Below are 55,557 nucleotides of genomic sequence, written 5' to 3'. Positions count from 1 at the left end.
AAAAACGAGCTGATACTGGTCAGCTCCCAGAACAACCAGAGCTGCAAGACGTTATTAGACAGGACGATACCCATCATCGCTGTCATAAACAGCATCAGATAAGCATAAAACCGCGGCATCGAGTCTTGTTCAGATAAATAGTACCGGGCATATAAAATTATCAGCAGGCCAATACCAAGGATCAATAAACTGAATAGAAAAGCCAGCCCGTCCAGCCGGATACTAATATCCATCCCCAGTAACGGGATCCAGCCGAGGGTATAGCGTAAACTTTCACCAGCAAACACCGCACTGCCATGATAGAGCAATATCATCAATGCAAAAGCGGGAGGAATGGCTGTTACCATGGCACAGGCGCTACGCCGCCAGTGAGCTGTCAGTACCGGCACCAGAGTACCCAGCAGGGGAAGTAATAGTATCCATAACAAGGTCATAGCGTCGTTGCTTCCTTTATAAAAGGCCAAATATCTAAAAAAAATACACTTTACGGCCTGCAGCTAAAGCCTACTGTCTGACACCAATCAAAGATCGGATCCAACAGCATAGAAGGTGAAACAGTGTTACAGTCTAAGGCGAACCAAAACTTTATTGAATTTTTGACAATATTTATACCGGTAAGTAGCCGGAATGTCTATTAAAGTCGGTCAGGCAACCTTCGAAATCCCGGCAACAATTTTTTCAGAATTAGCCTTTTTTTAATTCAAAAAAGTGCTTGAATAGGTTATTACTAGTATCTGAACTTTTATTAGGATAATTCTATGTCACTTATGTCGGTACAACAGGTTGCTGAGTTTCTTGGGATCCCGGATATCCGGGTAGAACGGTTGGCCAGAGAGAATCTGCTGGTTGCCACAGATAAAGATGAAAGTGGCAAGCCATTATTCAATGAAGACGATGTTAAACGTTATAAAGTTCTGGCAGAGCGGCTAGGTGGTTTATAGGTCTAGTTGCTGGCTCAGTAGCTGTTGCCAGTAACGGCTTTGCTCGACACACAAGGCCTGATTATCCTGCAGGCTAAGGTACCACAACCAGCAAAATCCGCTAACGACGATTTTTGCCAGCGGTAGTTTCGCCATAAATTGTTCTGACGTTGCAGTGCCGGTAGCCCTTTGCTGCCGGTATGCTGCCAGCAACAGCTGCTCAGATGCGTCAGACAACTGAAAATTCAGTGACAGTCCGGCTAAATCAAGGCAGCTGTCAGCTACTTGCGCATATTCAAAATCCAGCAACCACAATCCATTATCTGCCCAGAGCATATTGCCAGCGTGCAAATCCAGATGACACAGTACCCAATCATTGGCTAATAACTGATATTTTTCTGCCGCAACTAACAATGTATTAAATAGCACTTCATCAGCAGCGATAAAAAAATCGCGGGCTGTTTCAGCTAACTGATAAAGATAATTTACCGGTTGTAACACAGCGGTTTGGGTGGGCAGCTGATGCAATTTTGCCAGCGTCAGCGCCAGCAACGGAATTTTTTGCTCTGTAAATACAAAAGATGAACCACCAGCAATGAATTCGCTTATCAACACCTGCTGATGATTATTTAAACAAAGAGGTGCCGGCGCAATACCGGCGACAGCAGCGGCATGCTGACACCGTAATTCCTGTTGCCGGCACACGCCGCTGCTAGTAGCCGGATAACGCCGCACAGCGTAGAGTCCACGGCGTGTTTCTACCCGGTAATTTAGATTTAGTTGACCATTAGAAAGCGGGCAAATGGCAAGTGGCTGATGCTCTGCAAAAAACTCCAGATGCCGGCACAATGCTGTTACCTGCCTGACACCACCAGTTGCGGTTGCTGCTGATAATTTGCCCGCCATATAAAATATCCCGCCAACGCAATAATGGTATACAGCATAAACAACAAGGTCAGAAAATACAGATGTTTCTGAGCATAGACATAAATCGATACTGCATCAATAACCACCCAATACAGCCAGTTGGACACCAGCTTACGCGCCACCAACCAGGTTGCCATCACACTAAAAGCAGTGGTCTGCGCATCCAGGTAGGCAAAATCAGCGTGGGTATAATTGGCCATCAGATAACCCAGCACTAAACCAATCAGCCCGGTAATGGCAATCAGTTGCAGGTGGCGCTGCCATGGCCATTCGGTCACCCTATTCAGCCCCTGATGTTGTTGTTTTAACTGTTGCCAGCGCCACCAGCCGTACATTGCCATAGCCGCATAATATACTTGTAACAAGGCGTCAGATAACAGCGCAGAGTTCCACATTATGTGGGTAAATAAAAGTGTGCTTAGCAATGCCGCTGGCCAGCACCAGAGGCTTTGGCGCAAGGCCAGCACGACATAAGCCAGCGCCAGCAAAGTTGCCAGTAACTCCAGGCTATGCATCAGCTGCCAGTCGTTTAGGGCATTGCTAAGCCACAGCATCATGGTTGTAAATCACCATGAATAAACTTACAGACAAATACCACCTTACCGTACTGGGCAAAAGAGGCTTTAATGCAGCTTTGCAGCGCCTGCATCACTGCATCGTAGTCACCAAACAGCTGGGTACTCATACTGTTGGTTATCACCCGGATGTCCGGGTATTGGTTCAATTGTTCAATAAAGCCTTTAATCGGACCGATATAATCTTCGGCCAGCGGGTATTTACTGATTTCTACTGATAACTTCATAACAACTCCTATAGCATAGTTGCGATGTTAAAATTGATAACTGGCACTAAGTCCTACCCGGCGCGGCTCGGCAAATTGCTCGTATAAATGCGGCTCATAGCCATCGCGAGGGTCGTTGCCAAAGTAGAAGCCTCTTACTCCCACATCCTGATCCAATGCATTGCGGCTCCACAGTGCCAGCTGCCATTGCTGCAGCTGGTAACTTAACCGCAGGTTTAGTAACTCATAGCGGCTGGACCGCTGATTGTGGCCATCGGAATAATAAAAGGCATCTTTACCCTGCAGGCCAACATTAAAGGTTAACGCATCACTCAGGTACCAGTCTGCGGCCAGGTTGTAACTGAAGCGCGGTGCCTGCGCCTGCTCGCGGCCGCTGAAATCGTCACCATCGAGCGTGACATAGTTACCCAGTTTAGTTTTCAGCCAGCTGGCGCTTAGCATTAACGTAAATTGTGGGTGCAGCTGCAGGCGGTTTTCAATTTCAATACCGTAATTGCGGCCACTCCCGGCGTTATCAATAAAGCCGGCAAATTGTGGGCCACTGTCCGGATTTAACCAGCCTTTCACCTGCATATCTTGGCGCCACATGTAAAACGCGGCAACCCGGGTCACCAGACTTTGATCCAGCGCCGTGCCTTTTACCCCAAACTCGGCGTTGTACAAGGTTTCCGGGGCAAAGCTGGCTTTAGTCAGTAGTTCGTTCAGGTTATCATCAGCAGCTTTGGCCAGCGCATCGCCATTTACCCCACCCGCTTTATAACCGCGTGATGCTAACAGGTAGATCAGGGCTTGCGGGCTTGGCTGATAATTCAGGCTCAGTTTGGCGCCCCACATGGTGTCACTGTTATTAATCTGGTTAGCACTGCTATCGGCATACTCGTCTTCGTAGCGTTCAAGCCGCAAACCGGATACCAAAGTTAGTTGCTCAAATAGCGGCGTGCTTAGCTCAGTGTATAACGCCAGGTTGCTGCGGCTAAGCGCACTGGCAAAGGTATCAGCCTGCCACAAATCCCAGTTCCAGAACTGGCGGGTTAAATCAAACTCTTTGCTGGCAGCATAAACACCCAGCACCCAGTCGCTAGCTCCAAGCCGACCGGCATCATTGGAGACAAGCCGGTAATCCAGGGTTAACTGCTCCCGGTCGCGTAAATAGCGGTCGGTAGTAGAGTATTCATCCGGGTGCAGGCCAACATGGCTCCAGTCTTCATCAAAGCCATAGTCCATATCGGCGTCTAGCCAGCTTAACTGGCCCTGCAACCTGGCAAAGGTTAAGCCCCTGTAATCAGCCTGCAACGCCAGCGCCTTGCTCCGCAGCTTATCCTGACCGGGTTGGTCAGACAGGGTGGTACGGTCACGATCCAATGAAAATGCATCGTAACCATTGTCCTGATCAACAACATGGCTTATCAGTTGCAATTTAAGATCATCACCCGGCTGAAAAGCCAATTTAAAACGACCGGTAAATTCGTCGATATTGTTGGTATCATCGCGGTTCAGGTGAGTGTTTTTAATAAAACCGTCTGAAACTTGCTGTTCCAGTGACAGGCTGTAGCCCCACTGTGAATTAATCGCGTTACTAAACTGGCCGGCCAGCTGATAGCTGTCGTAATTAGCTAACGTCAGGCTGGCTTTGCCTTCAGCACTGTCGGTTGGGCCATTAGTAATCAGATTCAGCATGCCGGCCAGCGCATTAGCGCCAAAACGGGTCGCCTCCGGGCCACGGAAAACCTCAAACTGCGCAATATCACTTATACCACTGATACCCAGGCCGGAATAATCAATACCATCAATCAGAATGCCAACTGACGGGTTAATGGTATCGACAAATTCACTGCGCTCGCCAATGCCGCGCACCTGAATAAACCGGCCGCGTGAGGCCCCTGCGCTGTAGTTAACATTAGCAAACTGGTTAAGCAGCTCATCAAGGTGTTGTACCGACTGGCGTGCCAGATCTTGCTCAGTAGCAACCGACAAACTGCCCGCCAGCTGAGCCGCATTTTGCTGGCGCAGATCACCCTGCACGGTAAAACGCTCAATAGCAGTAACGGCTGGCAGATTATCAGTTGAAGCAGAGGCAAAAGCACCGGGGCTGACAGCTAATGCTGCAACGATGGCGGTATTCAACAAAGAAGGGGAAAAACACATTATCGTATGACGCTCCATTTATTAATAAAACAGAGATCACACCAGCTTGAGGAGTTAGCACCATCCCTCCGCCGGCATAATCCGGATCAGGTTCTAAGGGTTTGCCCGAAAGCATCTCAGCACCCGCGTTTCTGCGCAGGTGCACCCCTTGGTTGCGGCGCAAGTGTATAGCTTTTCGGCTACCGGAGCAAGTTAGCTTTTACCAGCGTTTTGCCACGTCAATTAGCAATTACAGCTATACTACCAGCCAGCAATCGCGCTAACAGCATGGCTGATTAAGGAGCAAAGCAATGAGCAGAGATACCGAAATGGCACACCTGCATCCGGTTTTCCGGCATAAAGTTGAGTTGTTATTGCAAGACCTGGCGCGAGCCAGTTTACCTTTTAGAATATTTGAAGGTTTTCGTTCTCCCCAGCGCCAACGCGACCTTTACAGCCAGAGTAGAACCCGGCCGGGTCCCCGGGTAACCAATGCTGATGCCTGGAGTTCCCTGCATCAGTATGGTGTTGCCGCAGATTTTGTGCTTTTTATTGATGGCAAATGGAGCTGGGATGATAGCGCTGAGCGGAAAAAATGGTGGCAGCAGTTACACAAACTTGCAGCTAAACATGGCCTGCAGCCACTAAGCTGGGAGCTACCCCACTTGCAGATGCAAGACCTAAACCTGAGCGAACTGCAGGCTGGCAATTATCCGCAAGGCGGAGATAGCGATTGGGCCGAAAACCTGCAGCAGGCAATAGACAGCTGGCGGGGTTCCCCGGCGGCACCACCTTTACCGCCAGGCTTACCGGCACGCCCGCCATTACCCTCAGCAGCACCTGCTGCTGATAGCAACACTCCAGCGTTGGCCAACCAGTTAGGAATTAAAGCCAGAGTATCCGCCCGCGACGGCTTGCGGTTACGGGCCGGCCCTGGCACCGGCTTTGATATTAAAACCACCTTAGTCAGCGGCCAACTGGTTAATGTGCTGGGTAATAGCGGTGATTGGAGTCAGGTAGATTTGCAAGGCGACGGCCTGGCAGACGGTTACTGCCACACCGGCTTTCTGGAACAGCTGCATTGATAACGAGCCAGCGTGCTCATTATCTACATCCCCAGATACCAGGTAGCGATGGAGAAATACAACACTACCCCGGCGACGTCGGCGATGGAGGTAATGAGCGGGCCGCTGGCGGTGGCCGGGTCGAGCTTTAAGCGGCTGAGTAAAAAGGGTAAGGATAAGCCGACCAGGCTGCCAACCATCACTACCAGCATCATGGTGGCGGCAACCACTATGGCTATGTCATAACCACCACGCCACCAACCGAGCCAGACCACGGCAAAAGACATGGTTAAGCCCAGCAACCCCGCTACCAGGCACTCTTTGGCCAGCAACGAGCCCCAGTCACGCAGTTTAATATCACCAGTAGCCAATGCCCGCACCATCAGGGTGCCGGACTGGGCGCCGGCATTGCCGCTGCTGGCAATTAGTAATGGCAGAAAAAATAACAGCGCCAGATAGCTGGCAATGGTTTGTTCAAAATAAGCAATACCAGCGCCGGAGAAAATATTGCCAAATACCAGCACTACCAGCCAGAACACTCGCTTGCGATAAAGCAGGCCAATGCTGGCATCTTTAACATTGCCATCCAGCTTGCCGATGGTGGCAGTTTTGTGGAAATCCTCAGTGGCTTCTGCTGCTGCGACATCCATTGCATCATCGTAGGTAACAATGCCGACCATTTGTTGCTGCTGATTAATGATCGGTAGCGCCAGCAAATCGTATCTGGCTACCATAGCTGCTACCTGTTCTTGCTTCATTTCCACCGTTGCAAAAATAGGGTCATGGTTCATCAGCTCAGCAACCAGCATGGTAGCCGGTGCCAGAATAAGCTCCCGTAGTGACACTACACCGATCAACTTGCGATCTTCATTCACCACATAGGCTGAATATATTGTTTCTTTGTCAGGCGCTTCCCGGCGCAGTACATCCAGCGCATCCCGAACGTTAATATCAGGCGCCAGTATCGCGTAATCCGAGGTCATAATGGCACCGGCAGTACCCTCCTGATAGCTGGATAAACGCAGTAAATCTTCACGTTCGGCCTGAGCCAGGGCTGGCAGCAGGGTTTCTCGCTGCTCGGCATTTAAGCGGTTAAACAGGTCGGCCCGCTCATCAGATGACATCTGACGAATGATTGGTGCCAGTTTGCGCCGGCTAATCCGGATTGCCAGCGCAACCTGCACTTCTGCAGGCAAATAGCCAAACACTTCCGCCTGCTCTGCCCGGCGCAGGGCGGCCAGCAGGATCCATAAGTGCTCAAGTGAAAATTCAGTAATAGCGGCGGCGTAGTCAGCCGGATGTACATCTTCCAGCTGGTCTTGCAGCAACAGCACCGTATTGTTTTCAAGCGCTGAACGCAACCGGTTAATCAGTACAGGTAATTCCATAACAACCTCTTAAATCTGGCCTGACAAAACGCATTATGGAATTTCCCTGTTCATTACAGGCTTTGCTTATTAAGCGTAATTTCATAAAGCAGCCTGCATACTGGTTACAAGCTTATGCAGGCAACTGGAACCATAACAACCCGGGCTGACAAAGCTCACCATCGCTGGATTATCTAAAATAACATATTGCTTATTAAGCAAAATTTGACCATCATTTTAGAATCTGAGGCCACGGATAACAATCAGGGCACTGAAAAAAAATTAACGCTACAGTCACCGATGCTCTGCTACTATGCCAAGGCCTACGCCTATTTACAGGACAGGATATGCAACCACAACATAGCAATAGTCCAACAGCGCTGACTCCATGGTGGTTGCCAATTACCCTGGACAGCGGCCAGAGCTGGCAATATACGTTGGGCCCCCTGACGTTATATCTGCAGAGGTTGCGCACAGAATGGTTGTTGGGTTTTACCAGGCTTAGTGAACAGGAAGATCGTTATCAGTTGCTTAGCCGCAGTATTAAGCAGTTACCTGAGCTGGATAATATTCAGCGCTTTGTGTTCCGGGAGAGCCCATCCCAGTTTTGCCTGACGCCAAAACTACTCGACCGGTCGGTAGTTGTTAAAACCCGTACTCAGCTTAGTATTCCTCCGGCACAACAGGCGGTGTTTTATATCAGCTCTCCGCTAGTAATCGACGTAAGCCTACAGCAACCGGGCTGCAGCCTGGCTGAGATTGCCAGCCAGCGCCTGTCTGACACCTGGTTTGGGCCATCCACTTTACATGGTGAATTATGTTATGCCGATAAAACCCAGGCCCGGCATAACCGGGCCGATCTGCCTGCCAGACCGCATCGGGCAGTTACCGCTATTACCATAGAAAATAACGCCGGTAGCATGCTGGTTCTGGATAAGCTGAGTATTCCGGTGCCCTACCTGGCTATGTATGGCCTGAATGATGGAACGCTCTGGACCGACCCGATAACACTGCAGCACGAAGGTAACCATGCACTTACCCGCTTTAAAATCAGTAAACATCTCCCGGCAGGTGTCACTGCAGCAGCCCGGATCGCCGAACCCCGTCAGCATATTGAAAAGCAAGGGTTAATCCGGGCCTTTACCGGCATGTTTAATGACTAACAGGAGCTGGCACTAATGGAACAATTTACCGCTTACCTGCGGTCTGAACAGATGGTCAATATACTGCAGGCCGCTATTATGCTGGCGGTGGGGTTCCTGTTAGCCAGTCTGGCCAGCCGTGGCGTGCAAAAGCTGGTCATCCGAAACTTTTCACAGCACCACGCGGTTATGTTTAAACGATTAGTTTACTGGCTGGTACTGGCATTATTTTTTGCTTCTGCCTTGCGCCAACTGGGTTTTTCACTAGGGGTATTGCTTGGTGCAGCAGGGGTATTATCAGTTGCCATTGGCTTTGCCTCACAAACCTCGGCATCAAACTTAATCAGTGGCTTGTTCCTGATTGGAGAAAGGCCATTTCAGCTGGGGGACGTTATTCAAGTGGGCAACACCACAGGCGAAGTGCTGTCGATAGATTTACTGTCGGTAAAACTGCGTACTTTCGATAACCTGTATGTGCGCATCCCTAATGAAAGTCTGATCAAAACCGAAATGATCAATATGACCAGATTTCCTATTCGTCGTTTCGATTTGATGATAGGCGTGGCCTACAAAGAGAATATCAGCAAGGTGCGGCAGATACTGCAGCAAGTGGCAGACAATAACCCTCTTAGTCTGGATGAACCCGCTCCATTATTTATTTTTAATGGTTTTGCTGACTCATCACTTAGCATTCAATTCAGTGTCTGGACCAAACGGGAAAACTTTCGTGAGTTACGTAACAGTATTCAGGAGGAAGTTAAAATTGCCTTCGACCAGGCAGGTATTGAAATTCCGTTTCCGCAGCGCACCGTCGTGTTTGGCCAGGGTTCTGCCCCGGTTACCATCAATACTGCGGCTGATGTTAATGCTTCAGCTGAGCAGAAGGATTAACGGATATGGTGCTTCGCAGTGCGTTAGTGATTGCCGTTTTGCTGGCCGGCGCTTTGTTTAATCAGGCTCGTGCAGATACTAATGCCAGTTGCACCACCTTATTTGATGAAGCAGATTTACAAAAAACCGGCCTGACAATCAGTGCTATTCAGTTTGAGCAGCAAAATGTATTCGATCTGAGCGAGCCTGGAACCTTCTGGCTGCATCGTTTTGCAAATTACAGCCATATTATTTCCAAAGAAGAGACTATTGCCAATGATCTGCTGTTTACCCCGCAAAGCTCGCTAGATTTAGCCGAACTTGCAGAAACCGAACGCTTGCTGCGCGGTCGCAGTTATATCAGGGATGCTGATGTCAGTGTCAGCCGTTACTGCCCTGAAACCAATACCGTCGAAGTATTGGTAAAAACCTGGGATAACTGGTCGCTACTGCCAAAAATTGATTTTTCCAGCGAGGGTGGCTCTACTGAGTATTCTATTGGTATAGCCGAAGACAACCTGCTGGGCACCGGCAACCAGTTGCAACTGGACTACGCTAAAGATGCCGAGCGTACCGGTTATTTATTTAGTTTTGCCAGCCCAAACATTCTGGGTAGCCACTGGCAGGCGCTTAGCCGATACGCCAATAACTCAGATGGCGAAAGTTATCAGTTTAATATCCAGCGGCCGTTTTACCGCCTGAGCTCACCCTGGGCGATCAGTGTTGATATCAGCAAAGACAAACAACAAATTAATGATTACGTTTTAGGTGAGAAAGTAAATGAATATGACCGCACCCAGCATGGTTTCACCAGCTTTCTTGGCTGGCGTCTGGCTGGTGACAGTAAGCGTATCCACCGTTTAAATGGCGGCATCACCCTGGAAGATGTCAGCTTTGCTGCCAACATTGATACCCTGTTTGACATTCCCACCGAGCGCAATTTATCCCGGGTGTGGCTAGAGTATCAATTACTGGAAGACCAGTATCGCAAATTGTATAACATTAACCAGTTCAACCGGGTAGAAGATATCAACCTGGGTTGGCAGGCATATGTCAGGCTGGGCCATCTGCAAAAAGCACTGGGCGCCGATAACAGTGGTTGGCAGCTCGATGCATCGATAGAAAAAGCCTGGTCACTGCAAAGCGATTTATGGCTGCTGGCCAGCTTTCGTTACCACGGTCTGAGACAGGCAGAGCTGCGCCAGCAATTACTCAGTACCCACTGGCAACTGGTGTATCAGCTAAACCGCCAGAGTAGTGTGGTCGGTATTCTCGATTTACAGCGTGGCAAAGATTTGTTCGAAGATGAAGCCTTGTACCTTGGCGGCGATACTGGTTTACGCCCTTTTCCATTGTTTTACCAACGTGGCGACAGCCGGATGGTCGCTACTGCCGAGTACCGGTATTACACTGACTGGAATATTTTGCATATTTTCGATGTCGGCTTTGCCGGCTTTGCCGATGCAGGGCGCAGCTGGGGCGCCGAGCAGCGTGGCGAGAATGAAATTGACGACAGTATTTTATATGGTGTCGGGGTTGGGGTGCGCTTACTGTCTACCCATTCCAGCCGTGGCACTATGGTACATATCGACTTAACACGGCCCGTCAGCAACAACCCGGAACTGGGTAACTGGCAGTGGCGGGTTACTGCCAAACGGCGCTTTTAACAGCGCCATTAACTCTGACACAGGCTGCAATATACCGTAGTGCGCTGGCCCAGTTTTATTTCAGTTAAAGGCTGCTGGCATTGCAGACAAGGCTGGCCGCCACGGCCGTAAACCAGTAACTGTTGTTTAAAATAGCCCGGCTTACCATCGGCCTGGCTAAAGTCTTTTAAGGTGGTGCCGCCCTGCACTATCGCTGCTGCCAGGGTTTCTTTCACTACTGTGCTTAATAAAGCCAGTTTGGCTGCCGGCACGCTATTGGCAGGCGCGGTAGGTAAAATACCGGCTTTAAACAGCGCTTCATTCGCGTAGATATTACCTACCCCCACTACCACCTTATTATCCATCAACACCAGCTTGATGGCGGCTGAGCGCCTGCTACAGGCGTTAAGCAGGGTTTGATCGCTAAAATCATCTGTTAGCGGCTCCGGCCCCAATGCTGCTAATAACGGATGAAGCTCACCTTTAGCCTGCCACAATACCGCACCAAAGCGACGGGTATCATTTAGCCGCAGTACTTTTTTGTTCGATAACACTATATCCAGGTGATCATGCTTAGCCGGTTCGGTGCTACTTGCTACCACTTTTAAGTGGCCAGACATACCCAGGTGCAAAATAATATCGCCCGCAGGCAGACTAATCAGTAAATACTTGGCCCGGCGTTGCACTGCCAGAATAGGTTGATTGCTCAACTGCACCACTTCATCCGGGATCCACCAGCGCAGTTGGCGCTGCCTGGCCACTACAGCCAATAGCTGCTGGCCCTGCAAATGGGGGCTAATACCTAAACGGGAAACTTCTACCTCAGGTAACTCTGGCATTGGTGTTATTGCTCCAGCAAAAATAATTGGCGCGCCTGCTGGCGGCTTAACTGATAAAACTGTTTCTGGCCGGCCTGTTGCAACAGATACTGGTTATTTTCGGAGCCTTGAGCGGGGTTATTTGCAGACTCATCACCCGGGTACAGCAACCAGATAACAGGCATGCTCTCTCCTACCAGCTGCACACTGGCCTGCGCTACCGGCACCCGGCTTTGCATTGGCAAGGTATCCACCGGGTTCAGCTGGCTATGCTGCCAGGCCAACGCGAGCTGCGCGGCATCAACCAGATTATTACCTGCCGGTTGCAGTTGCCACTGCGGCCCGGCTTTTACCAGGCGCTGACTGGCGAAACCCACCATTAACAGCTGCGCGTCTGCCGGGATTAAGCGGTGTTCAACGGCCATTTTTTGTTGTAAACGCTGTGGTATGCCGTATAGCACAAACATGAGGATCAATACTGCAAAAATCAGTACGTTATTCCAGTTACGGCGTGAGAGTTTTAGCATAATTATGTTTTCTGCGCTGGGCAGTACCTGTCTGCAAGGGGCAGCGGCATAGTAACTTAGGCGGGGTGTAAAAAGCAAAAACCCGGCGCTGGCCGGGTTTTCATGTCGATTACTTGATTTTCGCTTCTTTGAAAATCACGTGCTTACGCACTTTAGGATCGAACTTTTTAATTTCCATTTTTTCTGGCATGGTACGTTTGTTCTTCGTTGTAGTGTAGAAGAAACCAGTACCGGCAGAAGAAACTAAACGGATTTTATCGCGCATGAGTTAATTCCTTAAACCTTGTGACCGTTGGCACGAACGTCTACTAAAACGGCGTCGATACCTTTCTTGTCAATAATACGCATACCACGGGTGGTAGTACGTAAAGTAACAAAACGGTTTTCGCTTTCAACCCAGAAACGGTGAGTTTGCAGGTTAGGCAGGAAACGGCGCTTTGTCGCGTTGTTGGCGTGCGAACGACGGTTACCTACCATCGGACCTTTGCCAGTTACTTGGCATACTCTAGACATGTCTATATTTCTCCAAAATTACGTCAGCTCGAGCTATCATTCACCCTTCTGGCCTTGAAGGTTGCCCCGAAAATGGATGAGGGCGCACTTTATACACGAAAGCCCCATTAAACTCAAGAGAATTTAAATGGCACCTTAGTCAGATCCGTTGGCGATCCGCCTGTTTCGTTCGAATATTGTTAAAGCCAGCCGCGTTCTGCAAAAGAGACAACTTCTGCATCGCCCACCACAAAATGGTCCAGTATTTTAATATCTACCAATGCCATGGCCTGGGTCAGGCGCTCCGTTATTGCCCTGTCGGCGCGGCTTGGCTCTGCCACCCCGGAAGGATGATTATGAGCCAATATAACGGCGGCGGCATTATGCGCTAAAGCGCGCTGAACTACAATACGCGGATACACCGGCGACGCATCAATAGTGCCCATAAATAGCGGCTCGCTGGCAATCAGCCGGTGCTGATTATCAAGGTAAAGTAACAGGAAAACTTCACGCTGCTCGTGGCCAATGGTATGGGATAAAAATTTCTTCACCAATGCCGGCTCGGTAAATACGGTTTCCCGTTGCAATTGCTGCTGCATATAGCGCTTACTCAGCTCCAGTACTGCCTGTAGCTGGACAAACTTGGCTTCACCCAGGCCCCTGGCCTGGCAAAACTCATGCTGACTGGCGCCCATCAGCCGGCGCAACGAGCCAAAATGATTTAGTAGCTGGCGTGCCAACGTCACCGCATCACAACCACTGACCCCAGTGCGCAGAAATATCGCCAAAAGTTCAGCATCAGATAATGCCTTAGGCCCCAGCTGCAATAGCTTTTCCCGCGGTCGCTCGGTAACTGGCCAGTCAGAAATAGCCATCTGAATCCTCCCTGAATTGATGCCGATTTTTACGTTCCGTGTTATCTTATACCGATGATTTTCGGACCAGCTTTAGGTATATATGCAGCAGACACTGGCAGCAAAACGGATCTTACTGGGCATTAGTGGTGGCATTGCCGCCTACAAAAGTGCCGACTTAGTCCGCCGCTTAAAAGAGCGGGGCGCCGACGTCCGGGTTATTCTGACCGAGGCAGCCCAGCAATTTATTACCCCGCTTACCTTGCAGGCAGTATCAGGCAACCCGGTTAGTACCAGCATGCTCGACCCGGCAGCAGAAGCTGCCATGGGCCATATTGAGCTGGCTAAATGGGCTAACCTGATTGTCGTTGCCCCGGCCTCGGCCGATGTTATCGCCAAACTGGCACACGGCATGGCCAACGATTTACTGACCACCTGCGTACTGGCCTCTGCCGCACCGGTTGCAGTGGCCCCTGCCATGAATCAGCAGATGTATAACAATATAGCTACTCAACAAAACTTAGCAACACTAAAAAAACATAAATTTCACATTTATGGCCCTGGCGCCGGTGAGCAAGCCTGTGGCGATGTCGGCTATGGCCGGATGCTGGAGCCATTAGAATTGGTTGCGCTTATTGAACAAAGCCTGACGCCAGTAGCATCATTAACCAGCCTGCGCTTTACCATTACTGCCGGCCCCACCCGCGAAGCGCTGGACCCGGTACGTTATTTATCTAACCACAGCTCCGGCAAAATGGGCTTTGCTTTAGCCGCCGCGGCTGCGGCAATGGGCGCCGATGTCACGCTGATTAGCGGCCCGGTGCAACTGGCTACCCCGGCGGGGGTTAAGCGGATAGATGTTATCAGCGCCGAACAAATGCATGACGCCGCGTTAAAGGCTGCAATCCAAAGCGATATTTTTATTGGCTGCGCCGCAGTAGCCGATTACCGGGCCGCGGAAGTGGCCACTAACAAGCTGAAAAAAGGTGGCAGCGAACAGCTGCAACTTACTCTGGTAAAAAACCCCGATATTATTGCCGCAGTAGCAGACCTGACTAAACAGCGGCCCTTTACAGTAGGTTTCGCCGCAGAAACACAAGATGTTCTGAGCTATGCCCGGCAAAAGCTGGCAGAGAAAAACCTCGATATGATTTGCGCCAACGACGTATCGCAGCCCGATGCCGGTTTTAACAGCGATCAGAACGCCGTAACACTGCTCTGGCAAGATGGCGAGCAGGCATTAGCTTTGCAAAGCAAAGCCGCGCTGGCCGAAAGCCTGATCACCCTAATTTCTGAACAATTTTCTCAACTCTTATCTCAACAAAATACGACAAGTGAAACGCACAAATGAATAAAGCAATTGAGCTGAAAATCCTCGACCCCCGTATTGGTAACGAATTCCCACTACCGGCATATGCCACTCCGGGTTCTGCCGGCCTTGATTTACGCGCCTGTCTGGACCAAACCCTGACCCTGGAGCCTGGTCAGACGGTATTAATTCCAACCGGGATCTCAATTTTTATTGGTGATGCGAATTTATGCGCCACCATTTTACCGCGCTCTGGCCTGGGCCATAAGCACGGTATCGTGTTGGGGAATCTGGTGGGCTTAATTGATTCTGATTATCAGGGGCCGTTAATGGTTTCCATGTGGAACCGCGGCCAGCAAACGTTCAGCATTGAGCCAGGCGACCGGATTGCCCAACTGGTGTTTATGCCGGTGGTACAGGCGGAATTTAAGCTAGTCGAGAGTTTTGACGCCTCCGAGCGAGGTGAAGGTGGTTTTGGTCACTCTGGGAAGAACTAGTTAGCCTGTAATAGCTGAACTTTTAGTTTGAGTATAAAACCTCCAGGCAACACACTTGTTCACCGCCTTCAAGGATCACATCCCTGTGCCCTTTCAGGCTCCGCGGCATCCATGCCGCTGTTCCACAAGTATGTTGCCTTACGGTTTCTTCAAGTCAGGGTTAACCGTCCATGCAGACGGTGAAAGGCACTTACTAGCTGGATGAGTAGTAGATAATATATTGGTTTATTTTCGGGAACAGCTATGTCAACACCGCGTCGCGGCAACAGAAAAGAAGATATTTTGCAGGCGTTAGCCGCCATGTTGCAAAGCAATAATGGCCAGCGGATCACCACTGCTGCCCTGGCCGAAAAAGTCGGGGTGTCAGAAGCCGCGCTATATCGCCACTTCCCCAGCAAAGCCCGGATGTTTGAAGGCTTAATTGAGTTTATTGAAGACACTCTGCTTTCCAGAATAAACAGCATTTTAGACGAGCACAAAGATACTCAAAGCCGGATAGCGCTTATTCTGCAACTGATATTAGTTTTTTCCGAGCGCAACCCCGGTATTTGCCGCATTTTAACCGGCGATGCCTTACAGGGCGAACAAGAGCGTTTGCAAGAGCGGGTAGCCGTGTTGTTTGAAAAACTGGAAACCCAACTAAAGCAATGTCTGCGTGAGCGTAAGCTGCGTGAAGGCAAGGGTTTTAGTGTTGACGAAGGCGAACTGGCCAATCTGTTATTGGCAACAGTGGAGGGGAAAATAAGCCAGTTTGTCCGTTCGGGTTTTAAACGCCTGCCCACCGCCGCCTGGCAAAACCAATGGGCGCTACTACAGCAAGCATTATTTAATTAATAGCACCCCTTTGCCGAGCTTGAGAACAACGAGCGGAATATCGCAGAGCCCAGGGTAAGGTGTGCTTTCGGAACGGTGGCAGACAATGCAAGGCATCAGGTAACGCTGACTTAACGCAAGAGTTGCCCAGAGCATAGGGTCAGGTGTGCTTTTGGAACAGCGGCATCGATGCCGCGCAGGCTTAAGGGGCACATGGATGTGATCCTTGAAGCCGGTGCAGAAAGCATTTCCTGACCCTGTGCTCTGTTACTAACCAAACCAAACTACGCTATCTTAACTCCATATTGCGCCCGATAAGCCTTAACCGCCTGCAGATGCTCCGCCATTTCCGGTTTATCGGCCAAATAGCTGATTAAATCCGGCAGGCTGATAATGGCCACAACCTTAGTATTAAAGTCACGTTCCACTTCCTGAATGGCCGACAACTCACCCTGGCCGCGTTCCTGCCGGTCCAGCGCGACCAGCACGCCGCTAAGCTCAGCGCCTTGAGCCTGAATTAGTTGCATCGACTCGCGAATAGCGGTACCGGCGGTAATCACATCATCCACTAGCATAATCCGGCCTTGCAGTGGCGCGCCTACTAAATTACCGCCCTCGCCATGGGCTTTGGCTTCTTTGCGGTTAAAGCAATACGGCACATCGCGGTTGTGGTGATCTGCCAACGCTACTGCTGTGGTGGTGGCAATAGGTATGCCTTTGTAGGCCGGGCCAAACAGCACATCGAACTCAATCGCTGCATCCTGCAATGCTGCGGCATAAAACCGGCCCAGTTTTGCCAGGTCGCTACCGGTATTAAACAAACCGGCATTAAAAAAATACGGGCTGGTACGGCCCGATTTCAGCGTAAACTGGCCAAATTTCAGTACCTGCCGTGCCAGGGCAAATTCAATAAAATCACGTTGAAACTGCTTCATGGTTGTTCTGCCCTCTGCTTACGCCAATACCCGCTTTTGCTCTTCAATAATTTCCCGGATGGCATGGCGGCCTAAATCCATCATCTGCTGCATTTCTTCAAAGCTGAAGGGTTCAGTTTCTGCCGTGCCCTGCACTTCAATAATTTTGCCTGTTTCGGTCATAACGATGTTCATATCGGTTTCAGCGTTAGAATCTTCAGCATAATCTAAATCGGCTACCGGGGTGCCCTTGTAAACACCTACTGAAACCGCCGCCACCATATATTTTAACGGGTTGGTTTTAATGGTACCTTTCGCCCGCATAAAGTTCAGCGCATCAACTAAGGCAACACAAGCACCGGTAATAGAGGCTGTGCGGGTGCCGCCATCGGCCTGAATTACATCACAGTCAATAGTAATGGTATTTTCACCCAGCAGCTTTAAATCAACCGCCGTGCGCAGAGCCCGGCCAATTAAACGCTGAATTTCCATAGTACGGCCGCCCTGCTTACCCCGGGCCGCTTCACGGTCATTACGGGTATGGGTTGCCCGCGGCAGCATGCCGTACTCGGCAGTGACCCAGCCTTTGCCCTGGCCTTTCATAAAGCGCGGTACACCCTCAACCACACTGGCGGTACAAATTATCTTGGTATTACCAAACTCAACCAGTACTGAGCCTTCAGCATGAGCGGTAAATTGACGGGTAAAAGTAAGGGGACGGATCTGACTGGCGGTTCTGCCACTTGGACGCATAGCTGCACTCCTGAAATTAACAATGGCCGCCATTATAGGGTGTATAACGGTTAAGGGCGAGCAATTCGCCAAATTCGATGCGCCTGCGGTATACTCTGGTTTTATTTGTCGCCAGAGAGTTTTTTATGATCCACAGCATGACCGCATTCGCCCGTCACGAAACCAAAGCCAGCTGGGGTACCGCCCAGTGGGAAATCCGCTCGGTTAATCAGCGTTACCTGGAATCCTACTTTCGCCTGCCAGAGCAGTTCCGTGGCTTAGAAAGCCTGCTGCGCGACAAACTGCGTAACAGCCTGCAACGTGGCAAAATTGAAGTGAACCTGCGCTATCATGCGAATCAGGCGGCTGGCGAACTCACCTTAAACGAAGTCTTTGCTGAGCAATTACTACAAAAAGCCCAACAGTTGCTGCAAAAAGCGCCCCAGGCACAATTAAACATAGCCGACATTCTGCGCTGGCCCGGTGTGATGGAAACCCCTACAGAAGATTTAGATGCGATGCAAGGCGAACTGCTGGCCGGTTTTGACGCCGCCCTGCAGGATTTTCTGGCCGGCCGCGGTCGCGAAGGCGATGCTATCGAGCAGATGATCCAGCAGCGCTTAACCGCCATAGGCGAGCAAGTGGCTTTTGTGCGCACTCATCTGCCACAAGCCATGCAGTGGCAGCGCGACCGTATTCTGACCCGCTTAAACGACATTAAAGCCGATATTGAACAGGGCCGCTTAGAGCAGGAAATGGCGTTTTTAGCGTCAAAATCCGACGTTGCTGAAGAGCTCGACCGCCTCGATGCTCACATTAAAGAAACCCGCCACGCTTTAAAAAAAGGCGGCGCTTGCGGCCGGCGTTTAGATTTTATGATGCAGGAGTTTAACCGTGAAGCAAATACCCTGTCGTCCAAAGCTATCAGCACCGAGATTACCAACGCTGCGGTAGAGCTTAAGGTGTTAATCGAGCAGATGAGAGAGCAGATCCAGAACGTTGAATAACGTTACATCGCCCCTCAACAAATTAGCAGGTTCAATCAGGTGCCTGCTATTGCAAGATGACATACCTGGTACTTCTGCCCCCAGCAGCGGTTTTCATCAAACACCCGCTCTCAACCAACTGAGCCAAATGCCTGCTGGCCGTTGCAGGGCTTACTTTGGCGACTTTGCCGTATTGGCTGTTGCTGATGCCTTCGCTGAAATCGCCATCCAGTAAGCGGTTTAATACTTTAACTTGTTCTTTATTCAGTTGGGTTTGGTCTACCCGTTGCCAAAACCGGGTTTTTTGCAGCGTTTTATCGATATCAGCCAGCACCTGCTTTAGGCTAGCGGCAAGGGTGTCGAGAAACCAGACCAACCAGGCAGTGATGTCAGTATCGCCCTTTTGGCTTTGTTCCAGGATGTCGTAATAGCTGCTACGTCGCTCCAGGATAGCAACCGACATGGCATAGAAGCGGATTGACTGATGCTCTGCCTGGGCCAGTGCTAAGTCGGTCAGCAGCCTGGCCAAGCGGCCATTACCATCCTCTAGCGGATGGAGTGTGATAAACCAAAAATGGGCAATGCCGGCACGTAGTAGCGGGTCCAAATTGGCGTCATCTCGCGAGCGGTTAAACCAGTCAATAAAGCAGCTAAGCTCGTTTTCCAAGACTTCGCGCGGTGGCGCTTCGAAATGCACTTTAGGTCGGTCGATTCTGTCTGAGACAACCTGCATGGGCTCGTTACCGCGAAACTGTCCACCCTGCACTCTCTGCATTAATGAGCTGTCAGTCGGAAATAGCCAGGTATGCCACTGCAACAAGCGTTCTAGCGTTAATGGCTGCTGCCAATTACTAATGGCGTCTGTCACCATCGCAGCAAGGCCATCAGACTGGGCTGTCGTTGCAACGCTTTGTGGTTCATCAATACCCAGCTTACGGGCTAATGATGAGCGCACCAAGCTATGATTTAGTCGCTCACCTTCAATGGCGCTAGACGTGAGTATATTCGCTAGCATGGTATCGAGTGCGGCCTGCTGGTTATCCTGCACGCCCATTTTGCCCAGCAGCACACCCTGCAAAAAATGCAGCTCACGTAACTTAGGGGTCAATACCGCATGATCATAACGAAAGACCTGCGATACCTGTTTCTGACGGCCCGGCCAGTCCGGTTGTTGCCAGATCCACATAGGCGAAGCTCCTGCTTAATGAGGTGAATACATGACACAATCTACTCACTTAATGAGGTGAATAGCAAGATTATTCACCTCACACCTAAATCCAGAACCATTTTAAATTAACTGCGCCATGAATATTTAGCTTTCGATACCAACATTAAGGGAGCTACAGAGCTCTGCGTAAGCCCTTGAATTGAATGAAAAATGGTGGAAAAATGGTGGAAAAATGGCAGGAAAAACCACAAATTCAGCTAACGCCAGAAACCTTTTGTGGTTGAACTTGCCAGTACCCAGTTTTGTCGGAGCCTATGCGTTTTAATTGGTTGCTTTGTTGTAGCTTGCTAATGGCCCGGCCTATGGTGCGCAGGTCTTTACCTATCACATCAGCTAATTGCTGGCGCGTTAAGTGCGGGTTGTGTTGCAGCAATAACAAAATCGCCTCAAGAGTTTTTAAGCCAGCAATATTTACAGGGGCATTTACAGAGGCGCTTACAGGGGCATTTTGCGCCAAAGCTTGTGCCAACGTTTTCGCAATAGTGCTTAGCATAAAATGAATAAAAACGGTGCTATCAGCTTGCTCATCTGCCTGTTCAAGGGCTTGATAATACTGTGCCTGATGGTCTTTAATCATACTTTCAAGGGGTAAGGATAAAAACAGCGGGTGCCATTGCGACAGAATTAAGGTTTGCCACAAACGTCCCATACGGCCATTGCCATCAGCAAAGGGGTGAATAAATTCAAATTCGTAGTGAAATACGCAGCTGGTGATTAACGGATGATCTTTTGCCTGCTGCAACCATTGCATTAAATCGGCCATTAAGCCGGAAACTTTATGTGCTGGAGGTGCGACATGATGAACTTCACCGCCTTTGTGGATGCCAACCGCCTTATGCCGAAACTGCCCAGCCGAAGTTAGAATATCAGCCATCATTAAGCCATGGGCGGCGAGTAAATCGTCCAGGTTGTGAGCTTTAAAATGAACCAGAGCCTCATAAGCCGCAATTGCCCCTTTCACCTCTGCCAGCTCACGAACGCTTCCCAAAACTGGCTTACCTTCAATTATGGCGGTAATTTGCTCCTCGCTCAGCGTATTACCCTCAATAGCTAGGGTGCCAGTAATAGTTTTTATGCGGTTTTGCTTACGCAATTGCGGCGATACATTAAGCACACTGGCATTTAACTGGCCCACCTGCTCGCTAATGTTTGCCACCAAATTGACAATATCGGCGGTAATGGTAAATGGTGGAATATAACTCATACCTTTTCCCTTGCTAAACAAACATTAAACTTGAAAAGAGTTTGCTGTAATTTCTGCACAGCTCGAAATTTGCCTCAACGCCTGACGTTGTCTGTTGTCTAAAAATCCATCCCGATATTCAAATAGATAATACTGATATTCGCTCATACCACCCTAACGATCTTTAATACTAAAATGAAAAGTGTGCGTGAGCAGCGGTTGTATGCTGACTTTCCTCGGTATAGGCTCTTTGTCAAAAATCCGTTTCGGATCAGCGACCACAAAGCCCCAAAACTGTAAAAAATGTTCAATAAAGCGTATTTCAATGAGTAAATGGAGCAGCTTGGCAGGCGAAAAAAACTCTTCTGGAATCAGCTGGCGCAGTAAGTCAGGAAAAGCAGTCGAAACCTCTTCAATCAACTGGTCAACTGAGCCATGGCTTTGCAAACGCCACAGCATAAATACCCAAAAGGTGCGTAGATCCACATCATTTTGCCAGCTATCAAGATAACCCCAATTATATTTGCTAATGGCAGCTTTTAGCATAGGCAGGAAAAATACCTGAATACCTTGTTTTTCATACTGATTCTGCGCTGTTTTTTTAATATGAAAACGACCAGATCTTAAATAAATAATGCCGCTAATTTCTGCCAAAATACGGGTATAGTGCAAGGCGTTAAATTTATCTTCATTAATACCGGAAAATTCACTGATACTAATATTGGTGCGGTGTTGGTTAACTGCAAACTCCGGCAATAAGTCACCGGCCTGTTTAACCAACGTTGCCGGTAAGTTGCCTTTACTGGTTGCTTTAAAGGAACCGTTATTTTGCATCGCTTCATCAAATATCAATGTTAAATAACGCATCACAGGGCTAGATGAGATATCTTCAGGCGTGCTTATGGTCAGCCACTCTAAGTCATCCAACGGGGCATAAAGCCAGTTCGCCATTTGCGTTGGTGTCAAACCGCAAAAATCAGCACTAGGTCGGTTATTGCGCTCTGCCATTTTCTTCTGCGCAACCAGATTTAACTCCTCAAGCGTCAAATTAGGATTCATCGCCACAGTTTGCGCAATGTCATCTAACACATCGCTATGCTGTTTAGATGTAGCATTGATGCAGCACTGTTTGTATTTTTTACCGCTGCCACAAGGGCATGGCTCGTTACGACCTGCTTTCATTCTAAATTGCACTGCACTATGTCAATATTTTTAAAGACCAGTATAACTACTCACTTCTTACTCGTAAAATTGCGGTAAGGGAAACAGCGTTTCAATGAATCTCAATAGTTCAGTCTACATTGGTGCACATGAGATATAGAATAAATATGAGCAACAGCCTGAGTGCAAACACGATGGAAAACAAACTTGCAAAATATGGTGTTACCGAACCTGTTAAACGGCCGAAGATCAAGCCGGTTAAGAAGCTCGATTTGGATACACCTGAGGGGAAGCTAATCGTTTTGAGCGAAGCAAAGCGAATGATGCAGATACATAAAAACACCTTTAAACGTTTAGCATGCCTGTAGTAGCAATAGATGTTTCCTGTTATTTGAGCGACAACTGAAGCATAACAAAAACGGTGGGTAAAGCGGCGGGTAAAACCACGAAGCTACCAACAAAATAAATTTATATTACTGATTTAAAATCAAAAATAATTTTATAATCTACAAGTAGATCCAGAATATCGAGTAAATTGCCTATCTAAGCCTCAGCCGGCTGCTTGCCCCTGCTGGCAGTCAGCCAGTTTTTGGCAAGTAACTCGTCAAGTTCAGCTTTCTCGTCGGCAGCGCTTAAACTGGCCGGGGCACCCGGCCCCGGTTGCAGCAGCATGTAATCTGCCCTGCCGGAATTTTTAATTTTGTACAAGGCCGCATCCGCCAGATACAGGCTATATTGCCAGTCCCAGCCCGACGGCTGGACCATTACGCCAATTGAACAGGTAACGCTTATCGGCGCGCCCAGTTGCTTTTGCCAGGGGTAGCTGCGCACCAATTGCTGCAGCCGTTCAATATAATGTTGGATCTCACTACTTTGCTCCAGCACCAGCAGAAACTCTTCACCACCCCAGCGGATAAGATGATCATTACTACGGCTATGCTGTTGTAAAATGCTGGCAAAATGCTTTAACACACTGTCACCAAGCTGATGGCCATACTGGTCATTAATTCGTTTAAAATAATCTAAGTCCAGTAAGATCCAGGCTAGCGGCTGATTATTGCGCTGGGCCCGGGCCAGCATAGCATCAATATTTACATCCAGATAATGGCGGTTATGCAATTCGGTCAGGGCATCCAGCATGCTCATCTGTTGCAGTTTTTGATTGGCCTGATATAACTCCTGAGTACGTTCCGTTACCAGCCGGCTTAATTCTTCGCGGGCATTAGCCAGCGACGCTAACCGTAATCTATATACCAGCCAGAACAAGGCCAGCAGTAATCCAAACAGCAAAAAGCGTGCAGTTAAAGTTTCATGCCAGAAGGGTTTTAACTCAATATCCATAGTCGCGGCATCACTCCAGCGATAATCGCCGGCAATCTTTACCTGCACATAAAAACGATAATCACCTGGTGGTAAGTTAGTGTAAAACGCCTCGCGCCGGCTGCCGGCATCAACCCAGTATTGCTCGAAGCCCTCAAGCCGGTAACGGGTTTCAATTGACGACGCCTGATGATAATAAGGTGCACTAAACTGAAAATGCCAGTTACGCTGCTCGGGTGCCAATATAGCTGTATTACCTTTAAACTGCTGATTAGCGGCAGTTAAACTTTCAATTACCGGTATGGGTGCTGGCGCATAGCTATTCAGTCGATCTAACCGCAGGGAAATGACGCCGTCGAGAGTTGGAAACCAGATGCGGCCCTGATGCACTGCGCCTTTATTGCTGCCAGCGCCATTACAGCAACGATGCGAGTCAGAAGCGGCCTCCGGTTGGCGATCATCAACTAACATATACAGCTTACTCACCTTCCCTTGTTGTAGGGCCGGATAATCAAGCCGGTAAAAACCTTCAAAGTTACTGATGATCAGCTTATCGTTGACCAGCTCGGCATGCGTTACACCATTGCCGGGCAAACCGTTCTGTTGATTGAAATATTGCCAATTGCCCGGTTTACCTAACACAAAACCCTGATCAAAGCTGCCAATCAGCATATTACCGTCGGCCAATTCAACAATCACACTAATAAACTTGTCTGCCAATGGCATATCATGCATTGGCTCAAACTGTTCAGCATTGCGTATATATAAACCCGACTCCGTTCCAACCCACAACCGGCCACTACTGTCTGCCAGCAACGCTCTGATAGTTAACCCGGTTAATGGCGATGCAATCCCATGTTGTGACAGCTCACCATTTTCCAACACAAATAAGCCACCATTACTACCTACCCAGACCCGTTGCTGCTCTGTGATGATCGTAGTAATAAGTAAGTGTGCCGTTTGCGGAAAGTTTTTCTGCCAGGCCAGCGTATTAGCATCCAGTAAACTTAAGCCTGCCCGGGTGCCTACCCACAAATTATCTTGCTGACGTAACATACTGTAAACAAAGGGACTCGGTAGCTGCTCGTTGGCCAGTAGTGGCTGAAACTCGCCATCCCTTAGTAGCGCTATACCCTGGCTGGTACCAACCATTAAATGTCGTTGCCAGGGCAGCACTGCCCAACTGTAGGGATCAGGAATCCCAGCAGCAGTGCTGTAACGCTCTGTCAACGCAGTGCGCAAACGGATAACGCCATGAGTGCGGCTGCCCAGCCAGATATTCTGATGCTGATCTTCCAGCATGCTCTCAATCCAGCTAAAGGGTTTGCCGGCATCGCCAGACTGCTGCACCTGAACTATCTGGCCGGATTTTTCCTGATACAGACCATCAAAAGTGGATATCCATAATTGTTGCTGTTTATCCAGATGCAACAACTCGATCCGGTTATTTAAGGTAGCCCCCGGCAATGCCAGTTTTAGCCAGCGGTTTTGTCGCCATTGATACAAGCCATTGTTTGTACCAAGAAACAAAATGTTGTTGTGCGCTGCCAAATCGGTAATCTGCAATGCTTCAGCTGCCGCCGGCGCAGGATACCAGCGATACTGTTGCTGCTGATAAGAAGCAAACCCATGCTGGCCACCGATCCACAAGGTGTCTTGCTGCTGGTAAAGCTGAAAAACCTGCCCGGCATGCTCCGTTACCGGCAGCAATTGATCTTGCTGCCATTGATACAGCTGGTTAGCACCAATAAAGAAACGGCCATCAGGCAGTTCAGCAAAGCTGGTAATGGTGCCGGTCTCAATATTGCTGGTATCAACAGCCGTAAATTGATCATTAGCGTAAAAACTTAAACCATTGACGGTGCCTACCCACAGCCGCTTATTGCTGTCGAGGTACAATGACGTAATTAAATTAGATAAAAGCTGCGGGGTGTTGGCGGTATTAAATACAGTAAACTGATGACCATCAAACCGGGCCAGACCGCCCTGGGTACCTAACCAGATATAGCCTTGTTCATCCTGGGCCATTGCGGATACGGAAACTTGCGGCAGGCCGGCATCAACTGACCAACCGCGGTGTAATAATGACTTTTTGTCCAGCACGGTGGGCATAGCCTCAAGGCAGGTACTTACTGACAACAACATTAATAACAGTATTGCCGCCGCAATATATCTGAACACTCAACCGGCTCCTTGTTCTGCTTACCCCCTGATAATAGCTGTTACTTTACTAAAAAGCCTGTGTTACGTCTTACAAAAAGCTGACGAGTGGCAGTTATTAGCCACTCAGCGGTAGCCTTGCGCTATTGGTCTTACCAGTGCTAAGCTCGGCACATTAACAGCATCAGAAAAGGCTAATTATGTCTTTGTTTAAAGCCAACCTGGGCCTCAAGTTATTTGCCTGGCGTTATATTCCGCTTATTGGTTTTTGTTCGCCAAAAATTGTGACCATGAATAACAGCACGCTGGAAGTGACCATGCCGCATAGCTGGCGTACTAAAAACCATCTGGGCAGTGTCTATTTTGGCGCGCTTGCTATCGGTGCCGATCTCGCCGGTGCATTCTTGGTTTTTTCTAAAGCTAAAGCCCGTGGCATTAATGCCAATTTTGCCTTTAAAGATGTGCAGGGCCAGTTTCTAAAACGTCCTGAAGCCACCGTCCATTTTATCAGTAACGACGGCGACATTATTGATCAGATGCTGGATGAGTCGCTGGCCACTGGCGAGCGGATTAATAAGCCGGTAAATGTGGTGGTAACCTGCCCCAGTCTGCATGGTACAGAGCCAATGGCAACCTTCAGCCTGACTCTGTCGGTTAAAGCAAAACCAAAGCGCTGAGCGACTGCTTAACAAAAGGCTGCACCTGAGTTTGCACCGGGGCAGCGGACAGTCTAAAATTGCCCTTTACTAAATTCTGGCCTGTGGCCGTATCCGAGCGAAGCAATGCAAGAACTCAGTGGTAACCTTTTTATTGTCTCGGCGCCCAGTGGGGCTGGCAAATCATCGCTTATTAACGCGCTATTAAAAAATAATGCTGATATGCAGGTCAGTATATCGCATACCACCCGCCAACCACGACCGGGTGAAGTTGATGGGGTGCACTATCACTTTATCAGCGTAGAGCAGTTTAAAAAGTTAATAGCTGACAACGAGTTTCTGGAGTGGGCCGAAGTATTTGGTAATTATTATGGTACCTCACGCAGTGCTATAGTTAACAATCTGCGCCAGGGTATAGATGTGTTTCTGGACATTGACTGGCAGGGAGCCCGGCAAATTCGCGAGCAGGCACCGGGTACCCTCGGTATTTTTATTCTGCCGCCCAGTATGCAGGCCTTGCAGCAACGGTTAGTGCAGCGGGGCCAGGACAGCGATGAAGTTATTGCCAAACGCATGGCGCAGGCGCAAAGCGAAATGCAACACGCTGATGAGTACGAGTACCTTATTATTAATGATGACTTTAATCAGGCCCTGAGTGAGTTGTCACACATTGTGTTAAGTCAGCGCAACAGCTTGTTGTCGCAGCAAAGCCGGCACCAGCAGTTAATGCAACAACTGTTGGCGAAACCAGCAAAATAGCGTAAACTATGCGGTCTTGTAATATACCTGAACACTCCGGAGTGGCGAATGGCTCGCGTAACAGTTGAAGATGCAGTAGATAAAATTGGTAACCGTTTTGATTTAATTCTGGTTGCGGCCCGTCGTGCCCGCCAACTGGCAGTTGAAGGCAAAGAGCCAATGGTTGATCGTGAAAACGATAAACCAACCGTGGTGGCACTGCGTGAGATTGAACAGGGTTTTATTACCAACAGCATTCTGGATCAACAGGAAAAACGCGATCAAATGCAGCAAGAGGCTACCGAAATGGCAGCTGTTGCCGCGATTATCGGTTCAGATCAGTAAAAACCCCTGCCAAACATTGCCAGCGGCGCTTTAGCCGTTGGCATCTGCGTGTTTTAGACGTATATTCTTAACTAACCAGCGTACTAAATTTATAGCTGTCGATGTTTGGGAGCATATGTGTATTTATTTGAAGGCCTGAAAAATCAAATTTCCGCCTACCTGCCTGCCGAGCAGGTCAGTCTGGTGCAACAGGCCTATGTGGTCGCGCGTGACGCGCATGCCCCGCAAACCCGCTCCAGCGGCGAACCATACATTACTCACCCGGTTGCCGTTACCAGTATTCTGGCAGAAATGCGGATGGACCATGAAACCCTGATGGCCGCGCTGCTGCATGACGTTATTGAAGACACCGAATATAGCAAAGAAGATTTGGCCCGGCTATTTGGTGATACCGTGGCTGAACTGGTGCAGGGGGTCAGTAAGCTCGATAAAGTTAAATTTAAAGATTATCAGGAATTCGAAGCCACCAACCTGCAAAAAATGTTTATGGCGATGACTCAGGACATCCGGGTAATCTTAATAAAACTGGCCGATCGCACCCACAATATGCGCACCCTGGGCGCTCTGCGGCCGGACAAGCGGCGGCGGATTGCCAAAGAAACCCTGGAGCTGTACGCCCCCATCGCCAACCGCCTGGGTATTCACAACATTAAAAACGAACTGGAAGATTTAGGCTTTCAGGCGCTTTACCCTATGCGATACCGGGCGCTGGGCAGTGCAGTAAAACTGGCCCGGGGCAACCGGCGTGAATTGCTGGAAAAAGTGCAGAATGAAATTCGGGGCCGGATCAGCGATGCCGGCATTGAAGCTGATGTCAGCGGCCGGGAAAAACACCTGTATAGCATTTATCGCAAAATGAAAAACAAAGAGCTGATGTTCAATGACGTGATGGACATTTATGCTTTTCGGGTCGTGGTTAACTCAATCGATAACTGTTACCGCATCCTTGGCCTGGTTCATAACCTGTATAAGCCGATTGAAATCCGCTTTAAAGACTACATTGCTATCCCGAAACAAAATGGTTATCAGTCGTTGCATACCTCACTTATTGGCCCACACGGCATTCCGGTTGAAATTCAGATGCGAACCCGGGAAATGGACGAAATGGCCGATAAGGGTATTGCTGCCCACTGGATGTACAAATCAAATGGTGAACACAAAGACACCACGGCTCAAATCCGCGCCCATCGCTGGATGCAAAGCCTGCTGGAATTGCAGCAAAGCGCCGGTACCAGCTACGAATTTGTCGAAAACGTAAAATCAGAGCTATACCCGGAAGAACTTTACGTATTTACCCCCAAAGGTAAAATTGTGGAGCTGCCGATTGGCGCTACCGCGGTCGATTTTGCCTATGCTGTGCACACCGATGTCGGTAACCGCTGTGTCGGTGCCAAAGTAGACCGCCGGCCATACTCCCTTAGCAAAACTCTGGAAACCGGCCAGACTGTTGAAATTATCACCAGCCCCGGTGGCAAACCCAATGCCAACTGGCTTAATTATGTGGTAACCAGCCGGGCCATTCTGGGTATTCGCAACTACTTAAAACGTCAGCAGCAAAACGAAGCTATCAGCCTGGGTAAGCGGCTGCTAACCTCCGCCCTGGGTGAAGTAAAACTGGAAGATATTGCCCCAGAGCGGATTGAGCAGGTGCTGAAAAATGTTCATCAACAATCCTTCGATGCGCTGTGCAGTGAAATTGGCCTGGGTAATCAGCTACCGGTTGCCATTGCCCGGCGTTTACTGGGTGAATTTGAAGCCGATGACACCAGCGGTAAAAACAGCTCGCCACTGCCAAAAAGCAATGCCTTTATTGTCGGCTCTGAGGGAATGCTGGTTACCTTTGCCAAGTGTTGCCGGCCAATACCGGGTGATGAAATTGTCGCTAATGCCACCCCGGGCAAAGGCCTGAATGTGCACCGCAGCGACTGTCGCAACATCAAAGGCTGGGAGCGCGACCCCGCCAAGTTTTTCCCTATTCGCTGGGACAATACCAGCGACAAACAATTTTTATGTGATATCCGGGTGTTTATTATTAACCGCCAGGGTGTACTGGCGAAACTTACTACGCTTATTGCCAGCCAAAATTCGAATATTCAGGATCTGATTACCGACGACCGCGATACCGGTGAATACGTTATTAAAATTAGCCTGTCAGTACAGGACCGGGTGCATCTGGCCAATGTGATGCGGAAAATCCGGGTTATGCCAGACGTGCAAAAAGTTTACAGAAGGAAATAATTTTATGTCAAAAGTCATTATCCGCACTGAGGCAGCGCCCGCTGCTATTGGCACTTACAGCCAGGCGGTCAAAATAGGTACAACTGTTTATTTATCTGGCCAGATCCCGTTGGATCCAGCCAGCATGCAAATGGTGTCAGAAGATTTTGCTGAGCAAACACATCAGGTTTTTAAAAACCTGACGGCGGTGTGTGAAGCGGCCGGTGGTACCCTGAATAATATGGTAAAGGCAAATATCTTCCTGACTGACCTTGCTCAGTTCGCTACCGTTAACCAGATTATGAGCGAATACTTTGCTGAACCCTACCCGGCCAGAGCGGCCGTACAGGTCAGCGCCTTGCCCCGTGGCGCGCAAATTGAGATAGACGGCGTGATGGAAGTGCCGTCTACCCAGTGATGAACAACCCAGCGGCGTTATGCAGCGTTGTTGTCTGTAGCTTCTGGCTGGCGTTGCCACTTGCCGCCCGCACGGCTGAACCTGAGCCGGCGGCAACCACCGCAACCGAACCACCGCAACTGATCTGGTGTCTGGATCATTTTCCGTATTTTCATGAGTATGACAGCACTGACACGCCAACCGGCCCCTCGGTAACCTTAATGCAGGAGCTGGCGAAACGCGCCGGCTTTATTCTGAATTTCAGCCCCCGCACCAAACTTGCCCGCTGTTTAAAGTTAATGGAAAAAGGCGAGGTTGACCTGATGAGCAACCTGAAATACAGCGATGAACGAAACCAGTTTATCCATCTGCTACCTTACAGTGACAACGTAGCAGAAAGCTTATTTGTAAGGAAAAACGACCCGCGGCTTATTAATAATCAGGCTCAGTTACGCGGCATGACCCTGGCAACCTTACGTCACTTTCTGTATAACCCGGCCACCATGAAACTGATAGCTGAAGAGTCACGCCATATCACTGAGGTTGGCAGCATTGAAGTTGCATTGGAAATGCTGCTACGTAACCGGATCGACGGCCTGGTTGCACCGACTATCAGCACAACTGAAGCCATTAACGATGTTAGCAGTTATCAACAACGCTTTAAAATTGCCCCAATCGACTTCAGTGGCAGTGCGCCAAATAACCTGCATCTGGGCATTGCCAGAAACAGCCGGCACGCCACTTTAATGCCGCTACTGCAACAGCATCTGCAAGCCATGATTGACGATGGCACCGTAGCACGGCTGATTCGAAACCCGACAGACCGGCCGCAAGTGGAGGAACTAAAGCAATAAGTAGTGCCGCAGCCAGCATTAATACCAGATAACGTTTCAGCACCTTTTTGACCTCTTCTCTTGCGTTTGCTACGCTTGGTTTTAGTTTTAATGGGACAAGGTAAAGCCCATTTGATGGTTCGACTCAATACTGACTTAAAACCACGGCTAGTTTGGTCTTATGCTATGCTTCAGTCATATGTAATAGCATTACTACCAGAGGTCACCACACCATGCATTCAGGCTGGCTTAGCGGAATTTTGTTATGGCTTACCATGAGTTTGCCAGCGATGGCACTGCAGGCTGAACAGCCAGAACTTGAATGGTGCTTGGACGATTACCCGAACCGGCATAATTACCCTGCTCAGGGTTCCCCTTATGGCCCAACCGTTGACTTTATGCAGGAGTTAGCCAAACGTGCCTCTATCCGTATTCGCTATAGCCCCAGCATTCCCTTTGCTCGCTGTCTCAGGCTAATGGAGCAAGGCAAAACCGATCTAATGGTTCGACTAAAGACTGACGCTGAGCGCGAACGCTTTATGTTTATGCTTCCTCTTCAAGAGTCACCACCGGAGATCCTGGTTATACATACAGACAGTCCCGATATTAAAAACACCTCTGAACTAAAGCGGCTCAACGTGATGTTTATTCGAGGTTATACCTACCAAGGTAATACAATTAATATCATTGCCAATCACCCGCGGAGCATCATAATCGACTCGATTGATGTTGGGCTTCAGATGCTGTTAAAGGGTCGGGGGGATGCCATAGTGACCACAGAAGAATATATCAACCGCCAAATTCAGAGTAAGTCAGAATACCGCGACCAATTCAAACTGGCTAGCCTGCCCCTTCATGACGCAGAACAAAATTTTTTTATATATTTGGCCTTATCCAAAGCCAGCCCCCATGCTCATCTGAAAGAACGTTTAGAACAAGCCATTGCATCTATGATTGCAGACGATTTAATGGATTTGTACGGCGACAATTAGCAACAGCTGACGTTACTATCATCAAGCTTTAAAACCTCAGTCTGTTTCGTCAGATGCCATGCTAAAACATCGTTAGCCCGTTGAAGGCGCTCCTATTCGGATTAAAAGTGGACTTTGCACAGAAGATCGCGCAACGGGTCCTATCCAGTCTTAACAAGCTGTATTGCTAGCCTTTTCGGGACTACGCAGGGTAAACTGACCATACTCAAAAATGCACAAGAGACGGCCTTAGTGACAGCAACCCGACTGGACAGCCTAAGCATCAGCCTGATCAAAGGAGTAGGTGCCAAAGTGGCGCAGCGCCTGGAAAAGCTTGGCATAGCCAGTGTCCAGGACTTACTGTTTCATTTACCGTTGCGCTATGAAGACCGTACCCGGATTTACCCTATTGCCGACTTAATGCCGGCAATTCACGCTACCGTGCTGGCAGAAGTAATAAGCAGTGACATTCAGTTTGGCAAAAGGCGCAGCTGGCTGATTAAGGTAGCCGATGGCAGCGGCTTTTTAACCTGCCGCTTTTTTCATTTTAGCGCGGCTCAAAAAAACGCGATTATCCCGGGCGTTAAACTGCGGCTGTTTGGCGAGGTGAAACGCGGCCCCAGGGGGGTTGAAATGTTGCATCCGGAATACCAGGTGCAGCAGGATGAGCTGCTACAACAGGTAGCCGAAACACTTACTCCGGTATACCCGACAACTGAAGGCATCAAGCAGGCCAGCTGGCGCAAGCTAACCGATACCGCCCTCGACTACCTTAATCGCTATGCACCGGCAGAGTATCTGCCGGCAAACTTACTGAGCTCACCCTGGTCACTGGCCGATGCTCTGGCTTATATTCACCGGCCACCACCTGATGCAGAGCTCAGTCTGCTGGAACAGGGTCATCACCCGGCACAACAACGGTTGATCCTGGAGGAGCTGGTTGCCCAACAACTGAGCATGTACCAGCTGCGTAGCCAGAGTCAGCAACAACGGGCAGTTGCGCTAAGCGACAAGCCTGAAATAACCCAGGCATTTTTAGCAAGCTTACCTTTTCAGCTTACCGGTGCCCAACAGCGGGTTGTGGCCGAACTACGGCAGGATTTATCCCAGGCTTTACCGATGCTCCGCCTGGTGCAGGGTGATGTCGGCTCCGGCAAAACCCTGGTTGCCGCGTTGGCTGCGCTAACAGCTATCGGCCAGGGTTATCAGGTGGCATTGATGGCCCCTACTGAACTATTGGCAGAGCAACATGCTGCAAATTTTAGTAAATGGTTTAGCCCGCTTGACATCACAGTGGCGTGGCTCGGCGGTAAAACTAAAGGCAAGGCACGCGATGAGGTGCTAAACCAGCTGGCCGATGGCCGCGCCCAGATGGTATTAGGTACCCATGCATTATTCCAGCACAGTGTCAGCTTTAGTAAGCTGGCACTGATTATTATTGACGAGCAACATCGCTTTGGCGTGCATCAACGCTTAGCCCTGCGCGAAAAAGGTGGTATGCCCGGGGTGTATCCGCATCAGTTGGTAATGACCGCCACCCCTATTCCGCGCACCCTGGCGATGACCGCCTATGCCGATCTGGATACCTCCGTTATCGACGAATTACCGCCCGGCCGTACCCCGGTAACCACCGTTGCCATTCCCGACAGCCGCCGCGCGGAAATTATTGAGCGGGTGCGCAATGGCGTACTGCAAGACAAACGGCAGGTATACTGGGTATGCACCCTTATTGAAGAATCTGAAGTATTGCAGTGCCAGGCCGCCGAAGACACCGCCGCCAGCCTGGCCGCAGCTTTGCCCGGGCTGCATATTGCCCTGGTGCATGGCCGCTTAAAAAGCGCAGATAAACAAGATATTATGGCGCGTTTTAGCAGTGGCGAACTCGACCTGTTAGTGGCAACCACGGTGATTGAGGTAGGGGTAGACGTACCCAACGCCAGTTTAATGATTATTGAAAACCCCGAGCGGCTGGGTCTGGCGCAGTTACACCAGTTACGCGGCCGGGTGGGTCGTGGCAGCGCCGTGTCGCATTGTGTTTTGTTGTACCATGCGCCACTATCGAAAACAGCTCAGGCCAGGCTCAGCGTATTACGTGACTCTAACGACGGCTTTGTCATTGCCCAGCGCGACCTGGAAATTCGCGGCCCGGGCGAGCTGTTGGGCACCCGCCAAACCGGCCTGCTGCAGTTTAAAATTGCCGACATCAGCCGCGATGCTGCGCTGATCCCACATGCCCGCCAGTTGGCTGCGCAGTTGTGGCAACAAGATCAAGCCGCCAGCCTGCAACTTATCCGGCGCTGGCTGGCTAACAAAGATATTTATGGTAACGCCTGAAGGACTAATTTAATGACAGAGTTACAACATTTCAGCCCGTTGCATCTGCGCCAACAGTGCCGCAGTGGCCGGTTCAGCGGCACCACCTCCGGCTTAGCCCCCGGCTTTGTTCAGGCCAATATGGCCATATTACCCAAGCAATATGCTGCCGACTTTTTGCAGTTTTGTCATTTCAACCCCAAACCCTGCCCTTTGCTGGGCATGGCCGCGATGCCAGGCGCCACCGATATGCCGGCGCTGGCAGCGCAGCTGGACATTCGCAGCGATTTGCCGAAATACCGGATTTTCCGGGACGGCAAGCTAACCAATGAAGTAACCGATGTCAGTGCTTACTGGCGGGATGATTTAGTGACCTTCTTAATTGGCTGCTCGTTTTCATTTGAAGAATCGTTACTGGCCGACGGCCTGGAAATTCGGAATATTACTGAAAAAGTAAACGTACCTATGTATCGCACCACTATCGGCTGCACCCCGGCCGGCGTTTTTCACGGCGATATGGTAGTCAGCATGCGCCCCATGACCCCGGCTGATGCTATTCGTGCCATTCAAATCTGCTCGCGTTTCCCGCAGGTGCATGGCGCACCGGTGCACTTCGGCGACCCGGCCGCTATTGGCATCAATAATATCGATAAACCCGACTTTGGTGATGCGGTAACCATAAAACCAGGCGAAGTACCGGTATTCTGGGCCTGCGGCGTTACGCCTCAGGTAGCCATCGCTAATGCTAAAGTAGACTTTTGCATTACCCACAGCCCGGGCCATATGCTGGTTTTAGACGTGCCAAACAGTAAGCTGGCAATGTTGTAAGGTCAGGCTGCCGGCCGGGCTTAGCTGACAGACCAGCGCTATTGCTAAAATGCACTGACCATCCAGGCCAGTGCCATGCTATTAATACTGGCCAATAACCTGCTCTGGCAGTTGCCAGTTGCTTTGATACACCTTATCGTCGACGATAAAGTAAATATCATCATTTACCAGTACGCTGCGGGCATCCCATGAGCTGTAGTATTCACTATGCTCTGGGATCAATTCGCCTGTCTTATCCATAGTCCCGTTACTATCCACTTGCAGTGTCAATAAACTTATCTGGCCGCCGTACTCGGCTGAATAACGGCTAAGCGGCAATGCCATTCTGGTTATGCTGCCATGCTGCACAGTTGCCAGGCTGTGGTGCTGATGCTCCAGCGGTGAAAACTGTGCATTAAACAGCAGTTCCTGCTGGACCACGGCATCGTCAGCAGCTACATCAAACAAAGCAATCTTGGCCCCTGCAGTGTCCCATAACGGGTTACCGGCAGAGTCCATTTCAATTTGCTGGCCCAGCCCCCATAGCAGGTTATTATTAATGCTGTGCAGGTAAGCCGAATACCCCGGGATCTCCAGTTCGCCAATAATCGCAGGCTGCATTGGGTTGCTGATGTCCAGGGTGTACAACGGATCGGTACGCTCAAAGGTCACTACATAAGCCCGCTCACCTACAAACCTTACCCCGTAAATCGCCTCGCCTGGTTTACCGATTACCTGCTCCGGCTGCTGAGCACTGGGCAGTTTAGCCACGGTCTGCAGGCTGTTACCCTGTTGCTGCATTACCCAAAACTGGTTTAGCGGTCCGTTGTTACCCCAGCTGGTTGTCAGCAACATCAAATATTGCTGTTTTTCATGCAACATAAAAGCAGTCTGGCTGCCCTGAATATAGCCATCTACCGCACCAGTAGCCTGATATCCCGCCGCAGCGTCATCCAGGCTAAATTTATGCAGCACCGTTTTTTCCTCAGTTGCACTGTAAACGCCGCCGTGTAAATACAGATGTTCTGCTGACATGTACATATCAGTAACTGGGGTAATAATACAGCTGCTTTCAGTCTGATATGGAGCACTGGTGGCAATGCGGGTAACAACTACCATCCGGCTGTTGCCTTCATTCGCTTGCCGGTCTGCCGGCAGGTAACACTGTTGCGATGCAATTAATGGCTCAGCCGCAGTATTGTTAAGTTGGCGCTTGGGCATTAACTCACTTAGCCGGGTGCTTTCCAGCAGCTGAATATTGTGTTGTTTGTCAGCTACTGTGGCAGCGTAATGCTTTAAGCCCTCTACTTCGGGTTTATAACGAGATACCAGCCACAGCGCATCTACAGTGCGGCGGCTGTCCAGCAGTTCGCCATCAAACTGCAACTGATACACATTATTACCCTGCTCAAACAGCTGCACAAAAACGGCAGGACTGATCTTCTCAAGGCCAGATGGCGGAAAATTAAAGCCAATACCATGGTAGCTTTCACCTCCCACCACTATCAGCCGGTTACCGCTGGCATACAAACCATGCACCCGCCCCAGTTCCGGCGGCAGCTCCAGATCGTCCAGCGCAGTCAGGCTACTATCGTCATTGCGCTGCCAGCGCTTGAGATAAGGCAAATAAGTATCTGGCGTCAAACCACTGACATACAGGGTTTGCTCCGCAAATTTCACTCTGTCTGCCTCATCCACACCCTCGGTGACCAAATTGGTTACTGACACAGCCGGCGGCGGAGGCGGAGGTGGAGCTGCAGGAGGCGCGGCCGTAGAGCCAGAGACAGCAGTTTGGGCATATAAACCATTTTTCAGATAACTGGCCAACGGCTGACCGCTTACCTGGGTCAGTGGTGCAGTGCTGCTGCGGGCAACTGATACCTGCCATAAGTTTGCATTTTCATCGTTTTCTGAATCGCCGCCGCACGCTACCAGCAACAGGCTGGCAGCAATTACGCTCACTGTCCTCATTGTGTTATTTCCCTTTAATATATTTGCGCGCAACTGTAACCAAAAAGTGAACTGGGAACTATGCTTTTTTGTAGTGAACTGTAAAGAGTTGTTATCGCGGCAAAGCAGTCTTTTAACTGTCAGCGCTTAACTGTTAGCGCTTAACTATTAAGGGTCAGATCCAGAATGTCAGCCATTTTTCCTGTTTGTTGCTGTCGCTATTGAGCAGACTGCCGGCATTGCCTACAATGGCGTACGTTTAACTTTTTATAGATCAGAGCCATGAACGACGCAACCACAAACGATACCACAACGAATGACAACACTGCCCGCCCGGAATTACCGGATCACCTTTCTGTTAATCCCCGCAGCCGTCATTATGTTGAAGCAGTATTCCAGCATGATGTTGGCATCAGGCTGAACGGCAAAGAGCGCTTTGACGTTGAAGAATATTGCATCAGCGAAGGTTGGGTAAAAGTCGCTGCAGCCAAAGCACTTGACCGCCGCGGCCAACCGTTGTTAATGACTCTGAAAGGCAAAGTTGAAGCGTTTTATCGCTAATTTAACTGCATAAATAACCAATAGCCTGCTACTTACAGGCTATTGGTTTAATACATTCTTATTTTAAGATTGCAGTATTACCCCGCCCCGGGCTATTGCTAATTAGCCTGACAACATGAATAATTTATTCCTGAGCAATAATTACCACTTTGCTGGCTAGCCATAGCGAGCTCAGCACAGGAGGCAACATGCAACTCAATTGCGATTTAGGCGAAAGCTACGGCAGCTGGACCATGGGTCTCGACAGCCAGGTTATGCCTTATATCGACCAGGCCAATATTGCCTGTGGCTTTCATGCCGGCGACCCGGACGTAATGCAGCGCACCCTGCAACTTGCCAAACAACATGGGGTGCAAATTGGTGCCCACCCTGCTTATCCTGATCTGAACGGCTTTGGCCGGCGCAGCATGCAATGCTCGCACAATGAAATAATCAATCTTATCCATTACCAGGTAGCCGCGCTGGACGGCATGGCACAGTGTCAGGGTTTAAACCTCAGCTACGTTAAACCACACGGTGCGCTGTATAACGATATGATGAGTAAACCCGCGGTCTGGCAGGCAGTATTGCAGGCCATTGCCAGCTATCACCAACCGTTAAAACTGATGCTGCTGGCCGATAATAACCGCCAGCGTTACTCTGAGCAGGCGGCCGCACTTCAGGTTGAACTGTTGTTTGAGGCCTTCGCCGACCGCCGCTATACCGATGAAGGCAAACTTACCCCACGAAGTAGCAACGGTGCAGTGCTGCATGGCAGCGAGGTGCTGGCCCAGGTAACTGAGCTGGTTAACGACGGCAGCGTGACTACCGCGACCGGCCAGCGGCTGGCATTAAATGCCGACACCCTGTGCGTGCATGGCGACAACCCGGGCGCCATTGCACAGGTAGCGCAAATTCGTGCTTTGCTAAGCCGCGCCCGGGCATGAACATCAGCATGAAAACAGCCATCAACAGCAGCAAGCCACTTTATAGCTTAACCATCGCCAGCGAAAACGCCGTTATGGTGTATTTTGAGCAAAAAATGGCGGCTGATATTGCCGGTTTAGTGCAGCAGGCCGGGCCGCTGATCCGCCGGGCAATGGGGCCACACCTGCTGGAACTCTTACCCTCCTATGCCTCTGTGATGGTGGTGTTTAACCCCTTTAGTTGTGACCATTTTCAGGCTAAACAATTGCTGCAACAGGCATTAAGCAGCCTTAGTGCCAGCAAGCAGCCAGTGGGCCGGCGCATAGAGTTACCGGTATATTACAGCGAGCAAAGCGGCCCCGATCTGGCCCTTATTGCCAAAACCAAACAGCTTAGCGTTGCTGAAGTGATTCAGCTGCATCAGCAGCAGGTATACCGGGTATATGCCATCGGCTTTGCCCCGGGCTTTGCTTACCTGGGCGAAGTGGCCGAACAACTGGCGATGCCCAGGCTGCAAAGCCCACGTGCCAGAGTGCCGCGCGGCGCGGTGGCCATCGCCGACCGCCAAACCGCAGTATATCCGGCAGTATCCCCGGGCGGCTGGAATTTAATTGGCTTATGTCCCACCCCGATGTTTCAGCCGCACAACCAACCCAGCATGCCGGTAGCAGTAGGTGATGAAGTGCAGTTTGTCGCGATTAGCAAAGCCGAGTTTTTAGCCCTCGGTGGCCAGATGGGTGACGAGCTATGAGCCATTTTGCAGTGCTTAACCCCGGGGTACTCAGCCTTATTCAGGATGCCGGCCGGTTCGGCCAGAGCCAGCTGGGCTTAACCAACGGCGGCCCGCTCGATGCCGGCTCGGCACGCTGGGCGAACGCGCTGTTAGGCAATAGCAGCAACGCCAGCTTTATTGAATGCAGCATTGGTGGCCTGCAACTGCAGGCTCAATGTAACACTACCCTCTGTGTTACCGGCGCCAGCTTAACCCTGACTGTTAATGGCACAGCCAAAGCCATGTGGCAAAGCCACAGCGTAAAGAGCGGCGATATTATCGAGCTTGGTATGGTAAGCCAGGGCCTGCGGGCTTATCTTGCGGTGGCCGGTGGCTTTAATATTACCCCGCAGTTTGGCAGCAGTGCCACGGTAATGCGCGAAGGGATCGGTGGCCTTAACCAGAACGGCGCTAAGTTGCAGGCGGGTGATAAGCTACCGCTGACAGCCACTGCAACATTGCCAACCCGCCAATTAGCTGCGGCTATGCAACCAAACTTTGATTTTAGCAACGGCCTTAGCCTGCGGCTGGTTGAAGGCTATCAGCACCAGCTGTTCAGCAGTGTTGAGCGCCAGCGCTTTTATCTTAATACCTATACCGTTACCCCTAAGGCCGACCGGATGGGCGTTAAACTCAGCGGCCCGGCTATCAGTTGCAGCAGCACCAGCCTGTTATCAGAAGGTATTTGCTATGGTGCAGTGCAAATTCCACCAGACGGCCAGCCAATAGTGCTGTTAAACGACCGGCAAACACTCGGCGGCTATCCAAAAATAGGCAGCGTGCTGTCACTTGATTGCTGGCTGCTGGCCCAGGCGCCGGCCGGCACCCAATTACAGTTTGTTAAAACCGACCCACAGCAGGCGCATAATGCCCTGTTGCTGGCACAGGCCCGCTATCAGCGGTTGTTATTAAGTATGGCTAGCATTAAAAACCCGGACGGAACAGCAGATGACAACTGATTTGCTACTGGTTAGCCAGCAAATTGAGCACTTATTAGTAGCCCGCAATTTACGCGGTATGCAGCTGTTACAGCAACAGCTGCAACCCGGTTATATATTGCGCGCGGCCCGGCTGATTAACCAATGCCAGGGCACAGTATTAATTGGCACCGGCTTTCCGGTACTCGACACCTTTGAAACCGACGGCCCGGTTGGCGCTATTGCCCTGTATCAACTGCTACAGCAACTGGGGGCTAAACCGGTGCTGGTGAGTGGCAATCCGTTATGCAGCGTGCTGGCCAGCCGTTATCGCACTTATCAAATTAGCGTTAATCAGCAGCAAAACCTGCCGGCTATTGCGGCGGCTGCGCTGGCACAGCTGCAACCGCAGTTAATTATTTCGATTGAACGGCCCGGTTTTACTGCCGACGGCCGCTACGCCAATATGCGCGGCGAAGATATTACCGAACGCTGCGCCAGTTTCGACCATTTTTTAAGCCTGGCCAGCTGCCCCACTATTGGTATTGGCGATGGCGGCAACGAAATTGGCATGGGCAATATGGCAAAGTTTCTGGGCCAGCTAAATATTACCCCGGCAATCACGGAATGCGACGAACTGGTGGTAGCCGACGTGTCTAACTGGGCAGCCTGGGGTATTATTGCCATGGTGTCAGTACTGCAGGGCCGCAACTTACTGGCAGACGCTAACCCTTTGGCCATTTTGCAATTTTTATCAGCCCACGGCAGTGTCGATGGCGTAACCCGGTTAAATACCTTAACCGAAGATGGCCTGGCGCATACCGAGGGCGAGCAACTGATTAGTGAATTACGCGAGTTGTTGTGAACTTGAGTGGTAAAAGTTTCGTGGTAAAACCAAATCGAGTTGCCCACGCCAACACGCCGTAAATACGTCCCTGTAGGCTCGTTTCCGCCCGTCCAGGGCTTCAACGGTTGGCTTAGGGCAAATCGATTCGTTTTAAATAGTTTATATCAGGTTCCAAAAAACCGTTTTTAAAGTGAGAACAGCATGAGCATAGTGTATTTAAATGGTGATTTTATACCGGCCAGCGAAGCGAAAATCTCGCCAATGGATCGCGGTTTTTTATTCGGCGACGGCATTTACGAAGTTATCCCCAGCTATAATGGCCGCTTTGTCGGCTTTAAGCCGCATATCGCCCGCATGCAGGATGGCTTAGCCCAGCTGTCTATCGATCCGGGCCTGAACCTGGCCGACTGGCAAGCCATTTGTCAGCGCCTGCTTACTGACAACCATGCTACTAATGGCGACAATCAGGCAGTTTATATTCAGGTAAGTCGCGGCACCGACACCAAACGCAACCATGCCTTTCCGGCCAATATCAAAGCTACCGTGTTTGCCTACGCTTTCCCAATCGCCGCCGAACCGCTGGCCGATAAAAGCAAAGCCACTACGTATAACGTGGTAACCGGCCAGGATTTACGCTGGCAGCGCTGCCATATTAAATCTACCTCGTTGCTCGGTAATGTGCTGCATTATCAGCAAGGCTACGCCAGTGGCGCCCAGGAAATTCTGCTGTTTGATAAAGACGGCAATTTAACCGAGGGCGCTGCCGTAAATGTGTTTGTGATAAAAGACGGCGTTATCGCCACCCCGCCGCTTAGCAATAAGCTGTTACCCGGTATCACCCGCTTATTACTGCTGAACATTTTGCGCAAGCACAGCAATATGCGGATAGAAGAACGCGATATTTCTGAGCAGGAAGTGTTCGCCGCTGATGAAATCTGGCTTACCAGCTCCAGCAAAGAAATCGCACCGGTTTTAAAAGTAAACGAGCATACCGTAGGCACCGGCGAAGTCGGCGATGTCTGGCTGGCCGCGCAACAGCTGTTTAGCGCCTATAAGTATGATGAGTGACCTGTCTCTCACTCCTTCGCCCTGCCTCTCTTTGTTAAAGACGGGAAACTAACCCGTCCCACTTTAGTAAAGGGGGACCACAGGGGGATTTGCTATTTTACTCTGTCATATTTTGCAGGCTCGGTTTCAGCTACCTTATCCATAGCCTGCAAAAATGCCCGCTCGTTTCCTTGCTGCTGCCGCGCTAACAAATACTCCTCCGTTAGTAATGCGGTCATTTTCTCTGCAACAGCAGAAGAGACAAACTGATTAATAGAGACACCGTCTTTTTTGGCCAGCGCCTTCACCTGTTGATGCAAGGAGTCAGGCAAGCGTAAACTAAGCGTACTCATATTTCACTCCTGTTAAGGGCTAAAAACTGTTGCGGCGTTATCGCTGTAATGCCAAACAGCTCACTTTTTCTGAAGTCTTTTATATTAAACGTAACAATAAACCGGCTTTGTGATTGTACCGCAAGCTCCAACACCATATCGTCCTGCGGGTCTTTCAGGCAAGGGCGCCATAAATAAAAAATCTGGAGTAAGGTTGCCCTGCTCAGCATATAATTAAGTATGTTATCAATATCTACTGCCGTAAGGTTTGGGATCAAACCAGGTCGTTTTAACACGGCTTCATATTCTAAAAACAAAGGTACTGATACAGCGGGCTTAAACCAGCCCTTGGTTAGCTCTGATAACAGTTTATAAGAAGCCCCTTGCTTTGAACGAAGGGCCGCCACCAGGATATTGGTATCAATCACAATTTTATGCATAGTTGAGGGCGTGCTTACGTTTACTGGTATTATAGACGATACCAAATAACATGCAAATTGATAACAACTAACACCGATTTCCCCCAACCCCTCCTTGCCAAGGAGGAGAAACTAAGCCGTCTGTAGTGGTCTAATAAAATCGCACCGGTTTTAAAAGTAAACCAGCATACGGTAGGCACCGGCGAAGTCGGCGATGTCTGGCTGGCCGCCCAACAGCTGTTTAGCGCCCATAAGTATGATGAGTAAGAAACCTGTGCTTAAAAGCCCGGCTTTGCTACACTCTTTTTTAGTTAACCCGTTCATTAAGCAAAAGTTACAACAGGCAGCTATTTTATGCGTCTTAGTCAACAACAGGCAGATACCATATCAGCGATAACCAAAGAGATTTTTGGTCCGGCTGCTTGTGTTAAATTATTTGGCTCCCGAACCGACGACGATGGTCGTGGCGGCGATATAGACCTGCTGGTAGAACTATCGCATCCGGTAACAGATGCCGTAATGGCCAGCGCTACCCTGGAGGCAAGGTTAATGCGGGCTTTGGGTTTGCAAAAAATAGATGTCATTGTTAGTGCTCCTAACCTCACAGCCACCCCAATTCACGCTATCGCTGCCCGGGGCATCACGCTATGACAAATGACAACACCCTGCGTTTGCAATTTCTGGTAAGAGTGATTGGCAAAGAAAGTAAGTACTTACAGCAAACTACCAGCAGGCTTTTCAGTCAACCCCTTGATGCCCGGCTGTTGGCTACGTTAGAAAGATCCAACCATCCTGGCCGAAGCAGTTAACAGTGCGCACCACTTTATGCCACTGCTACTAGAATTTGCCACTGCGCTTACTACAACACTTACCGACCGCAAGCTAATTTAAACTGCCGAGTCGCCACCATCACCAAGTATCCCCCCTCTTTGAAAACTAACCCGTCCCACTTTAGTAAACGAGAACTACAGGGGGATTAGCTCCAACCCAAATTTATACTCTGATTTGACAAAATCTCAATTGAGATACAAACTTGCCGGGTAATGTTATAAAACAATGTAGGTGCGAATAATGGCGACTTCAATGTTACACGTCCGGGTAGACAACGAATTAAAAGCAGATGCCGCGGCAAAGCTGGCAGATGTTGGTTTAACAGTGTCAGATGCGGTTCGTATTTTACTCACTCGTATCTCAAAAGAAGGTGGTTTACCTGCTGGCCTGGTCGCTGATGCAAGTGCATATGATGCTTGGTTTAAAGCCAAAGTGCATGAAGCTTTGAATGATCCTGCAGAGGGGTTACCCCACGCAGAGGTAATGAGTGACATTCAGCTATTAATAGATCGCAAACGAAATGCGGACGCTTAGCTGGAAACCAGCCGCAAAAGCAGACCTGCTCGCTATTGTCGAATTTATTGCTGACGATAATATTTCAGCCGCTCAACAGCTTAAAGATCTGATTGAAACAAAAACGCTAATGCTGGCAACACAACCTGAGCTATACCGCAGCGGCAGAGTAGAAGGCACCCGCGAGATGGTCGTTCATCCAAACTACATTGTTATTTATACAGCATCTGATACTGAAGTTTTAATTTTAAGAATATTGCACGCAGCTCAACAGTGGCCCTAAGCTCCCTGACAAAAAAACCCGGCCGCAGAATTTCTCACTACCCGTCCCACTTTAATAAAGGGGGACCACAGGGGGATTTGTGCTTTACCCCCTTTATAAGTTCACTGTGTTCTGACCCAATTTATTACAGAAAATGGCCGGGTTTTATGGCGTGTTCTGATTATCAGCTCTGGCTGAAATTTGCCGGTTCTTAGGTGGGCGCTACGATCAATCCACAGGATCCTGCGGTTAAATTTTGGGGTTTTTCCCAAATTTGAACCTAAAACTAATACCTTTGTACTATAAAAAATAACGCTAACAAGCGCCGTCAAAAATTTATTTTTCTAATATTGATAATGGCTTAGATATTTTTCATGCATTTATTAACAATTAGCTTGCGCTACTTCGAAAAATAACCAAAATAGACAGTAGCCCAACGGCTAAATAAATCCTCAGGAGATGTAACAATGATTAATTTACAACGTGCCAAACAACAAGGTTTTACCTTGATTGAATTAATGATCGTGGTAGCGATTATCGGTATTTTAGCAGCAGTAGCATTGCCTGCTTATCAAGACTACACGGTTCGTGCTCGCGTAAGCGAAGGTTTAGTTGCAGCAGCGTCAGCAAAATCTTTAGTAGCCGAGAACGCCGCTAACGGTTCTGCATTAAACTTAGGCTTTTCGGCACCAACCGGGACTGATAACGTAACTTCTGTTGCAGTGGACGGTGGTAACGGTCAAATTACTGTAACTTATGGTACAACAGCTGGTAATGGTACTTTAATTTTCGTTCCACAATCTGGAGGCGCCGCTTTAGTATCAGGTACTATCCCACCTAACACTATTACATGGGCATGTGATACAGGCTCTCTGATACAAAAATATCGTCCAGCTGAATGCCGCTCATAAGCTAAAAGCTTCGACATAATTATTTACATGAAAAACCAGCATTTACTGCTGGTTTTTATTTTCTCTTGCACAAGACACCTACAAGATTAACTCATTATGCATATCCCCACTATAAACTTGAATAACCGCTAAATGCTGGCATAATCAACAGATTCAAGCAAAATTTATAGCATCTTAGGATAACTACGCGGTATGGCGGTTAATGCAAATTCCACCTTATTAAAGCGCTTGCTGCAGCAAGGTATTATCGATAGCGATAAGGCCACTAAAGCGATTAGCGAAAAAAGCGGCAATTACCGTACCCTGCCCGAGCTGTTAATTAATGAAAAACTGATTGGCTCAGCCCGGCTGGCCGAACTGGCGGCTCAGGTAAGCTCGGCGCTCAGTATTGACCTCGATTACTATGATCTGGAGTCGGTACCGGAAGATTTACGCAATGAAAAGCTGGTACGCAAAAACGATATGCTGCCACTGTCGAAGCGTGGCCGCACTATGTACCTGGCAGTAGTTGACCCAACCAATATTGCAGCGATAGAAGATTTTGAATTTAATACCGGCTTAAATGCCGAAGTAGTAGTGGTTGAATTTGATAAGCTGCAAAAGTTAATAGAAAAACTGTTTGATAGCAGCTTTAACCTGGCGGGCGATGCCGCCGACTGGGACTTAGGTTCCATGGGCATTGTCGAGGAAGAAGAAGACAATAGCGGAGTTCAGCCCGATAAAGACGACCAGCCAATTATTGCCTTTATTAATAAAATGCTGCTGGATGCCATTCGCAAAGGCGCCTCGGATTTACACTTTGAACCTTATGAAAAACTGTACCGCATTCGCTTTCGCATCGACGGCATTTTAAACGAAGTGGCCAACCCACCGGTAGCGCTAGCCAGTCGTTTATCGGCGCGGTTAAAGGTAATGTCGCGGCTCGACATTGCCGAAAAACGGGTACCACAGGATGGCCGGATTAAACTTAAACTTTCTGCCAAAAAATCTATCGACTTCCGGGTAAGCAGCTTGCCGACCTTATGGGGCGAAAAAATTGTAATGCGTATTCTCGATTCCGACAGCGCCATGCTGGGGATTGATGTATTAGGCTATGAAGATATTCAGAAGCAGCGCTATTTAGCGGCACTGGCCCAGCCGCAAGGCATGATTTTAGTAACCGGCCCCACTGGTAGCGGTAAAACAGTATCACTGTATACCGGCCTGGCAATACTTAATACCAGCGAAACTAATATTTCCACCGCCGAAGATCCGGTAGAAATTAACTTAACCGGGATTAACCAGGTGCAGGTAAACCCACGGGCTGGCCTTACCTTTGCTACAGCGCTGAAATCGTTTTTACGACAAGACCCTGATGTAGTAATGGTAGGTGAGATCCGGGATTTAGAAACTGCCGAAATAGCGATTAAAGCGGCGCAAACCGGCCACCTGGTATTATCTACGCTGCACACTAACTCGGCCCCCGAAACCTTAACCCGCTTACTTAATATGGGCGTACCGGCCTATAACGTGGCAAGCTCGGTAAGTTTGATTATTGCCCAGCGCCTGGCCCGGCGTTTATGCCCGCAATGTAAGGCAGCAGAGAAGCTTCCCGAACAGGAATTACTGCGCCAGGGCTTTACCGAAGATCAGTTAAGCAGCATTACTATATTTAAACCGGTGGGGTGTGATCACTGCACCAATGGTTATAAAGGCCGGGTCGGTATTTACGAAGTGATGCCAATAAGCGCTAAAATGGCCGATATTATTATGGCCGATGGTAACTCGCTGGATATTGCCACCCAGGCGGCAAAAGAAGGGATTAATAGTTTGCGCCAGTCGGGGCTAATTAAAGCCGCAGCCGGGGTAACCAGTTTAGCCGAAGTAAACCGGGTGACTAAGGGCTAGCTCTTGCGACAGGTAACAGGTGACGGGTGACAGGTGACGGGTGACGGGTGACAAGTGACAAGTGACAAGTGACAAGTGACAAGTGACATTTTTCTTCGGCGACCGAATACCTAATAAGCTGAATTTAACATTGGGCGCAATAACGCCACAACAGGATAAACAGTATGGCTCAGGCACAAAAATTTAAAATTAAAGAGCTGGAAATTTACCAATATAAAGGGGTAAACCGCCGCGGTAAAAAAGCCGATGGTGAGCTAAAAGGCAATAGTATTGCTGAAGTTAAAGCCCTGTTGCGGCAGCAGGGTATCACCCCGTCCCGGGTAAAACGCAAACCGAAATCACTGTTTAGCAGTGAACGCAAAATAACTGCGGCTGATATTGCGGTGGTAACCCGCCAGATTGCTACCATGCTCGGCGCCGGGGTACCGCTGGTACAAAGTGTCGACTTAATTGCCAATGGTTCTGACAATAAAAGCCTTGGCACTTTAATGCAGAAAATTTCGGTGAAAATTCAGGCCGGTTTGCCACTGTCAGAAGTGCTGCGCGAGCACCCGAAGTATTTTGATGAGCTATATTGCGATTTAGTAAAATCAGGCGAGCAGTCCGGTGCGCTGGACCGGATTTTCGACCGGATAGCCATTTATAAAGAAAAGGCTGAAGCACTAAAATCGAAAATTAAAAAAGCCATGTTTTACCCGGTGGCCGTATTAGTAGTAGCCGCTATTGTGACCTCTATCTTGCTGATTTTTGTAGTGCCACAATTTGCCGAAATTTTTGCCGGCTTTGGCGCTCAGCTACCCGCCTTTACCTTGTTTGTGCTGGGCGTTTCCGAATTAATGCAACAATACTGGTGGGTGGTATTGTTTGGGCTGATTGCCTTTGGTTATGTGGTGAAAAAAGCCTATGCTAATAGTTTAAAATTCCGTACCAGAGCCGATGCCATGATTTTAAAAGCGCCGGTTATTGGTAATATTTTAAATAAAGCGGCGGTAGCCCGCTTTGCCCGCACCCTGTCGACTACCTTTGCGGCCGGGGTACCGTTAATAGAGGCATTAGAATCAGCGGCCGGCGCTTCCGGTAATGAAATATACCGTAATGCCATTATGTATATCCGGGAAGAGGTATCGTCCGGTACTCAGATGTATCTGGCGATGAAGCAAACCAAACAATTTCCGGAAATGGTGGTGCAAATGGTGTCGATTGGCGAAGAGTCCGGTGCCCTGGATGGCATGCTGGAAAAAGTAGCCAATATCTATGAGCAGGAAGTAGATGATGCGGTAGATGGCTTAACGGCACTGTTAGAGCCGATGATTATGGCGGTGCTTGGGGTGGTAATCGGCGGCTTAATTATTGCCATGTATCTGCCGATATTTGCTATGGGCGCGATTGTATAATGGCCGAGGTCGCCAGCTATTTAGGCCAGCATAACGGCCTGTTTATCAGCTTAGTGGTGCTGGTTAGTTTACTGATTGGCAGCTTTTTAAATGTGCTGGTGTACCGGCTGCCGAAAATGATGGAGCGGGAATGGCAGCAGGAGTATCAGGCGTATTTTCAACCGGATGCGAGCGCTGCTGCTTCCGCTACGGCCAATACGACGACGCCGGAGCGCTTTAACCTGGCGGTACCGCGCTCGGCTTGCCCGAAATGTAATACACCAATAGCGGCGCGCGATAATATTCCGGTAATTAGCTGGTTGTTATTAAAAGGCCGCTGCCGCCATTGCAAAACCCCCATAAGCAGCCGCTACCCGGCGGTAGAAGCGCTAACGGCGGTGATGTCGGGCCTGGTGGCCTGGCAATATGGCTTTGGCATGCTGGCGCTGGTGCTGATTTTTTTCACCTGGGGCTTAATAGCGCTTAGCTTTATTGATATTGATACCATGCTGTTACCCGACAGCCTTACCCTGCCGCTGCTATGGCTGGCCCTGGTATTTAGCCTGACTGATTCAGCCTTAGTTAATTCTTCACAAGCTATTATTGGCGCCGCTGCCGGTTACCTGAGTTTATGGCTGGTGTACTGGGGCTTTAAACTGCTAACCGGTAAGGAAGGCATGGGCTATGGCGATTTTAAACTGCTGGCGATTTTTGGTGCCCTGCTGGGCTGGCAACAGCTGCCGCTGATTATTTTATTATCGTCGGTAGTAGGTGCGGTGATTGGTGCCAGCATGCTGGCTATTCAGGGCCGCGATAAGGCCACGCCGATACCGTTTGGCCCTTACATTGCCGCAGCCGGTTTTATTGCCTTACTATGGGGTGAACAACTTACCAACGCCTATTTAAACTACCTTGGGCCTTATTAAGAAAGTGGCTGATAGCAGCACCCCGGCCAGCAGCTCCCAGAACAGTAAGCAGCGCTTTATTGTTGGTTTAACCGGCGGTATTGGTTCGGGTAAGTCGACCGTAGCCCGCTTGTTTAACCAGCTTGGGATCCCCTCGGTAGATGCCGATATAGTAGCGCGGCAAATAGTGGCTAAAGGCAGCCCGTTACTGGCAAAAATAACGGCCCATTTCGGGTCACAGCTGTTAACTGCGGAACACACCCTAAACCGGCCGTTGCTACGCCAGTTAATATTTAACGACCCGACAGCAAAACAGTGGCTGGATAGCGTAATGCACCCGGCCATTCGTACCGAAATGTTAAGCCAGTTAGCACAGCTGCCGCCGGCGCCTTATGTGCTGTTAATTGCGCCGCTGCTGCTGGAAAATAAGCTGAATAGCCTGGTTAACCGGGTATTAGTGGTAGATATTACTGAACGAAACCAGCTAAGCCGTACTCTAAGCCGCGATGGGGTAAGTGCGGGGGCCAGTGCAGAGCAGGTGCAGGCGATTATTGCCAGCCAGATCAGCCGGCCTGAGCGCTTAGCCTTAGCTGATGATATTATTGATAACAATACTGATTTTGCCAGCGGCGGCGACACCGCTATGCTGCAGCAGCAGGTTTTGCAGTTACATCAGCGCTATTTAGATTTGGCAAAGCGTTAAGATTTGGCAAAGCGTTAAAATTTGGCAAAGAGTTTAGATTTGGCAAAGAATGTAAAGCTGGCGCAGGATCGACAAGTACATGCAAAGATAACCGGGCGCGCAGGTTCGGTTAAGTTTAAAACAGGCCAATTGTTCTTATGACGAACACCACCGACATTATTTACGAGCATCCGCTTAACGAGAAAATCCGCACTTATTTGCGGCTGGAGTTTTTATTCCGGCAGGTACAGAGCCAGTTGGCACTGGCCGATGAAAACCAGCAGCAAAGTTTTTTTACCAGCCTGTTTGCGTTAATTGAAGTAATGGACCGCAATGATGTGCGGCCCGATTTAATTAAAGATATTGAACGCTGTGAAAGCCAGTTGGTAGTGTGGTCGCAGCATCCGTCGGTGTCGGATACTAAATTACAAACTATGCTGCAGGCCGCTGTGCGGATGCAGTCTGAGCTGCTACGCAGTGGCAAGTTACTCGGCGGCCTGAAAGACGATAACTTTTTAGCGCCGCTGCGCCAGCGCTTTAGCATTCCAGGTGGTTGCTGTTACTTTGATATACCGCAGCTGCAATACTGGTTTAGTTTGCCGCTGGCCGAGCGCCAGGCGCAGGCAGAAGACTGGCTGCAGCAGGTGGCACTGGCAGAGCAGGCTATTAGTTATGTATTAACCTTTATAAGGGAGCGCAGCCATTACCAGGATGTGCTGGCCGACAATGGGTTTTACCAGCAAAATGCTGAGCAGTATGAATTGCTGCGGATTAAGTACCCGGCCGGCGAAGGCACCTACCCCACTGTTAGTGGCAATAAGTACCGCTATGCTATTCGCTTTATGCAACTGGATGCCGACAGCGCCCGCAGCGCAGCCGCTAAATCACAGCAATTTCAACTGGCTTGTTGTTAAGGATTCTTATGCCAACTACCGTTAAATGCCCCACTTGCGACACCAAGGTTATCTGGGATGCCAGTTCAGCGTTCCGGCCATTTTGCTCTGAGCGTTGCAAATTAATTGATTTAGGTGACTGGGCTGCCGAGAACCACCGGATACCGGATAAAGCACCGATAGATGCCGATTTATCAGAAGAGTATCTGGCAGAGCTGGAGCAGGAATTTATTGCTCAGGATAATCAGTTTTTTAAAAATTAGGGCACGCCCTGGCAAACTGTTTTTGTAAGCGTTCAACTATTGGCTGGTTGGCGTCGGGAAAGGTAATGTTGGCTAAGTCGCTGATATTAACCCATTGCAGCGGCTGGCCTTCCAGCCCTGCCGGTTCACCACTGAACCCGGTTACCAGCCAGATATCCAGTTTAACCTGTCGCTCAGGGTAGCTGTAATTGAGCAGCATAAAAGGCTGAGCGTCAGTTACCGTGATGGCCAGTTCTTCTTTTAGCTCGCGATGCAACGCAGCTTGCACGGTTTCAGCCTGCTCGACTTTGCCGCCGGGAAATTCCCATTTGCCACCCTGATGCTGCTTACTGCTTCGCAGCGCCAGCAATACTTGCTGTTGCGGATCTTGTTGCTGCCGCTGTTGCTGCTTAAGAATAACCCCCACTGCCACATGTAACTGCGGCAGTGGGTTTTGTTGGCCTGGGGTTGCATTAGCCACCGCAGGCTTAGCTGAGTTTGCCATGGCACTGTTTATATTTTTTACCTGAGCCACATGGGCATGGGTCGTTACGGCCTACTTTATCGCCGTCGCGTACCACCGGAGTTGGCATGGCGTTAGCGCCAGCTGCCGCGGCCTGTGCTGGTGCGGCGCCGCCCATCTGGCCCGCTTCAGGATGCTGATAGCTATGTGGTACAGCATCGGCCTTGCGGCGCTGCTCTTCTACTGCTTCCACATCTTCTGCGGCTTTAACCTGCACCCGGCTTAAAATGCCGATAACGTCTGTTTTCAGCTCGTCCAGCATATTAGAGAACAGTTCAAAGGCTTCGCGCTTGTATTCCTGTTTCGGGTTTTTCTGGGCGTAACCGCGCAGGTTGATACCCTGGCGCAGGTGATCCATTGCGGCTAAATGTTCTTTCCAGTGAGTGTCGAGGCTTTGCAGCATAATGGCTTTTTCAAACTGGCGTAATACCTCTACCCCAACCATTTGCTCTTTATGCTTATAGCCTTCGTTAAATTGCTGCTGAATTTTATCGCGCAGTTTTTCTTCAAACAGCTTTTTATCATCAGCCAGCCATTTGCTTACCGGCAGTTCCAGCGCGAAATCCGCTTTTAAGCGCTGCTCTAAGCCCGGGATATCCCACATTTCATCTAAGGATTGCGGCGGAATATACTGGCTGATCACTGAGTCTACTACGTCTTCGCGAATGGCACTGACCGTTTCGCTGATGTCGGTAGCATCCAGCAGTTCGTTACGCTGTTCGTACACCACTTTACGCTGGTCGTTGGCAACGTCATCGAATTCCAGCAACTGCTTACGAATATCAAAGTTGCGGGCTTCTACTTTGCGCTGGGCGTTTTCTATAGCACGGCTAACCCATGGGTGTTCAATGGCTTCGCCCTTTTCCATGCCTAAGCGGCGCATCATGCCGGCCATCCGGTCTGAGGCAAAAATACGCATTAAGGCATCGTCCAGCGACAGATAAAAACGTGATGAACCCGGATCACCCTGCCGGCCTGACCGGCCTCGCAGCTGGTTATCGATGCGCCGCGATTCGTGACGCTCGGTACCAATAATATGTAAACCACCAGCGGCTATAACTTCATCGTGGCGCACTTGCCAGTCAGCAGTAAGTTTCGCTATGGCGTCGGCGGTTTTATCCTCCAGCGCCGCTATTTCTGATTGTAAGCTGCCGCCCAAGACGATATCGGTACCCCGGCCGGCCATATTGGTGGCAATAGTAACGGTACCGGCCCGGCCGGCATCAGCAATAATTTGCGCTTCGTTGGCGTGAAACTTGGCGTTTAACACCTGATGTTTAATTTTGGCTTTATTTAATAAACCAGACAGGTACTCGGAGCTTTCGATAGAGGCGGTACCCACCAGCACCGGTCGTTTGGCGTCGCGGGCTTTAATAATGTCTTCAATAATGGCGTTGTACTTATCTTCAGCGGTTAAGTACACCAGGTCGGCCATATCGTTACGCACCATAGGGCGGTTGGTTGGCACTACAATGGTTTCCAGGCCATAAATTTGCTGGAATTCAAAGGCTTCAGTATCGGCGGTACCTGTCATACCGGCCAGTTTATTGTATAAGCGGAAATAGTTCTGGAAGGTGATAGAAGCCAGGGTCTGGTTTTCGTTCTGAATACGCACCCCTTCTTTGGCTTCTACTGCCTGGTGCAAACCTTCAGACCAGCGCCGGCCTTCCATAGTACGACCGGTGTGCTCATCGACGATAACAATTTCACCGTTTTTCACTACGTAGTCAACGTCGCGCTTAAACAACTGGTGTGCCCGCAGTGCGGCGTAAACATGGTGCAACAGGGTAATATTGGCAGCAGAGAACAGGGTTTCTTCTTCGCTAAGCATGCCAGCTTCGCGCAGCATATCTTCAACTTTAAGCTGGCCCTGCTCGGTTAAATATACCTGGCGGGCTTTTTCATCGACGGTAAAGTGACCATCACCGTGGTTACCCTCTTCGTCTTCTTTTTCCTGTTTTTCCAGCTGTGGCACCAGCACATTAATTTTTTTGTACAGCTCTGAGCTGTCTTCGGCCGGACCAGAGATAATAAGCGGGGTACGGGCTTCGTCAATTAAGATAGAGTCAACTTCATCGATAATGGCAAAGGCCAGATCGCGCTGCACCCGGTCTTGCGGCGAAAACGCCATGTTGTCGCGCAAATAGTCGAAACCAAATTCGTTATTGGTACCGTAAGTTATGTCAGCCTGATACGCCTGTTGTTTGGCCTGATGAGCCAAACCCGGCACGTTAACGCCAACGGTTAAGCCCAGGAAGCTGAACAACGGCTCGTTAGTTTCAGCATCACGCCGCGCCAGATAGTCGTTAACGGTAATAACGTGGACGCTTTTACCGCTTAATGCGTTCAGGTAGGCCGGTAAGGTGGCGGTAAGCGTTTTACCTTCACCGGTACGCATTTCAGAAATACGGCCCTGGTGCAGCACAATACCGCCCAGCAACTGCACATCGAAGTGGCGCATTTTGAATACCCGGGTACTGGCTTCACGTACCGTGGCAAACGCTTCGGGCAGAATATCTTCCAGCGTAGCGCCCTGCTGCACCCGCTGTTTAAACTCAGCGGTTTTTTGCTTTAAGGCTTCATCGGATAAGGCCTGGTATTCGGCTTCCAGGGCATTAATTTGCTTCACATATTTCTGCTGTTTCTTCAGGAAGCGGTCATTACGGCTGCCAACTAATTTGGCGAAAAATTTTCCAAACATTATCCAGATACCATTTAAGTTAAAACTGCTTTGCAGCCCTGGCAAGGCCAGTTATTTATTGTCGTTGTTGGTTACTGCCTGCCGGTAAAGCGGCTATTGGCAGAATATGGTGCCAACCGGGGCGAGTTTCAAGCCCGGCGAACTGTGGCAGCACCGATAAAACCTGTTACACTTAGCCGGCCTGCTGATAAGCCAGTTAAGTAAGCTGTTGATGAAACGCTATAGCCATAAACCCGAAGATTTAACCAAGCTGTTTGGCCAGAGCTCTCTGGCAACCATGCAGCAACAGTATGAACTTGTTCGCAAATTAAATACCGAGTTATGCCATATTTTACAGCTGGAGCACCTGAGTTTTTGCCAGGTGTCGAGCATTAATGCCGGGCGGGCGGTTATTTTATGTCAATCGCCAGGCTGGGCTAACCGGTTAAAGATGCAGCGCGATGCCATTCTAGACAATTTCAGGCAAAAAATCTTGCCTGATTTAGCCGGAATCGATATTGAGGTATCACCGCACGGCCAGATTACCCGCCCTGCGGTAAAAACTCCGGCCAAAGCAGCGGCTAATCCTAAACAACACAACTTATCGGATAGCGCCCGCGCCTCGCTGCAACAAGCACTGGAACACAGCGACGACAAGGTAAAACAAGCATTAGCCCGACTCCTCGCCAAATAACCTAAAAGGGGTCTGAGTCTGAGGGATCCCCACGAATTTAGTCCCCGCATTCAATGTTGTAACTCGTCGTATTAAGCAAGTGTTTACAGTGGCACAAGGTGTTGCGCCACTGTGCTGTTGTAAACATCACCTGTTTGGCCATCGCTCTTAACCCAAGCGAGTGAAACGACAAGACTCGTCTATCACGATAACTGTTTGCCTGGAATCGGCGTTGTTGATTGGCTATGGTCAGCCCTACACCTAGCAATATCAAGACTAATGAGGCCAAATTGCTCAG

Annotated in this window: 59 protein-coding genes, 1 pseudogene and 1 riboswitch (1 of these 61 only partly in view); of the genes and pseudogenes, 37 read left to right on the top strand and 23 right to left on the bottom strand. The window is 49.6% G+C overall.

The features are described from left to right. A protein-coding gene (locus H141_RS0105485; RefSeq protein WP_019675241.1) for a monovalent cation/H+ antiporter subunit A crosses the window boundary here: on the bottom strand, nucleotides 1–434 show its 5' end (the start). 2,362 nt of this gene lie to the left of the window's left edge; the window shows 434 of its 2,796 coding nt (coding positions 1–434); its start codon is at nucleotides 432–434; its stop codon lies beyond the left edge, outside the window. Between the two features lie 324 nt (nucleotides 435–758). Here H141_RS0105485 and H141_RS0105480 point away from each other — a divergent pair, with 324 nt between their 5' ends. Continuing rightward, a complete protein-coding gene (locus tag H141_RS0105480) occupies nucleotides 759–941 on the top strand; it encodes a MerR family transcriptional regulator (RefSeq protein WP_019675240.1) in 183 nt (60 codons plus the stop codon). Here H141_RS0105480 and H141_RS0105475 read toward each other — a convergent pair. From H141_RS0105475 to H141_RS0105460, 4 genes are read right to left on the bottom strand one after another with little or no spacing between them, the layout of a single operon-like run. Next, complete coding sequence (locus H141_RS0105475) at nucleotides 936–1,826, bottom strand: phosphotransferase (RefSeq protein WP_026349254.1); 891 nt, start codon at nucleotides 1,824–1,826, stop codon at nucleotides 936–938. The genes H141_RS0105480 and H141_RS0105475 overlap by 6 nt on opposite strands. After that, nucleotides 1,775–2,404: a nicotinamide riboside transporter PnuC gene (gene pnuC / locus H141_RS0105470; RefSeq protein WP_019675238.1), complete on the bottom strand. Its 630-nt coding sequence runs from the start codon at nucleotides 2,402–2,404 to the stop codon at nucleotides 1,775–1,777. Before pnuC ends, H141_RS0105475 begins: the two co-directional genes overlap by 52 nt. Beyond that, nucleotides 2,401–2,649 carry a YkoF family thiamine/hydroxymethylpyrimidine-binding protein gene (locus H141_RS0105465; protein WP_019675237.1) on the bottom strand — a complete coding sequence of 83 codons (249 nt, stop codon included), beginning with the start codon at nucleotides 2,647–2,649 and terminating at the stop codon, nucleotides 2,401–2,403. Before H141_RS0105465 ends, pnuC begins: the two co-directional genes overlap by 4 nt. A gap of 27 nt (nucleotides 2,650–2,676) precedes the next feature. After that, on the bottom strand, nucleotides 2,677–4,794 hold the full coding sequence (locus H141_RS0105460; protein ID WP_026349253.1) for a TonB-dependent receptor: 2,118 nt from the start codon (nucleotides 4,792–4,794) through the stop codon (nucleotides 2,677–2,679). Nucleotides 4,795–4,840: 46 nt separating this feature from the next. Continuing rightward, nucleotides 4,841–4,953: riboswitch (TPP riboswitch) on the bottom strand. Between the two features lie 131 nt (nucleotides 4,954–5,084). Between H141_RS0105460 and H141_RS20895 the strand changes: the two genes are divergently transcribed. Next, nucleotides 5,085–5,858: a M15 family metallopeptidase gene (locus H141_RS20895; protein ID WP_019675235.1), complete on the top strand. Its 774-nt coding sequence runs from the start codon at nucleotides 5,085–5,087 to the stop codon at nucleotides 5,856–5,858. A gap of 23 nt (nucleotides 5,859–5,881) precedes the next feature. Here H141_RS20895 and mgtE read toward each other — a convergent pair whose 3' ends face one another. After that, the gene (gene mgtE / locus H141_RS0105450) at nucleotides 5,882–7,225 is read right to left on the bottom strand and encodes a magnesium transporter (protein ID WP_019675234.1); all 1,344 of its coding nucleotides are present in this window, start codon (nucleotides 7,223–7,225) and stop codon (nucleotides 5,882–5,884) included. Nucleotides 7,226–7,551: 326 nt separating this feature from the next. Between mgtE and H141_RS0105440 the strand changes: the two genes are divergently transcribed. From H141_RS0105440 to H141_RS0105430, 3 genes are read left to right on the top strand one after another with little or no spacing between them, the layout of a single operon-like run. Continuing rightward, entirely contained in the window at nucleotides 7,552–8,367 is an 816-nt protein-coding gene (locus H141_RS0105440; RefSeq protein ID WP_019675233.1) for a hypothetical protein, read from the top strand. A 15-nt stretch (nucleotides 8,368–8,382) separates the two neighbouring features. After that, complete coding sequence (locus H141_RS0105435) at nucleotides 8,383–9,237, top strand: mechanosensitive ion channel family protein (RefSeq protein WP_019675232.1); 855 nt, start codon at nucleotides 8,383–8,385, stop codon at nucleotides 9,235–9,237. A 5-nt stretch (nucleotides 9,238–9,242) separates the two neighbouring features. Further along, nucleotides 9,243–10,883 (top strand): BamA/TamA family outer membrane protein, encoded by a 1,641-nt coding sequence (locus H141_RS0105430; protein WP_019675231.1) that lies wholly within the window; start codon nucleotides 9,243–9,245, stop codon nucleotides 10,881–10,883. Between the two features lie 8 nt (nucleotides 10,884–10,891). Here the strand turns inward: H141_RS0105430 and mutM are convergent, their stop codons facing one another. The 5 genes from mutM to radC form a co-directional block, all read right to left on the bottom strand. Then, nucleotides 10,892–11,701 carry a bifunctional DNA-formamidopyrimidine glycosylase/DNA-(apurinic or apyrimidinic site) lyase gene (gene mutM, locus H141_RS0105425; protein ID WP_019675230.1) on the bottom strand — a complete coding sequence of 270 codons (810 nt, stop codon included), beginning with the start codon at nucleotides 11,699–11,701 and terminating at the stop codon, nucleotides 10,892–10,894. A gap of 5 nt (nucleotides 11,702–11,706) precedes the next feature. Next, nucleotides 11,707–12,207: a hypothetical protein gene (locus H141_RS0105420; protein WP_019675229.1), complete on the bottom strand. Its 501-nt coding sequence runs from the start codon at nucleotides 12,205–12,207 to the stop codon at nucleotides 11,707–11,709. A 109-nt stretch (nucleotides 12,208–12,316) separates the two neighbouring features. After that, entirely contained in the window at nucleotides 12,317–12,472 is a 156-nt protein-coding gene (gene rpmG / locus H141_RS0105415; RefSeq protein ID WP_008219722.1) for a 50S ribosomal protein L33, read from the bottom strand. A gap of 11 nt (nucleotides 12,473–12,483) precedes the next feature. Continuing rightward, on the bottom strand, nucleotides 12,484–12,720 hold the full coding sequence (gene rpmB, locus H141_RS0105410; protein WP_026349251.1) for a 50S ribosomal protein L28: 237 nt from the start codon (nucleotides 12,718–12,720) through the stop codon (nucleotides 12,484–12,486). Nucleotides 12,721–12,899: 179 nt separating this feature from the next. Continuing rightward, nucleotides 12,900–13,574, bottom strand: coding sequence for a RadC family protein (gene radC, locus H141_RS0105405; RefSeq protein WP_019675227.1), 675 nt, complete (start codon nucleotides 13,572–13,574; stop codon nucleotides 12,900–12,902). An 82-nt stretch (nucleotides 13,575–13,656) separates the two neighbouring features. Between radC and coaBC the strand changes: the two genes are divergently transcribed. From coaBC to slmA, 3 genes are all read left to right on the top strand, one after another. Further along, nucleotides 13,657–14,904 (top strand): bifunctional phosphopantothenoylcysteine decarboxylase/phosphopantothenate--cysteine ligase CoaBC, encoded by a 1,248-nt coding sequence (gene coaBC / locus H141_RS0105400; protein WP_019675226.1) that lies wholly within the window; start codon nucleotides 13,657–13,659, stop codon nucleotides 14,902–14,904. Beyond that, on the top strand, nucleotides 14,901–15,359 hold the full coding sequence (dut, locus tag H141_RS0105395) for a dUTP diphosphatase (protein WP_019675225.1): 459 nt from the start codon (nucleotides 14,901–14,903) through the stop codon (nucleotides 15,357–15,359). Before coaBC ends, dut begins: the two co-directional genes overlap by 4 nt. Before the next feature lie 243 nt (nucleotides 15,360–15,602). Next, the gene (slmA, locus tag H141_RS0105390; protein WP_019675224.1) at nucleotides 15,603–16,193 is read left to right on the top strand and encodes a nucleoid occlusion factor SlmA; all 591 of its coding nucleotides are present in this window, start codon (nucleotides 15,603–15,605) and stop codon (nucleotides 16,191–16,193) included. Nucleotides 16,194–16,456: 263 nt separating this feature from the next. On the opposite strand, the gene pyrE is transcribed toward slmA, so the two are convergent. Both pyrE and rph read right to left on the bottom strand, forming a co-directional pair. Further along, a complete protein-coding gene (gene pyrE, locus H141_RS0105385; RefSeq protein WP_019675223.1) occupies nucleotides 16,457–17,107 on the bottom strand; it encodes an orotate phosphoribosyltransferase in 651 nt (216 codons plus the stop codon). Between the two features lie 18 nt (nucleotides 17,108–17,125). Further along, nucleotides 17,126–17,839, bottom strand: a complete 714-nt coding sequence (rph, locus tag H141_RS0105380) for a ribonuclease PH (RefSeq protein WP_019675222.1) — start codon at nucleotides 17,837–17,839, stop codon at nucleotides 17,126–17,128. Nucleotides 17,840–17,964: 125 nt separating this feature from the next. On the opposite strand from rph, the gene H141_RS0105375 reads away from it, so the two are divergent. Further along, nucleotides 17,965–18,825, top strand: coding sequence for a YicC/YloC family endoribonuclease (locus H141_RS0105375; protein WP_026349250.1), 861 nt, complete (start codon nucleotides 17,965–17,967; stop codon nucleotides 18,823–18,825). 46 nt (nucleotides 18,826–18,871) lie between these two features. Here H141_RS0105375 and H141_RS0105370 read toward each other — a convergent pair whose 3' ends face one another. From H141_RS0105370 to H141_RS22000, 3 genes are all read right to left on the bottom strand, one after another. Then, complete coding sequence (locus H141_RS0105370; RefSeq protein ID WP_019675220.1) at nucleotides 18,872–19,990, bottom strand: Fic family protein; 1,119 nt, start codon at nucleotides 19,988–19,990, stop codon at nucleotides 18,872–18,874. 235 nt (nucleotides 19,991–20,225) lie between these two features. Next, a complete protein-coding gene (locus tag H141_RS0105365) occupies nucleotides 20,226–21,236 on the bottom strand; it encodes a Fic family protein (RefSeq protein ID WP_019675219.1) in 1,011 nt (336 codons plus the stop codon). A 153-nt stretch (nucleotides 21,237–21,389) separates the two neighbouring features. Next, the gene (locus tag H141_RS22000) at nucleotides 21,390–22,397 is read right to left on the bottom strand and encodes a YecA family protein (RefSeq protein WP_019675218.1); all 1,008 of its coding nucleotides are present in this window, start codon (nucleotides 22,395–22,397) and stop codon (nucleotides 21,390–21,392) included. A gap of 146 nt (nucleotides 22,398–22,543) precedes the next feature. On the opposite strand from H141_RS22000, the gene H141_RS0105355 reads away from it, so the two are divergent. Continuing rightward, nucleotides 22,544–22,744: an acetyltransferase gene (locus tag H141_RS0105355; RefSeq protein ID WP_240473094.1), complete on the top strand. Its 201-nt coding sequence runs from the start codon at nucleotides 22,544–22,546 to the stop codon at nucleotides 22,742–22,744. Between the two features lie 175 nt (nucleotides 22,745–22,919). On the opposite strand, the gene H141_RS0105350 is transcribed toward H141_RS0105355, so the two are convergent. Beyond that, entirely contained in the window at nucleotides 22,920–25,877 is a 2,958-nt protein-coding gene (locus H141_RS0105350) for a ligand-binding sensor domain-containing diguanylate cyclase (protein WP_019675216.1), read from the bottom strand. A 179-nt stretch (nucleotides 25,878–26,056) separates the two neighbouring features. Here H141_RS0105350 and H141_RS0105345 point away from each other — a divergent pair, with 179 nt between their 5' ends. The 9 genes from H141_RS0105345 (at nucleotide 26,057) to H141_RS0105305 (ending at nucleotide 35,154) form a co-directional block, all read left to right on the top strand. Next, nucleotides 26,057–26,533, top strand: a complete 477-nt coding sequence (locus tag H141_RS0105345) for a DUF4442 domain-containing protein (RefSeq protein ID WP_019675215.1) — start codon at nucleotides 26,057–26,059, stop codon at nucleotides 26,531–26,533. A gap of 105 nt (nucleotides 26,534–26,638) precedes the next feature. After that, nucleotides 26,639–27,271: a guanylate kinase gene (gene gmk, locus H141_RS0105340; RefSeq protein ID WP_019675214.1), complete on the top strand. Its 633-nt coding sequence runs from the start codon at nucleotides 26,639–26,641 to the stop codon at nucleotides 27,269–27,271. Between the two features lie 48 nt (nucleotides 27,272–27,319). Further along, complete coding sequence (gene rpoZ, locus H141_RS0105335; RefSeq protein ID WP_019675213.1) at nucleotides 27,320–27,595, top strand: DNA-directed RNA polymerase subunit omega; 276 nt, start codon at nucleotides 27,320–27,322, stop codon at nucleotides 27,593–27,595. 117 nt (nucleotides 27,596–27,712) lie between these two features. Next, a complete protein-coding gene (gene spoT, locus H141_RS0105330; protein WP_019675212.1) occupies nucleotides 27,713–29,833 on the top strand; it encodes a bifunctional GTP diphosphokinase/guanosine-3',5'-bis pyrophosphate 3'-pyrophosphohydrolase in 2,121 nt (706 codons plus the stop codon). 4 nt (nucleotides 29,834–29,837) lie between these two features. After that, nucleotides 29,838–30,230: a RidA family protein gene (locus tag H141_RS0105325; protein ID WP_019675211.1), complete on the top strand. Its 393-nt coding sequence runs from the start codon at nucleotides 29,838–29,840 to the stop codon at nucleotides 30,228–30,230. Next, nucleotides 30,230–31,063 (top strand): substrate-binding periplasmic protein, encoded by an 834-nt coding sequence (locus H141_RS0105320; RefSeq protein WP_019675210.1) that lies wholly within the window; start codon nucleotides 30,230–30,232, stop codon nucleotides 31,061–31,063. Before H141_RS0105325 ends, H141_RS0105320 begins: the two co-directional genes overlap by 1 nt. A gap of 212 nt (nucleotides 31,064–31,275) precedes the next feature. After that, nucleotides 31,276–32,034: a substrate-binding periplasmic protein gene (locus H141_RS0105315; RefSeq protein ID WP_083923033.1), complete on the top strand. Its 759-nt coding sequence runs from the start codon at nucleotides 31,276–31,278 to the stop codon at nucleotides 32,032–32,034. Between the two features lie 231 nt (nucleotides 32,035–32,265). Next, complete coding sequence (recG, locus tag H141_RS0105310; RefSeq protein WP_019675208.1) at nucleotides 32,266–34,347, top strand: ATP-dependent DNA helicase RecG; 2,082 nt, start codon at nucleotides 32,266–32,268, stop codon at nucleotides 34,345–34,347. 12 nt (nucleotides 34,348–34,359) lie between these two features. Continuing rightward, nucleotides 34,360–35,154, top strand: a complete 795-nt coding sequence (locus tag H141_RS0105305) for a putative hydro-lyase (RefSeq protein WP_019675207.1) — start codon at nucleotides 34,360–34,362, stop codon at nucleotides 35,152–35,154. Between the two features lie 81 nt (nucleotides 35,155–35,235). On the opposite strand, the gene H141_RS0105300 is transcribed toward H141_RS0105305, so the two are convergent. Next, on the bottom strand, nucleotides 35,236–37,104 hold the full coding sequence (locus H141_RS0105300) for a beta-propeller domain-containing protein (protein WP_033425398.1): 1,869 nt from the start codon (nucleotides 37,102–37,104) through the stop codon (nucleotides 35,236–35,238). A 261-nt stretch (nucleotides 37,105–37,365) separates the two neighbouring features. Here H141_RS0105300 and H141_RS0105295 point away from each other — a divergent pair, with 261 nt between their 5' ends. The 6 genes from H141_RS0105295 to H141_RS0105270 all read left to right on the top strand — a co-directional run bounded on the left by H141_RS0105295 (nucleotide 37,366) and on the right by H141_RS0105270 (nucleotide 42,154). Continuing rightward, nucleotides 37,366–37,644, top strand: a complete 279-nt coding sequence (locus tag H141_RS0105295; protein WP_019675205.1) for a DUF3297 family protein — start codon at nucleotides 37,366–37,368, stop codon at nucleotides 37,642–37,644. A 188-nt stretch (nucleotides 37,645–37,832) separates the two neighbouring features. Beyond that, on the top strand, nucleotides 37,833–38,570 hold the full coding sequence (locus H141_RS0105290; protein WP_019675204.1) for a 5-oxoprolinase subunit PxpA: 738 nt from the start codon (nucleotides 37,833–37,835) through the stop codon (nucleotides 38,568–38,570). Nucleotides 38,571–38,578: 8 nt separating this feature from the next. Beyond that, nucleotides 38,579–39,301: a 5-oxoprolinase subunit PxpB gene (gene pxpB / locus H141_RS0105285; protein ID WP_033425401.1), complete on the top strand. Its 723-nt coding sequence runs from the start codon at nucleotides 38,579–38,581 to the stop codon at nucleotides 39,299–39,301. Beyond that, nucleotides 39,298–40,281 (top strand): 5-oxoprolinase subunit C family protein, encoded by a 984-nt coding sequence (locus H141_RS0105280; RefSeq protein WP_019675202.1) that lies wholly within the window; start codon nucleotides 39,298–39,300, stop codon nucleotides 40,279–40,281. Before pxpB ends, H141_RS0105280 begins: the two co-directional genes overlap by 4 nt. Continuing rightward, nucleotides 40,271–41,104, top strand: coding sequence for a glutamate cyclase domain-containing protein (locus H141_RS0105275; protein WP_019675201.1), 834 nt, complete (start codon nucleotides 40,271–40,273; stop codon nucleotides 41,102–41,104). Before H141_RS0105280 ends, H141_RS0105275 begins: the two co-directional genes overlap by 11 nt. Nucleotides 41,105–41,287: 183 nt before the next feature. Then, nucleotides 41,288–42,154 (top strand): D-amino acid aminotransferase, encoded by an 867-nt coding sequence (locus tag H141_RS0105270; protein WP_026349248.1) that lies wholly within the window; start codon nucleotides 41,288–41,290, stop codon nucleotides 42,152–42,154. 92 nt (nucleotides 42,155–42,246) lie between these two features. On the opposite strand, the gene H141_RS0105265 is transcribed toward H141_RS0105270, so the two are convergent. Together H141_RS0105265 and H141_RS0105260 are read right to left on the bottom strand one after the other, a co-directional pair. Next, a complete protein-coding gene (locus tag H141_RS0105265; RefSeq protein ID WP_019675199.1) occupies nucleotides 42,247–42,486 on the bottom strand; it encodes a YlcI/YnfO family protein in 240 nt (79 codons plus the stop codon). Then, a complete protein-coding gene (locus tag H141_RS0105260; protein ID WP_019675198.1) occupies nucleotides 42,483–42,905 on the bottom strand; it encodes a putative toxin-antitoxin system toxin component, PIN family in 423 nt (140 codons plus the stop codon). The genes H141_RS0105265 and H141_RS0105260 overlap by 4 nt, the downstream gene beginning before the upstream one ends. A 333-nt stretch (nucleotides 42,906–43,238) precedes the next feature. On the opposite strand from H141_RS0105260, the gene H141_RS0105250 reads away from it, so the two are divergent. The 11 genes from H141_RS0105250 (at nucleotide 43,239) to yacG (ending at nucleotide 51,404) form a co-directional block, all read left to right on the top strand. After that, nucleotides 43,239–43,535, top strand: a complete 297-nt coding sequence (locus H141_RS0105250; RefSeq protein ID WP_019675196.1) for a hypothetical protein — start codon at nucleotides 43,239–43,241, stop codon at nucleotides 43,533–43,535. Next, complete coding sequence (locus H141_RS21400) at nucleotides 43,532–43,693, top strand: hypothetical protein (protein ID WP_019675195.1); 162 nt, start codon at nucleotides 43,532–43,534, stop codon at nucleotides 43,691–43,693. Before H141_RS0105250 ends, H141_RS21400 begins: the two co-directional genes overlap by 4 nt. Before the next feature lie 262 nt (nucleotides 43,694–43,955). Next, entirely contained in the window at nucleotides 43,956–44,249 is a 294-nt protein-coding gene (locus tag H141_RS0105240; protein WP_026349247.1) for a type II toxin-antitoxin system RelB/DinJ family antitoxin, read from the top strand. Next, nucleotides 44,236–44,511, top strand: coding sequence for a type II toxin-antitoxin system RelE/ParE family toxin (locus H141_RS0105235; RefSeq protein WP_019675193.1), 276 nt, complete (start codon nucleotides 44,236–44,238; stop codon nucleotides 44,509–44,511). Before H141_RS0105240 ends, H141_RS0105235 begins: the two co-directional genes overlap by 14 nt. Before the next feature lie 446 nt (nucleotides 44,512–44,957). Continuing rightward, nucleotides 44,958–45,401 (top strand): pilin, encoded by a 444-nt coding sequence (locus tag H141_RS21995; protein ID WP_019675192.1) that lies wholly within the window; start codon nucleotides 44,958–44,960, stop codon nucleotides 45,399–45,401. 192 nt (nucleotides 45,402–45,593) lie between these two features. Beyond that, nucleotides 45,594–47,288 carry a type IV-A pilus assembly ATPase PilB gene (gene pilB, locus H141_RS0105225; RefSeq protein WP_019675191.1) on the top strand — a complete coding sequence of 565 codons (1,695 nt, stop codon included), beginning with the start codon at nucleotides 45,594–45,596 and terminating at the stop codon, nucleotides 47,286–47,288. 164 nt (nucleotides 47,289–47,452) lie between these two features. Next, entirely contained in the window at nucleotides 47,453–48,682 is a 1,230-nt protein-coding gene (locus H141_RS0105220) for a type II secretion system F family protein (protein WP_019675190.1), read from the top strand. Then, the gene (locus H141_RS0105215) at nucleotides 48,682–49,587 is read left to right on the top strand and encodes a prepilin peptidase (RefSeq protein WP_019675189.1); all 906 of its coding nucleotides are present in this window, start codon (nucleotides 48,682–48,684) and stop codon (nucleotides 49,585–49,587) included. The genes H141_RS0105220 and H141_RS0105215 overlap by 1 nt, the downstream gene beginning before the upstream one ends. A 4-nt stretch (nucleotides 49,588–49,591) precedes the next feature. Then, the gene (gene coaE, locus H141_RS0105210) at nucleotides 49,592–50,269 is read left to right on the top strand and encodes a dephospho-CoA kinase (RefSeq protein ID WP_051090375.1); all 678 of its coding nucleotides are present in this window, start codon (nucleotides 49,592–49,594) and stop codon (nucleotides 50,267–50,269) included. A 137-nt stretch (nucleotides 50,270–50,406) separates the two neighbouring features. After that, nucleotides 50,407–51,162, top strand: coding sequence for a cell division protein ZapD (zapD, locus tag H141_RS0105205; protein WP_019675187.1), 756 nt, complete (start codon nucleotides 50,407–50,409; stop codon nucleotides 51,160–51,162). Nucleotides 51,163–51,170: 8 nt separating this feature from the next. Continuing rightward, the gene (gene yacG / locus H141_RS0105200) at nucleotides 51,171–51,404 is read left to right on the top strand and encodes a DNA gyrase inhibitor YacG (RefSeq protein ID WP_019675186.1); all 234 of its coding nucleotides are present in this window, start codon (nucleotides 51,171–51,173) and stop codon (nucleotides 51,402–51,404) included. Here the strand turns inward: yacG and mutT are convergent. Both mutT and secA read right to left on the bottom strand, forming a co-directional pair. Further along, the gene (gene mutT / locus H141_RS0105195) at nucleotides 51,394–51,888 is read right to left on the bottom strand and encodes an 8-oxo-dGTP diphosphatase MutT (RefSeq protein WP_019675185.1); all 495 of its coding nucleotides are present in this window, start codon (nucleotides 51,886–51,888) and stop codon (nucleotides 51,394–51,396) included. The two genes, yacG and mutT, sit on opposite strands and share 11 nt — an antisense overlap. After that, nucleotides 51,872–54,607, bottom strand: a complete 2,736-nt coding sequence (gene secA / locus H141_RS0105190) for a preprotein translocase subunit SecA (protein ID WP_026349244.1) — start codon at nucleotides 54,605–54,607, stop codon at nucleotides 51,872–51,874. The genes mutT and secA overlap by 17 nt, the downstream gene beginning before the upstream one ends. 211 nt (nucleotides 54,608–54,818) lie before the next feature. Here secA and H141_RS0105180 point away from each other — a divergent pair, with 211 nt between their 5' ends. Further along, nucleotides 54,819–55,280: a DciA family protein gene (locus tag H141_RS0105180; protein WP_019675182.1), complete on the top strand. Its 462-nt coding sequence runs from the start codon at nucleotides 54,819–54,821 to the stop codon at nucleotides 55,278–55,280. Nucleotides 55,281–55,317: 37 nt separating this feature from the next. On the opposite strand, the pseudogene H141_RS21730 reads toward H141_RS0105180, so the two are convergent. Next, nucleotides 55,318–55,557: pseudogene (locus H141_RS21730) on the bottom strand (hypothetical protein); the annotation flags it as partial.

The organism is Arsukibacterium perlucidum DSM 18276 (assembly GCF_000382165.1).
Lineage (GTDB): Bacteria > Pseudomonadota > Gammaproteobacteria > Enterobacterales > Alteromonadaceae > Alishewanella > Alishewanella perlucidum.
Note: the sequence above shows the minus strand (reverse complement) of the source record. Positions and strands in the feature narration are given on the sequence as shown.

What these genes read in the sequence shown, in the direction of transcription:
- H141_RS0105420 (WP_019675229.1), bottom strand. Translation starts at nt 12,207, where the DNA reads ATGCTAAAACTCTCACGCCGTAACTGGAATAACGTACTGATTTTTGCA.
- H141_RS0105320 (WP_019675210.1), top strand. Translation starts at nt 30,230, where the DNA reads ATGAACAACCCAGCGGCGTTATGCAGCGTTGTTGTCTGTAGCTTCTGG.
- H141_RS21995 (WP_019675192.1), top strand. Translation starts at nt 44,958, where the DNA reads ATGATTAATTTACAACGTGCCAAACAACAAGGTTTTACCTTGATTGAA.
- H141_RS0105465 (WP_019675237.1), bottom strand. Translation starts at nt 2,649, where the DNA reads ATGAAGTTATCAGTAGAAATCAGTAAATACCCGCTGGCCGAAGATTAT.
- H141_RS0105370 (WP_019675220.1), bottom strand. Translation starts at nt 19,990, where the DNA reads ATGTGGATCTGGCAACAACCGGACTGGCCGGGCCGTCAGAAACAGGTA.
- H141_RS0105295 (WP_019675205.1), top strand. Translation starts at nt 37,366, where the DNA reads ATGAACGACGCAACCACAAACGATACCACAACGAATGACAACACTGCC.
- H141_RS0105270 (WP_026349248.1), top strand. Translation starts at nt 41,288, where the DNA reads ATGAGCATAGTGTATTTAAATGGTGATTTTATACCGGCCAGCGAAGCG.
- H141_RS0105315 (WP_083923033.1), top strand. Translation starts at nt 31,276, where the DNA reads ATGCATTCAGGCTGGCTTAGCGGAATTTTGTTATGGCTTACCATGAGT.
- H141_RS0105280 (WP_019675202.1), top strand. Translation starts at nt 39,298, where the DNA reads ATGAGCCATTTTGCAGTGCTTAACCCCGGGGTACTCAGCCTTATTCAG.
- H141_RS0105460 (WP_026349253.1), bottom strand. Translation starts at nt 4,794, where the DNA reads ATGTGTTTTTCCCCTTCTTTGTTGAATACCGCCATCGTTGCAGCATTA.
- H141_RS0105440 (WP_019675233.1), top strand. Translation starts at nt 7,552, where the DNA reads ATGCAACCACAACATAGCAATAGTCCAACAGCGCTGACTCCATGGTGG.
- H141_RS22000 (WP_019675218.1), bottom strand. Translation starts at nt 22,397, where the DNA reads ATGAAAGCAGGTCGTAACGAGCCATGCCCTTGTGGCAGCGGTAAAAAA.
- H141_RS0105265 (WP_019675199.1), bottom strand. Translation starts at nt 42,486, where the DNA reads ATGAGTACGCTTAGTTTACGCTTGCCTGACTCCTTGCATCAACAGGTG.
- mutT (WP_019675185.1), bottom strand. Translation starts at nt 51,888, where the DNA reads ATGGCAAACTCAGCTAAGCCTGCGGTGGCTAATGCAACCCCAGGCCAA.
- H141_RS0105305 (WP_019675207.1), top strand. Translation starts at nt 34,360, where the DNA reads ATGACAGAGTTACAACATTTCAGCCCGTTGCATCTGCGCCAACAGTGC.
- pilB (WP_019675191.1), top strand. Translation starts at nt 45,594, where the DNA reads ATGGCGGTTAATGCAAATTCCACCTTATTAAAGCGCTTGCTGCAGCAA.
- H141_RS0105260 (WP_019675198.1), bottom strand. Translation starts at nt 42,905, where the DNA reads ATGCATAAAATTGTGATTGATACCAATATCCTGGTGGCGGCCCTTCGT.
- H141_RS0105355 (WP_240473094.1), top strand. Translation starts at nt 22,544, where the DNA reads ATGAGCAACAGCCTGAGTGCAAACACGATGGAAAACAAACTTGCAAAA.
- radC (WP_019675227.1), bottom strand. Translation starts at nt 13,574, where the DNA reads ATGGCTATTTCTGACTGGCCAGTTACCGAGCGACCGCGGGAAAAGCTA.
- H141_RS0105365 (WP_019675219.1), bottom strand. Translation starts at nt 21,236, where the DNA reads ATGAGTTATATTCCACCATTTACCATTACCGCCGATATTGTCAATTTG.
- yacG (WP_019675186.1), top strand. Translation starts at nt 51,171, where the DNA reads ATGCCAACTACCGTTAAATGCCCCACTTGCGACACCAAGGTTATCTGG.
- H141_RS20895 (WP_019675235.1), top strand. Translation starts at nt 5,085, where the DNA reads ATGAGCAGAGATACCGAAATGGCACACCTGCATCCGGTTTTCCGGCAT.
- H141_RS0105235 (WP_019675193.1), top strand. Translation starts at nt 44,236, where the DNA reads ATGCGGACGCTTAGCTGGAAACCAGCCGCAAAAGCAGACCTGCTCGCT.
- pyrE (WP_019675223.1), bottom strand. Translation starts at nt 17,107, where the DNA reads ATGAAGCAGTTTCAACGTGATTTTATTGAATTTGCCCTGGCACGGCAG.
- slmA (WP_019675224.1), top strand. Translation starts at nt 15,603, where the DNA reads ATGTCAACACCGCGTCGCGGCAACAGAAAAGAAGATATTTTGCAGGCG.
- H141_RS0105375 (WP_026349250.1), top strand. Translation starts at nt 17,965, where the DNA reads ATGATCCACAGCATGACCGCATTCGCCCGTCACGAAACCAAAGCCAGC.
- H141_RS0105215 (WP_019675189.1), top strand. Translation starts at nt 48,682, where the DNA reads ATGGCCGAGGTCGCCAGCTATTTAGGCCAGCATAACGGCCTGTTTATC.
- H141_RS0105435 (WP_019675232.1), top strand. Translation starts at nt 8,383, where the DNA reads ATGGAACAATTTACCGCTTACCTGCGGTCTGAACAGATGGTCAATATA.
- coaBC (WP_019675226.1), top strand. Translation starts at nt 13,657, where the DNA reads ATGCAGCAGACACTGGCAGCAAAACGGATCTTACTGGGCATTAGTGGT.
- H141_RS0105345 (WP_019675215.1), top strand. Translation starts at nt 26,057, where the DNA reads ATGTCTTTGTTTAAAGCCAACCTGGGCCTCAAGTTATTTGCCTGGCGT.
- H141_RS0105250 (WP_019675196.1), top strand. Translation starts at nt 43,239, where the DNA reads ATGCGTCTTAGTCAACAACAGGCAGATACCATATCAGCGATAACCAAA.
- rpoZ (WP_019675213.1), top strand. Translation starts at nt 27,320, where the DNA reads ATGGCTCGCGTAACAGTTGAAGATGCAGTAGATAAAATTGGTAACCGT.
- H141_RS0105475 (WP_026349254.1), bottom strand. Translation starts at nt 1,826, where the DNA reads ATGGCGGGCAAATTATCAGCAGCAACCGCAACTGGTGGTGTCAGGCAG.
- gmk (WP_019675214.1), top strand. Translation starts at nt 26,639, where the DNA reads ATGCAAGAACTCAGTGGTAACCTTTTTATTGTCTCGGCGCCCAGTGGG.
- H141_RS0105220 (WP_019675190.1), top strand. Translation starts at nt 47,453, where the DNA reads ATGGCTCAGGCACAAAAATTTAAAATTAAAGAGCTGGAAATTTACCAA.
- mgtE (WP_019675234.1), bottom strand. Translation starts at nt 7,225, where the DNA reads ATGGAATTACCTGTACTGATTAACCGGTTGCGTTCAGCGCTTGAAAAC.
- dut (WP_019675225.1), top strand. Translation starts at nt 14,901, where the DNA reads ATGAATAAAGCAATTGAGCTGAAAATCCTCGACCCCCGTATTGGTAAC.
- rph (WP_019675222.1), bottom strand. Translation starts at nt 17,839, where the DNA reads ATGCGTCCAAGTGGCAGAACCGCCAGTCAGATCCGTCCCCTTACTTTT.
- rpmB (WP_026349251.1), bottom strand. Translation starts at nt 12,720, where the DNA reads ATGTCTAGAGTATGCCAAGTAACTGGCAAAGGTCCGATGGTAGGTAAC.
- H141_RS0105240 (WP_026349247.1), top strand. Translation starts at nt 43,956, where the DNA reads ATGGCGACTTCAATGTTACACGTCCGGGTAGACAACGAATTAAAAGCA.
- pxpB (WP_033425401.1), top strand. Translation starts at nt 38,579, where the DNA reads ATGAAAACAGCCATCAACAGCAGCAAGCCACTTTATAGCTTAACCATC.
- pnuC (WP_019675238.1), bottom strand. Translation starts at nt 2,404, where the DNA reads ATGATGCTGTGGCTTAGCAATGCCCTAAACGACTGGCAGCTGATGCAT.
- rpmG (WP_008219722.1), bottom strand. Translation starts at nt 12,472, where the DNA reads ATGCGCGATAAAATCCGTTTAGTTTCTTCTGCCGGTACTGGTTTCTTC.
- H141_RS0105180 (WP_019675182.1), top strand. Translation starts at nt 54,819, where the DNA reads ATGAAACGCTATAGCCATAAACCCGAAGATTTAACCAAGCTGTTTGGC.
- H141_RS21400 (WP_019675195.1), top strand. Translation starts at nt 43,532, where the DNA reads ATGACAAATGACAACACCCTGCGTTTGCAATTTCTGGTAAGAGTGATT.
- secA (WP_026349244.1), bottom strand. Translation starts at nt 54,607, where the DNA reads ATGTTTGGAAAATTTTTCGCCAAATTAGTTGGCAGCCGTAATGACCGC.
- H141_RS0105480 (WP_019675240.1), top strand. Translation starts at nt 759, where the DNA reads ATGTCACTTATGTCGGTACAACAGGTTGCTGAGTTTCTTGGGATCCCG.
- H141_RS0105430 (WP_019675231.1), top strand. Translation starts at nt 9,243, where the DNA reads ATGGTGCTTCGCAGTGCGTTAGTGATTGCCGTTTTGCTGGCCGGCGCT.
- H141_RS0105275 (WP_019675201.1), top strand. Translation starts at nt 40,271, where the DNA reads ATGACAACTGATTTGCTACTGGTTAGCCAGCAAATTGAGCACTTATTA.
- H141_RS0105300 (WP_033425398.1), bottom strand. Translation starts at nt 37,104, where the DNA reads ATGAGGACAGTGAGCGTAATTGCTGCCAGCCTGTTGCTGGTAGCGTGC.
- H141_RS0105290 (WP_019675204.1), top strand. Translation starts at nt 37,833, where the DNA reads ATGCAACTCAATTGCGATTTAGGCGAAAGCTACGGCAGCTGGACCATG.
- H141_RS0105325 (WP_019675211.1), top strand. Translation starts at nt 29,838, where the DNA reads ATGTCAAAAGTCATTATCCGCACTGAGGCAGCGCCCGCTGCTATTGGC.
- zapD (WP_019675187.1), top strand. Translation starts at nt 50,407, where the DNA reads ATGACGAACACCACCGACATTATTTACGAGCATCCGCTTAACGAGAAA.
- mutM (WP_019675230.1), bottom strand. Translation starts at nt 11,701, where the DNA reads ATGCCAGAGTTACCTGAGGTAGAAGTTTCCCGTTTAGGTATTAGCCCC.